The following is a 57671-nucleotide window of genomic DNA, read 5'->3' on the forward strand; positions in this document are numbered from 1 at the left end:
TGGATAGCGCCCATGGCATATGGGCTCCGGCTACCGCGAGCAGCCCCCATCCCACGCCCTCTTCAAGCACCCCCGATGAAGCGACTACCAGAGCTTGCGCCCGAGCCGGAGGCAGCAGCTTCATCCCTATCGCGGCTACCGGCCCCCGCAGAATCAGCGCGGCGGTCCAACCGGCGGCTCCGATTCCGTACGCCTTCCAATCGATGCCTGGACCAGCCGCATAGGAGAAATACAGCCCCAACAGGACAGGGACTGCCATATACAAAGGAAGCGCCTTGAAGAAGCGGATCTTTATACGCCGCACCTCTTCCGGAGTAATTTCGTTATCCGAAGGACTGGTCATCCGCGAAACACCCCGATCTCTCAATTGCCGTTTTCCATAATCATACTCATTTTCCTGCCGCCGTATCAACATATTCCTGTGTGTTCCGGTCCTTGATTTGCCAAGTTCCACCCCATGTCAGCTTGTCCGACAAAAGTTAACAAAGCCCGCCATCCATGCTATAATTGCAAAGTAGTCCAATCAAGCTTATAATCGAGGGATTTTATTGAAATTGACTAAAGGCCGGATCGCCGGTGCCGTTATCGGCATTCTCGTGATCTTTGCAACGTGGCTGGCCGTCTCCGATAAGGAGCTGTCCGTCCGCATGCTGTACGCCTGCAGCGGCGACAGCTTCGATACGGCTGCATACGGCCAGTTGGAACAATCGCTAGTCGCTAATCTGCAATTGGAACGGCACAATCTGGACAAGCTGACGCTGCGTCAGCTGAAAGGCTACGAAGCCGTCTATCTGGACCCTTCTTTGCATGAGACGCTAACGGACAAGCAGCGCGAGCTCTTGCAAAGCTACGTCTCCCAGGGAGGGCATCTGTTCCTTGAAAATAGCATGGTCGCGGATTTCCCGCTCGACTTCATCGGGGCGAAGCGGCTCGTCGATTTGACGCCGCCCGCCCAGCTTGCCGCAAGCTCAGGCAAGACCGCCGGTGCGGCCGGGGAAGCCTTCGCCTATCCCCAAGTCGAGCTGAACCTGCAGGGAATGCAGCAGCTGTTCCGCCAGTTCATGGACAACTACATCAACCATGACGGCGCTGCCGATCTGCAGCAATTTTCCTGGGGAAAAGGCATGATTCCTTCTACCGCCGAGCCGATGGTCACGCTCGGCGAACAAGCGATTTATGCCCTGAACCGTTACGGCAAAGGGACCGTGCTGTTCAGCAGCGCCCTGCTGCCGAACCGGTATTACATAACCGGCTATGACATGAGCAGCGGTATGGACCCGAGCCTCGGGTTCGATAAGCTTGCCGCGGCGGTGAACGGTGCCAAGAAGCCGGTCTCCGGAGCGCTTTATTTCGACCGCAACCAGCTTCCGCTGGAGCCCTATTATCACTTCACGTTCGCCGCGGCCGGCGCGCTGATGCGCAGCGAGTACGCCGCCTTCGTCTCGAAGGAGACGCTCGGCTACAGCGTGAAGAAGGTGATGGGACCGTACGGGCGGCCCGCAATGTCGCATCAGAATCATTTCGAAGCGATTGAAGCGATCCGCGACGGCGAGGGCATCCAATGGGCCGAGCTGCTGAAGAAGTACAATCAGGTGCCTTCCTTCACGCTCGTCCGCTCGTCGTTCCACTGGGGACGATGGCAGGAATCGCTCGTTGTTCACTTGAATGAAGGAACGAATGATAAGCCGGCTTTTCACGGAGAGACGCCGAATTCGTTTTATTCGAGCGGCACCCGCGTCATGGCGGACGGCGACCCGATCCGGCTCGCGCTGTACCCGGACTATCGTTCGCTTGGAGACCCGGTCGACAAGCCGTTCCGGGCTTACCCGGCGCTTGCCGATCTGAACGGCGACGGGCGGCCCGACCTGATCGTCGGGTCGGCCGACGGTACCATCTCCGCTTACCTTAGCGGCGGGGCTCAGCCGGACGCTTACGGCGGGCAAGAGCTGCCCGCCGGCCTGACGGCGCCCGACGCCTTCGGTAAGCGCGAGCCGCTGCGGCTGGCTAACGGTCAGCCGCTCAAGACCGACGCGTACGCGAGCGTGGCCGCGTACGATCTGAACGCCGACGGCCGGCCGGACCTGGTCCTCGGCCTGGCCGACGGCACGCTCGCCGTCGCCTACGGCCAAGCCGGCGGCGTCTTCGCAAGCCCCGTCCCGCTCGTCGCGGACGGGAAGCCCATTCGAGCCGCGGCGCCCGTGGCTCCGGCTCTGGGCGACGTCACCGCCGACGGCGTTCCCGACCTCGTGGTCGGGGATGCGGATGGCGGTGTGACGCTCTACCGCGGCCAGCGCGCAGCGGGCCGCGGCGGCGCCGCAGGCGCCGGCTCGGGCGCCGGCACAGCCGGGGAGCCCGTCGCCTTCGAAGCCGGGCGCTTGCTGTTCAAGCTGCCCGCGAAGTTCGCCGCGCCGTCGATCCGCGACATGAACGGCGACGGTCGGGCCGACCTGGTAGTCGGCAACGTCGAGGGCGACCTGCGCATTTACTTGCAGCAGGCGGACGGAACGTGGCAGCCTTCCGGCGTGCTGGAAGGCGCCACCGTGAACCAGCTCGGCAATCACGCCCTCGTCGGAGGACATAACTCCGTACCGCTCTGGTACGATTTGAATCACGACGGCAAAGACGACCTGCTCGTCGGCCAGCTGGAATTCGGGATGGCGATCCCGGTCGACGATCCGAAATTCCCGTATGCCGAGCAGCTGCAGGCGTTTATCCAATATAACAAGGATCATTACCTGGATTTGTTCCCTCATATGTTTGTCCATAACTTCACAAGCGACGGGCAGGAGAAGGAAGAAATCGCGCTCCAGCAGAAGTCCTTCAAGACGTTAGGCATTCCGTGGAACATGCCGGGGACGAACCAGCATACATGGCGCATCAACAATCCGGACCGTACGCAGACGCTGAACAATGAACGTAATGCGGAAGTCTGGTATAACTTCGGCTTCCGCCCGTCGAACATTCCGAACGAACCGCGTCTCGGCGTTCAGTATAACTGGAGCTTTCCGTTCCTGATGACGGACGCCGGCTCCAGCGAGCCGTCCAATCCGCCGCTATTGCTCAGTACGCCTGCGCCGGTGCTGCGGCTCGGCGAGTATTCAACGGAAGACTTGTTCCAGTCGTACATTAACCTGGATTTACCGATCGATTATTTCGAGCATATCGAATATCATTTCCCTACGCGGGTCGGCGAGCTGCTCGAATTCGTTCAATATCTCGATAAGATTCGCAATCAATACGGCTACAACTTTATGACCGAGCCGCAGATGGCCCGCTCCGTCCTGAATACGTTGACTACCCGCGTTTCGGTGTCCCGGCCGTGGATCGAAGTCGTATTCGATCATCTGAAACGGCTGATCGGCATCCATTCCGACCCGTCCATCCGGATTCAGCCCGATACTACCGGCGTTCCGGCGCAAGCGGCGGAATACAAAGGGACGCTCGGCGTTTCGATCGAACGGGGACAAGCTTACGCGGAGCGCCCGATGACCACCGACTCCGACGTCTCCGATCTGCGCGGGGATAAGCTGTATCTCGGCGTTCCGGGCAAAACTAAGGTTCGCTTCGGCGAGGGGACAGGCGAGGCTTCGCTGCACATGCTGCGCGCCAATACGCCTTATCGTCTGGATAAACAGAACGACGGATGGACGCTGGAGCTGCAAGCCGGCGGCATGCAGCAGGTTCAATTGCGGAGCTCTCAGCCGCTTGCGATCGAAGGCGATCAGCTGCAAGTCGATCATCAGGACGGCACCGAGGTGTACACGGTAACCCATTTCGGAGCCGCTGTCACCGTCACGGTCCGCAGCCCTAAAGATTGATCCGCGCTATGCTTTTCATGCGACGCTTTCGCGAACGGAACTGCCCGGCAGCGATGTCCGTGAAACTTAAGCCCATTCTGCGAAACCGGAAGATTCCCGCGAATGCCTTGTTCCTTCAGGCTCGCGGGAATCTGTCGCGTTACACGCCCTGCCGCCCTTCGCTTAAGGGCCGGCTTGCGGCGAGTAGGCGAACGGCGAGCTAGTGTAAGGCAAGCCTGCAAGCTTTTTAATATACTGCATATCCAAGGAGGAACTTTCCATGCAAGACCTGCTTCAAGAGCTGGAAGAGCATATCCGCAGCCGCTACGAGATCGAAGCGGACGACGACGATTTTACGGTAGACGTCCATTTGTTCGATTACGGCTACATTGATTCGATCGGCGCTACGGCGCTCATCGCCCACATGGAGAAAACGTACGGCATTCAAGTCACGAATCAGGATCTGATGCTGTATTCGCTGAATACGGTACGCGAAATCGCCGATTTCATTCAAACCAAGACTGCGAGGTAATCAATTATGGAATGCGTCGTATCCCTGGAAGGATTGGCTTCCAGCCAGCACGGACAATTGAAGTACGCCGCCGCGTTTATCGACGAGCAGATCAGCGACATCCGGCTTGACGACAAGCATATTTATATCACCCATGAGTCGGTCAAAGGAAACGCAGCGATAGAAGCGCATGTGCGCCGTCTGATCGAGCGATTTTCCCAAGGAGACTTCGGCTTCAAAGAAAACATCTTGTTCGAGCACAAAGTGGAAACGCCTTATGAAGGCGACATTATCGCCGAGCTCGTCGAGCGCAAAATCATTAAAGTGCTGGAGCCCGGCTTGTTTATTTTCCGCGAACCTTTCTCCAGCCTGATGCGGTTTCTCGATTACTCCTTCATGACGAAGGTGGCGGGCCGCTTTTCCGGCATTCAGGAGGAGTCGTATCCGGCCGTCATTCACTGCGATACGCTGAACAAGACGAACCATTTCACTTCTTTTCCCGAGCATATTCATTTTCTGACGCACTTGCGCGAAGATCTCGACATTATCGAGTCGTTCTCCCAATCGATCCGCGATGCCGGCGGCTGGAAGCAGGATAGCCCGCTTGACCTTAACGCGAGCATGCCGAAGCCCAAGTTCGCCATGAACCCTTCGACCTGCTACCACTGCTATGAAGGACTTCAGAACGAAACGCTGGAAGGCGACGGGATGATCGTGACGGCGATTTCCAAATGCCATCGCTTCGAGTCGCGCAACCATACCGATTTCGGCCGTTTGCTCGATTTCAGCATGCGCGAAATTATTTTCGTCGGCAAGCCGGAATTCGTTAAGGAGAACCGTCTTCGTTCTATCGAGTACTTGAAGGAGCTTGCGGTGGAATGGAATGTAGACTGTATGATGGAGATCGCCAACGATCCGTTCTTCACGAACGATTTCCAAACCAAAGCGTCGTTCCAGCGCAATCAAGAAATGAAATACGAGCTTCGTCTGTCGATTCCGCATGTGAAGAAATCGATCGCCTGCAGCTCGGTCAATTTCCACAGCAATACGTTCGGCACCGCCTTTAACATTAAAATGGGCAAGCGCAACGCCGTCACCGGCTGCGTCGGCTTCGGGATCGAACGCTGGGCTTTCGCTTTCCTCGCTCAATACGGACTGAACGAGGCCGACTGGCCCGAGGCTTTCCGCGAGCAGTATCATGCTTGGCAGCAAAAATCGCTGTAACCGGCCTTTAACACTAAAAAAAGATGTGGATTCCCTATGAAACTGATCGCATTTCTGCGTAAAAACAGCTTCGTGCTGCTGCTCATCGCCGTCTTCGTCCTGTCGGATGTACTCCTCAGTCTATGGGACCCGATGGTGACGTCGCGGCGCTTTTATAAGAACGACTTTACCAAAACGCTCTATCACCACGATTGGGTGGATCACGGCCCCGTGTTTTTCGGCAATTCGGCGGTGACCGGAGCGTATATCGAAGACCAGTCCCAGTCCAAGCTCGTCGAGATGGGGCTGTCCTACGGCAAGCTGACCGATCTGAAGCCGATTTTGGAGCGGCAGCTGTACCATGTGGACCGCGAGCTGGTCATCGGGATCGACGTCCATACGATGATCGACAGTCTCGACACGGACCCGACCTACCAGTGGTTCAAGCCCTGGTACCAGCCTTATGTGTATACGTATCGCGATTATTTCCGGGATTCGGGAGCCGAGCTTGGCTGCCAGCTGTACCAAGGCTTCTTGATACAGGATGCTTTAAAACTGCAGGCCTGCACGCGCTTTCCCGAGACGGTCGAGCTCAGCAAGACGAATCCGCTGGCGTATCAGCCGCGCTGGATCGATAAAGAGCTGTATTTCGGCCAACAAACCGACGATCAGCTGAAGACGAAATGGGCGGAATACGATCAGCGCTTCGGCTGGATGACACTGAAGGATTTTCAGGGGAATCTGGACGCTCTGGATTGGGTGCTGGCCTACGCCAAAGAGCATAACCTTCAGGTGCGCGTGATCTGGATGCCGTGGAACAAGGCTTACGAGCTGCCGCGGTACATGCCTGCGCTGCAGCAGGCCGTTAACGACCGTCTGGCCAAGTACAACGTCCCTGTGCTCGATTTACTGCAAGGCTTCGACAAGAAGTATTTCCACGATCTCGTTCACTTAAGCCGTCAGGAAGGCGCACCGGTGTTTACGAAGGAGGTTGACGCATGGCTCCTTTCGCTCGCAAAATCATCGAAGTGATCGTCTATGCGGCGATGCTGATCATGGTCCTGATCTATTTTACCGGCAAAGGCATCTTTATTTACGAAGGATTTTAACGCTGCAAGCTTCCTGCGGGAAGCTTTAAAAGCGTGGTGAAAAAGCGAGCGGAAACCTCTATCGACCGCAGACCGCGAATAAATCACCACACTTCTAAGGAGTAAACCTATGTTTTATATGAACATGAACGCGGTTATGGCCATGATCGGCATGATCATTATTTTGGCTCTCACCCGTTGGTGGCCGCATAACAAGCGCTATTTGCTGCTGGCGTTCAACCTCTGTTTCTTGCTCTTGTTCAGCAAGAAGCTTTTTCTCTTTTATATCGTGTATACGGTGATCAACTATATTTGCTTCCTGTGGCTGTGCTACACGAAGAAGTGGCGCAAAGGCGGCTTCATCGCCCTGATCGTGCTCAACGTCGCGGCGGTATCGGGTATCCGGCTGCTAGGTATGGAGGCTTCGGAGCATCCTTTGTTTGACGCCGTCATCGCGCTGACGTTGATTTATAACGTGCTCAAGGTCATCGACTCGCATTATTTCGCCTACTTCTTCGGCAAGGACGCCAAGGCCAAAATCACGGATTACATGAACTACATCCTGTTCGTGCCGACGTTCACCTCCGGTCCGATTCTGAAGTTCCGCGATTTTATGGCCGACACCAAAAAGCCCTACCGAGTGAACGCAGACCAGGTAGAGGAAGGCATCAAGCGGATTATTCTCGGTCTGTTCAAGAAGCTCGTCATCGTAACCTGGATGACCGACATCTTCCATCACGTGCAGGATCAGGAGCTGTATACGCAGCAATCGATCTTTTTGATGATTTGGTTCTATATCATGCTGTTCTTCGATTTCTCCGGTTATTCGGACATCGCCGTCGGCTTTGGCCGTCTGATGGGCTATACGATCCCGGAAAACTTCAAAAAACCGTTCCAATCGCCCACCCTTACGCAATTTTGGCGCAATTGGCATGCGACGCTCGGCGACTGGTTCCGCGATCATATCTTCATGTTCTTCTCGCGCCAAGCTCCGACACGCTGGATGGGCGCAGGGTTGTCGATTCTGATTATGGTCTTGATCGGCCTATGGCACGGCTTCGGCTGGATCTACTTTTTTTACGGCCTATATCACGGTATTGTCATTGCGATCGAAACGCTGCTGGGCAAATCGACGGTGAACAAGAAGAAAGTGTCCCGTGCCTACTTCCTCGGGCGCTGCGCGCTGACGCAAGCGATAGTAACCGTCTCCGTCGTCGTCTATAGCGGCAGTACCGATACGGTGCTGAAAATTTACCGCGGTCTGCTGAACTGGCCCTTCTAAAGTCAGCTTCGCCGCCTGTGTAAAAAAGAGTCCTCGTTCTCTTCGGGAACGACAGACTCTTTTTGTTTAATATAGGGCCAGATAGCGCTTTCCTGAATTCTCCTTCGAATACAAATAGGCCTCCGTGCCGATAACCTCAATCCGTTCCAAAGCTGTCAAATCAAAAGAATCGATCTGTCCCTCAACCCCATTTGTTGCTTTCAATGCATGAATAAGCTGCGGAATCATCTTATGATCGCTTGAGACGAAAGTAACCGGAATGTCCCTTTCATTAACCCGGATTCTCAAGCCGATTCCTCCTTTTCTAACGCTTTCGCGGTTTCGCCGCTGCCTTGCTGCATAAATCCGGAAAAGAAAGAGTCCAAACGCTCCAAACTGTGAGACTGCATAATATTGCATTGAATTTGATTGCTGCTCGATGCCGAAATAAACACATCGCCGATATGCTGGTACACTTGGTTCTGATCTTTTTTATGGACGTGTACGTTGCCTGATTTCATATCGATATTTAGCGAAATTTGGTTAGACAACTCGACCAAGCATGTGGACTTTTTAAAGTGATTTGGGAAACGAAGCCATTGGCCGGAAACCGTTTCAACGATTTGGGTATCTTTGTTATACATATTTGATCCGCCCTCTCTTCAAAAAGTTATACATCCTGCGATCGACCGACATCGCTGCAACTTGGCTGCTTTATGCACCTCTTTTCTTCTATGGATTATGGCGCCCTTATTATTGTAATGGATCGCGAGTGCAAAGAAATGGGAACTCTGTCGAGACAACCTGTCGAAGTTTATTTTTTTCCTATGATCAAAATGCACGGCCTCTGTCCTCAACTTGGACTAGGAGCGGCGGGCAAACAATGATATAATCGGAGTATCGCGTACACGCGTACATTTTACATATTTTCGGAGGTGTCGTCATGAAGTTAGGAGTTTTTACGGTATTATTCGGACAGAAGCCTTTGGAAGAAGCGCTCGACTATATTGCATCCAAAGGCTTGGAAGCAGTTGAAATCGGCACCGGCGGTTATCCGGGCAACGCACATTGCAATCCGGATGTGCTTCTTTCCGACGACCAAGCATTGAAAGCATTTAAGAAAGCCGTCGAATCGCGCGGTCTGATGATTAGCGCTTTGAGCTGCCACGCCAATCCGCTGCATCCGCAAAAGGCGATCTCGCAGGAGCACCAGGATCTGATCCTCAAGACGATTCGGCTTGCCGAGAAGCTTGAAGTGCCTGTCGTGAACACCTTCTCCGGCTGCCCTGGCGACCATGAGGATGCCAAATATCCGAACTGGCCTGTCGCTCCTTGGCCGCCTGATTTCCAAGAAATTTTGGACTGGCAGTGGGCTAACAAGGTCATTCCTTACTGGACGGAAACGGGCAAATTCGCAGCTGACCACAACGTGAAGATCGGTCTGGAGCTGCATGGAGGTTTCTCCGTTCATACTCCGGCTACGCTGCTTCGTCTGCGTGAAGCCGCGGGAGAAGCGATCGGCGCGAACCTGGACCCAAGCCATATGTGGTGGCAAGGGATCGATCCGGTTCAAGCGGTGCAAATTTTGGGCCGTGCCGGTGCAATTCACCACTTCCATGCCAAGGATACGACGATTGACCCGATCAATGTAAACAAGCACGGCTTGACCGATATGCAGTCTTATACGGCGATGCTGGACCGCGCTTGGCAGTTCCGTACCGTCGGCTTTGGCCACGATCTGAAAACATGGGCGGATATTATCAGCGCGCTTCGTCTGGTCGGCTACGATTATGTGGTCAGCATCGAGCATGAGGACGGTCTGATGTCCGTCGAGGAAGGCTTCACCAAAGCCGTCCAAAACCTGGAGCAAGTACTGATCAAAGAGCCGCTTGGAGAAATGTGGTGGGTATAGTACCCTCATCATGTCGGCATACAGCGAAAAGCCCTCAGACCACTCGGTCTGGGGCTTCATTTTTTGTCACATTAGAGATCCGCTTATTCTCGTAAGGCATCGAATGACCTTATCTGGCACTCACCGTTAGACATGCGGCTTCCGTTCTGTTATGTATCCCTGCGGCATGAGCTAGACGGCTTATTGCAATCCCGTTCTCGTGTTACAGTTTATCCATCCAGTTCATAACCATTACGACATCCATAATCAGGAACACGATCAAGCTAACCGTGCTAAAGCCGATGGCAAATGGGTTCTTTTTCGGCGAAACCAACAGACGGAATACGCCGATAGCAATGACAATGGTAAACAACATTACAAACGGGTCAAAACCGGTAAATTTGCTCGCTGCTTGCGCTGCCTCTTCAGCCAAAAACATCGAGAGACCTCCTTCAGTATACAAAAATGCTTAATTTCTATCTTATCTTGACTCGTGATGAAGTGCAAGCCATAAATAGGAAGTGTAACAAGTTTGTCAACATTTTTCGCCTTTTTTGCCTTGCTTTTCCCCATTCTACAGCTTTGAAAAAAATCGTCTTCAATCATAAGCAAATTGTTCAATACCTATAACTAAACCTTATATTACTGTAGGGCAATTCCAATTTACGTATGATCTGAAAAGTGATACTATTAGGGAGATCTTTTTCATACTAAATCAATCGGATTTACCGTTAAGGAGGAGCAATACTAACCATGGCATACGAAGCAATTTGGGCCGCCGACCCTTCCAAGATCAACAAATTCGAGCTGGTAAAGCTGGAGAAAGACGGCCTCGACGTGATCCGTACCATCATTGAGAAGTACGCTCATGAAGGATATGACTCGATTACGCCTGAAGATATGGATCGCTTCAAATGGGCCGGCGTGTATCAGCAAAAACCGAAGGATGGCCACTTTATGATGCGGGTTCGCATCAATTCCGGGATCATGACATCGGATCAAGCTCGCGCAATGGCCGATATTGCCAGAGATTACGGGCGCAATCTGGTCGATGTGACCACGAGACAAGCGATTCAATTCCATTGGCTGCGTGTCGAACATTTACCTGACATCTTTAAACGTCTGGAAGCGGTAGGGTTGTATTCCTACGAAGCATGCGGCGACTGCCCGCGCACTGTGGTAGGGAACCCGCTCGCCGGCATCGATAAAGATGAGCTGATGGATACGACGGAGCTCGTCAATCAGGTCAACGACTTCTTCTTGATGAACCGTGATTTCTCTAACCTCCCACGTAAATATAAAATGTCCATTTCTTCTAATATTTATAACTCCGGTCACGCGGAAATTCAGTGCTTGGCCTTTACTCCGGCAACCAAAGTAATCGACGGCGTCGACGTGATCGGCTTCCACGCCTGGGTCGGCGGCGGCCTGTCTGCCAAACCTCATCTGGCTAAACAGCTGGATTTGTTCGTAAAGCCAGAGGACGTGTTAAAAGTAGCGATTGGCGTAACGACCATTTATCGCGATCACGGCTACCGCGAAAAGCGCCATCATGCCCGCCTGAAGTTCCTTGTCGCCGACTGGGGTCCAGAGAAGTTTAAGGAAAAATTGATCGAGCTGATCGGCGACATGCCTGCCCGCGGCGAAGATAAAATTGCCGGCTGGAAAGCCGCCTATTTCGACGGGGTTCATCCGCAAAAGCAGGAAGGCTTGAATTATATCGGCCTGAGCGTTCCTGTAGGACGTCTTGATTCGGACGAGCTGACCGAGCTTGCCCGCATCGCCGATGAGTACGGCGACCGAACGATTCGTACTACCGTATCCCAGAACATTATTCTATCCGGCGTTCCAACGGAAAAAGTGGGAGCTGCGCTGGCGGAGAAAGTATTCGAGCGCTTGACGCCGAATCCGAGCCATTTCATGAGCCGTACCGTATCCTGTACCGGCAACGAGTTCTGCAATCTGGCTGTGGTCGAAACCAAGCAGAGAGCCGTGCTCGTAGCCGAATATTTGGATGCCAACGTTGAATTGGACGAGGAAGTACGGATTCACTTCATCGGCTGCCCGAATGCCTGTGGTCAGAAGCATATCGCCGACATCGGCCTGCAAGGCGCGCTGGTAAAAACGCCGGAAGGCATGGTCGATGCCTTTGATATCGCTGTGGGCGGTATTCTCGGACCGGGAGCCCAATTTAACCAAGTGCTCAAAGGACGCGTGAAAGGCGACAATGTCGGCCCTGTCCTTGCGCAATTGATCTTGTATTATAAAGAAAACCGCAGCGAAGACGAGACGTTCAATCAATTCGTCAACCGTGTCGGCATTCCGGCTTTCCAGGACAAATTGACCTCCATTCTCGCCTCGTGAGAACAGCGTCTACCGACGTGACGTCCTTATATAGATAAACGGACAAGAGCCCCTTTCCACCCCGGTGGAGACGGGCTCTTGTCCGTTGAGAGAGCCCAACAGGACTGCTTAAGATGCGACTTAGGCAGCCCTGTTGTATATTCATATGAAGCTCGGTTTAGTCCGGCATCCGCTACACTACGGCATTCTCCATCTGCTTCAGTCGCTGCGCATAATCTTCGGATCTAGCACGGTCCCGTTCCAAAATCGGCTTCAAGTAGCGGCCGGTATACGATCCCTCTACTTTAACTACTTCCTCCGGCGTACCGGTAGCTACGATCGTGCCGCCTTTGCTTCCGCCTTCGGGTCCCAGATCGATCAAATAGTCCGCCGTTTTAATCACATCGAGATTATGCTCGATGACCAGCACGCTATCGCCGTTCTCGACCAAACGATGCAGCACCTTCAACAGCCGGTCAATATCGTCGATATGAAGACCCGTCGTCGGCTCGTCAAGAATATAGATCGTCTTGCCAGTGCTTCTCCGGTACAGCTCCGCTGCCAGCTTGACGCGCTGCGCTTCCCCGCCCGACAGCGTCGTCGCCGGCTGGCCGAGGTTCATATAGCCCAGACCTACGTCCAGCAGCGTTTGAAGCTTGCGGTGAATACGCGGGATGTTTTTGAAAAACTCGCATGCATCCTCAATCGTCATATCCAATACTTCGGAAATATTTTTTCCTTTGTACTGAACCTCCAGCGTCTCCCGGTTATAGCGCTTGCCTTTGCAAACTTCGCACGGAACGTATACGTCGGGCAGGAAGTGCATCTCGATCTTGATAATTCCATCCCCGCGGCAGGCTTCGCAGCGGCCGCCCTTCACATTGAAGCTGAAGCGGCCCTTCTTGTATCCGCGCACCTTGGCTTCATTCGTAGCCGAATAAACGTCCCTTATATCGTCGAACACTCCCGTGTATGTTGCGGGATTGGAACGCGGAGTCCGTCCGATCGGCGACTGATCGATATCGATAACCTTATCGACATGCTCCAGACCGACGAAATCGCGGTATTCTCCGGGGCGCACCTTGGCTCCGTTCAATTCTTTGGCCAATGTTTTATACAAAATTTCGTTAATTAGCGTACTTTTGCCCGAGCCGGACACGCCGGTCACGCAAGAGAACACGCCGAGTGGAATCTTAACGCTGACATTGCGCAGATTATTTTCCTTCGCCCCTTTAATTTCCAGCCATTTGCCGTTCGGCTTGCGTCGCTCGGCGGCTACCGGAATAAACCTCTTGCCGCTTAAATACAGCCCGGTTAACGATTCCGGATCTTCCATAATCTCCTTCGGCGTTCCTTGCGCTACGACCTTGCCTCCGTGAATACCGGCTCCCGGACCGATGTCGATAATGTAGTCGGCGGCCAGCATTGTGTCCTCGTCGTGCTCGACAACGATCAAGGTGTTGCCGAGATCGCGCATATGTTCAAGCGTCTTGATCAAGCGGTCGTTATCCCGTTGATGCAGCCCGATGCTCGGCTCGTCCAGAATATAGAGGACTCCCATCAGGCTGGAGCCGATTTGCGTGGCCAAGCGAATCCGCTGCGCCTCTCCCCCCGACAAAGTCCCGGCAGCCCGGTGCATCGTCAAATAATCCAAACCGACATTGACGAGAAAACCGAGCCGCGATTTGATTTCCTTCAAGATCAAATGCGCAATCTGCATCTCTCTATCGTTCAACTGCAGCGTCTCGGCCCATTCCTGGGCGTCCCCGATCGACAGAGACGTCACATGAGCGATATTTTTACTATTAATCGTTACGGCCAGCGTTTCCGGTTTCAACCGTTGGCCTTTGCATTTGCCGCAAGGCTTGGAGCTCATATACGATTCGATATGCTCGCGAATGCCTTCGGAGAACGTATCGCGATACCGGCGTTCAAGGTTAGGAATAATGCCTTCGAAGGCAACCATGGCTTCTTTCCTATGCCCCATATCGTTCTCGTACCGGAACCGCACCTTCTCTCCGCCGGTCCCGTACAAAAGCTTCTTCATCTGCTCGGAGGTCAATTCGGACACCGGAACGTTCTGAGGAATCCCGTAGTGCTCGCACACAGCAGCGAGAAACTGCGGATAATAATTGGACGTACTGCCCGCCCATGCCTCGAATGCGCCCTCCTCAATCGATTGCTTCGGATTCGGAACGAGCAGATCCGGATCGACGATCATTTTGCTGCCGAGCCCGTCGCACTCCGGACAAGCCCCGAACGGGCTGTTGAAGGAAAACATTCTGGGCGCCAGCTCTTCTATGCTAAAGCCGCATTCCGGACAGGCCAAATTTTGGCTGAATAGCAGCTCCTCCTGTTCCATCACATCGACGATGACGCGGCCGCTCGCCAGCTTTAACGCCGTTTCGAGAGAATCGGCAAGCCGCGACTGCACGTCGGCCTTCACTACGATACGGTCGACGACGACTTCAATGCTATGCTTCTTGTTCTTGTCCAGCTCGATCTTCTCGGATAAGTCCATCACTTCCCCGTTGACGCGCACACGAACAAACCCTTGCTTCTGAATATCCGCAAGCAGCTTGGAATGCTCGCCCTTCCGACCGGAAACGATAGGGGCCAAAATTTGCAGGCGGGTCCGCTCCGGATATTCCATAATCCGGTCCACCATCTGCTCGACCGTCTGCGACGTAATCTCGATCTTATGCTCGGGGCAATGCGGCCGCCCGATACGGGCGAACAGCAAGCGCAAATAATCATAAATTTCCGTTACCGTTCCGACCGTGGAACGCGGGTTGCGGCTTGTCGTCTTCTGGTCGATGGAGATGGCCGGCGACAAGCCTTCGATAGAGTCGACGTCCGGCTTATCCATCTGTCCCAGAAACTGCCGGGCGTAGGCGGACAACGACTCGACGTATCTGCGCTGCCCTTCCGCATAAATCGTATCGAACGCCAGCGATGACTTACCCGAACCGCTGAGACCCGTCAGCACGACGAACTGATCGCGCGGTATCGTTACGTCAACATTTTTCAGATTGTGCGCTCTCGCGCCTTTAATGACAATATTGTCTCTTGCCACTTGCCTGCCACCATCCTTCTTCGTTTCCCAGAGCCGACGGATTCGCTTCCCGTTCAACCGGACGGAGTACATCCGGCCCCGGAATTATCTATCGTTATCAACCCGCCTTAAAGCGGGTGCCCATCTCATCATTATAACCACTAAAAGCGTGGTGAAAAACGCCGACTGCGTATGTCAAAGCCAGCGTCATCCGATCGCTGTCCAACCCCGGATTTCCGGGAAAAAAGGAGAACATTACGGCTTCTCCAGATGGCTCCCGCTTGGCGATCGCAGCTTTCTCACCCGGGCTTCTACAGCTCGGCTTTTAACTCCATGACCGCATCGCGTAGCTCAGCGGCCCGTTCAAACTGCAAATTTTTGGCCGCTTCTTTCATCTCGGCCTCCAAGCGTTCGATCATCGACATCCGATCCTTCTTCGACATCTTGGTCTGCTTGATATCGGTCAAGTAGTCCGCCTTTTGCTCCGCTACCTTGACGGCTTCGATCACATCGCGCACTTTTTTCTGGATCGTCTGCGGCGTGATGCCGTGCTTCTCGTTGTAAGCTATCTGGATGCCGCGGCGGCGCTCGGTCTCGCGAATCGCTTTATCCATCGAATCGGTGATTTTGTCACCGTACATAATGACCCGTCCGCTCGCATTCCGAGCCGCGCGGCCTATCGTTTGGATCAGCGAGCGTTCCGCGCGCAGGAAGCCTTCCTTATCCGCATCGAGAATCGCCACCAGCGATACTTCCGGAAGATCGAGGCCTTCGCGGAGCAGGTTGATCCCGACCAGCACGTGGAAGGTGCCGAGCCGGAGCTCCCGCAAAATTTGCATCCGCTCCAGCGTCTTAATATCCGAATGCAGATAGCGAACCTTAATGCCGACCTCTTTCAAGTAATCGGTCAAATCTTCGGCCATCTTCTTCGTCAGGGTCGTGACGAGAACCCGCTCATCCTTGCGGATGCGGTCGTGAATTTCCCCGAGCATGTCATCGATCTGCCCTTTCGTCGGACGAACCTCGATAATCGGATCGAGCAAGCCGGTAGGACGAATGATCTGTTCGACCATCTCCGGACAATGCTCCATCTCGTAAGGACCCGGGGTGGCCGAAATGAACAGCGCCTGAGTTACTTTACGCTCGAACTCCTCAAACCGCAGCGGCCGGTTATCCATCGCCGACGGAAGACGGAAGCCGTGCTCTACGAGCACTTCCTTCCGCGCCCGGTCGCCGTTGTACATCGCCCGGATCTGCGGTATGGTCGCATGGGATTCGTCGATGACGATCAGCATATCGTCCGGGAAATAATCGAATAGCGTGTAAGGCGTCGCTCCCCGCTCCCGGAACGTCAGCGGTCCCGAATAGTTCTCGATGCCGGAGCAGAATCCCATCTCCTGCATCATCTCGATGTCATAACGGGTACGCTGTTCAAGCCGCTGAGCCTCCAGCAGCTTGCCGTTCTCGCGCAGCTCCGCAAGCCGTTCCTCCAGCTCGCGCTCGATGTTCACGAGCGCCCGCTTCATCGTATCCTCATGGGTTACGAAGTGAGACGCCGGGAAAATCGCGATATGATCGCGCTCGCCGAGGATTTCCCCGGTCAGCACGTCGATCTCCGTAATCCGCTCGATTTCGTCTCCGAACAGCTCGACCCTGACGGCATGTTCGCTGTTCGATGCCGGGAAAATCTCGACGACGTCGCCGCGAACGCGGAACGTCCCGCGAACGAAGTTGATGTCGTTGCGCTGATATTGGATATCGATCAGCCGGTGCAGGATCTCGTTGCGCGGCCGCTCCATTCCCGTGCGCAGCGAAAGCACGAGATTGCGGTATTCCGTAGGCGAACCCAAGCCGTATATGCAAGACACGCTGGCCACGATAATAACGTCGCGGCGCTCGAATAACGAGCTGGTCGCGGAGTGGCGAAGCTTGTCGATCTCGTCGTTGATGCTCGAATCCTTCTCAATAAACGTATCGGACGAAGGAATATACGCCTCCGGCTGATAGTAATCGTAATAACTGACGAAATATTCAACCGCGTTGTTCGGGAAAAACTCCTTCAATTCGCTGCACAGCTGCGCGGCCAGCGTCTTGTTGTGGGCTATCAGCAGCGTCGGCCGGTTCAGCGCGGCAATCACCTGCGCGGCGGTAAAGGTCTTGCCCGTACCCGTCGCTCCAAGCAGCGTCTGATGCTTCTTCCCCGCCCGTATGCCTGCCACGAGCTGCTCGATCGCCTTCGGCTGATCTCCTTGCGGAGAAAAATCCGAGACCAGCTCAAAGCGCTTGTCACTCATCCTCACTTCGTTCATTTCATCACCCGTCCATTGAAAAAGATCGCCTTCTATAAACTTTTGCCTGAATGTATCCGATAAATACTATGCGTCACTCGACGCAGGTTGACTCCGTTCGACTTTTTCCTCTATAGGAATGTTTGTTCCCATATATTATACCTTTTTTCGGCTATTGTTGCAAACTCCTAAAGCTTCCTCATATTAGTATTTTGCAGCCGCTGAAGGAACGGGACCTTACGCAAATACGTTTATCATTTATTCGAACTAGGGGTGGTACAAAGGTGGATTTGACAACGATTATAGGTCTCGTAATTGGCCTCGGAGCCTTGGTGGGCGGTTATATGTGGGATGGCGGTCATCTGTCGGCCCTCGTCGTGCCAAGCGCCATGCTGATTATTTTCGGAGGCACCATCGGGGCGATCTGCATCAGCTTTCCGATGTCCCGCCTGAAGGAAGTCGGCAAAGCGCTCAAAATGGCTTTTACAGAAAACAAAAGAGAGCCTGGAGCGATTATCGACGAGCTTGTCGACATGGCGACCGTTGCGAGAAGAGAAGGGGTTCTGGCGCTGGAGCAGCGCGCGCAAGAACATTCGAATACATTTTTGCGAGACGGTCTGATGATGGTCGTCGACGGCACCGATCCCGAACTGACGCGTCAAATCCTTGAGCTCGAAATGGATGCGCTGGAGCATCATCATGAAGGCTGGGCCAAAATATTCGAAGCGGCCGGCGGCTTCGCCCCTTCCATGGGGATCATCGGCACGGTTATGGGCCTGATTCACGTTCTGGGCAACTTATCCGATCCGGGCACGCTGGGGCCCGCTATTGCGGTTGCCTTCACGGCCACGCTGTACGGCGTCTCGTCCGCCAACGTAATTTATTTGCCTATCGCGCAAAAAATCAAGATTCGCAGCAAAGAGCAGATTTCCGATATGGAACTGATGCTGGAAGGCATCCTCGCGCTGCAGGCGGGTGAAAATCCGCAGCTCATCAAGAAGAAGCTGAACTCCTTCCTGCACCAAGACCATAAGAAAGCCGAAGGCGAAGGTGATAACGGTGGCGAGGAAAACTAAGAAGAACGCGGATCACGAAAATCACGAACGATGGCTGATCACATACGCCGACTTGATCACATTGCTGCTGATCTTTTTCGTCATCATGTACGCCATGAGCAAGATCGATAACGAGAAATATCAGGTGCTGGCCTCGGCCCTCAGCTTCGAATTCAAAAAAGCGGAAACCGTCATGCCGCAAGGACAAGGCGTTCTCGGGCAAGTAAGTACCGCTAAAGCGCGGGACGGCGAGAAAACCGAAGACGACGAGAAGGATAAGAAGGAAAAGGAAGAGCAGGAGCGCGAGAAGCAGCTCGAGGACCTGCTCGCCAAAGTTCAGATGTACATCGAGGAGCAAAATCTGCAAGCTCAAGTATCCGCAGCCGACACGCCGCGAGGGGTCGCCGTTACGCTGAAAGATTTATTCCTGTTCGACCTGGGCAAAGCCGAGCTTAAGAAGGAAGCTTACCCGGTCTTGAACCAACTCGCTACCCTGTTTCCTACGCTGAATGCCACGATCAGTATCGAGGGGCACACGGATAATTTGCCGCTTGCTACCGGTTCGCTGTACAAGGACAACTGGGGTTTGTCCAACGAACGGTCGTTGTCGGTTCTCCGCTACTTCGTCTATAACGAAGGGATGGACCCGAAGAAGTTCATCTCTACCGGCTATGCCGATACGCGCCCGGTTGCCGATAACGATACGCCCGAGAACCGCTCCAAAAACCGCCGCGTCGAAATCGTCGTGCTGCGCGATAAGGACTAAACGAAAAGCTGCCGGAGAACCTTCCGACAGCTTTTTTGCTATTCCGCTTCGGCGGCATGCCCTACATCGGCTTCGTCCCCGAAGGCTTGCTTGCAATGCCGACCAGCTTTTTCCTCATATAGGCGATAATATGCGTCTGCTTCTCTTCCGCGTAATACAGCGCATCCTGATCGGGCGCCAGCAAAATGCCGAGCTGATGATGCTCCCCTGAGAAGATGGCGCGCTTGAGGAACTTGCTCTCCCCTTCGAGATTAAGCACCTCCAGCTTGCAAAAGGCCGAGTTGACCTGCATCGCCTGATGCAGCTCCTGCTTCGTCTTTACGGGAAACCCGTTCACCTTATGCAAGATTTCGCCCGGCACGATCCCAAGCTCTTCCGCCGCGCTGCCCGGCAGTACGCCCAGTACCTTGAGCCCTCTGCCGTCATGGACGAAGATCGGGCTGCGACGCGATTCGTCATAGCGGCTGTACCACAGCAGCGCTTCATGGAGCAGAATGCACAGCAGCGACGCGACAAGCGTCAGAACCGGCCACAGATAGGCCAACAACGCCAGCAGCAGAACGGCCAGCGCGTAGACGATCAGCATGCGCGAAGTCATCCGCACCTTCTCCTGCGGGCGTCTGGACATCGTCATTTCGGCAAAGCCGATCATGACCGGAAAGCCGACGATCGCCCAGCCGCCGCTCCAGAGGTCGCCGCCGAGCAGCGGCGTCCATGGCAGAGCTATCGCGCTGCCGCCCTGCACGGGAACGAGCAGAAACAGCGCTACCGGCCAAAATCCCTGGAGATGATAGCCGCCGACAATTTTACCCCGTTTGCCTCCATAGAACATCGGCGTAGCCGTCCGAGTCCCCTGTATCCTCACCAGTACCGCCTCTACCAGATGCAGAACGGCTGCCAGCGCCAAGAGCGACGGCATGTTTAAACCGGCTACCGCCTCCGCCAGCTGCCGCGGCACGGCATCGGCCAATGCGGGGATAGCGAGAAATAACACATGCACGATACCGATCGCTCCAATGGCATACGCCCAACACAGAAAGCGCACCCGGAACAAAATGAATACCAGCGATACGATCCACAGCAGAATCACCGCATCGACCGTAAGAGTCGCTCCTACTGCCGCCATCAGCACCGAAGCCAGAATGCCTCCGATCCAGCCCCACAGGAGCGCCCGCCACGTCTCGGAAATCAGCGAATGGAGCTTGGTGTGAAACAGTTTGCGCTCGAACATAATTTGCCGGCGGTACTGCAAAACAATCAATAAGATACCTATGTAGTAAAACGGGTGAATGAGCAACTGGAACAGGGCGTGAAGCCCTTGTTTTGCCACTTCCAACAATACGGTCATCGGGCTGCTCCTTCGCATTTATAATCGTTCCTGGCAAACAAAAAAAGGCAAGAAGGCTGGTCTCCCAACCTTGTTACCTTTTCGACGCCTGAAGGCGAATCTCCTTCTATCCCCGCATTTTTCCAAACTTGGGAAGAAGCTTATTTTATAACGGATTGCACATATTGAACCGCCGCTTTCAGCTGCAAATCGTTTTTCGGGTCCTTGATTTCGTTCAATATCGCTTTCTCCAGCCTATTCGCGGTATCCGTATCGACTTCGCCGGTTACGGGGATATTCTGCTGCCGCTGGAACGCTTTGACCGCCTGCGCGGTCTTCTCGCTGAAGTAGCCGTCCGTACGGTCGGGATTCAGCCCGAGACCGGATAGCATAATCTGTAGATTCTTAATGTCGTCGCCTGTCGTATCCGGCTTTAGCGTCGCTTTCTTGGTCAGCGGAGCGACCTTGAAATAATCCGGCTGATCTACCGCGATATCCGGCGAAATTCCTTTTTTATGAATCCATGTGCCGCTTGGCGTCAGCCATTTGTACACGGTCATCTTAATATTGCTGCCGTCGCCCATCTCTTTCTCGAACGGCACCTGAACGGTACCTTTGCCGAAGGAGGTCTCGCCGACCAGCTTGCTGCCCGCCGAATCATGGAGAGCTCCCGCCAAAATTTCCGAGGCGCTCGCGCTGCCTTTGTTCATAAGCACGGCCACCGGATAGTTTTTGCCCGCTCCTTGCGACGGAGTGTCCTCCTGCTTGCCTTGACGGTCCTCGATCTTCACGATCGGCTTGCCTTTGGGCACAAACGGCTCGACAATGTCCACAACCGCCTGCAGCAGCCCGCCCGGATCGTTGCGCACGTCGATGATCAGCCCTTTCATCCCTTTAGCTTCAAGAGATGTCAGCTCCTCCTTGAACCGCTTCGCGGTATTGGTCGAAAACTGGCGAATTTCGATCTTGCCGATATTGCCTTGCAGCATTTCCGCATAGACCGTCTCCACGTCGATATCGTCCCGAACCACAATCATTTGAATCGGCTCCTGCGTTCCGGAGCGCAATATCTCCAGCTTCGCCTGCGTTCCTTTGGGGCCGCGGATTTTCATAATCGCCTGGTTCAACGTAAGCCCGTCCAGCTTTTCGCCGTTGACCGACACGATCACGTCTTTGGCGTGCAATCCCGCTTTCTCCGCAGGAGAGCCTTTGATCGGCGCGACGATGGTCACTTTGCCGTCCTCGGAAGACACCTCGGCTCCGATCCCTTGGAACGATGACGTGATGCTCTCGTCGAACTGCTTGGCCTCATTTTGGTCCATGTACACGGTAAAAGGGTCATCGAGCGTCGCAAGCATGCCGTTGATCGCTCCATTGACTACTTTATCGTGATCGACCTGGTTCAAAAACTTGTTCTCGATCAGTTGATACGTCGTCGATATTTTGCTCAGATCCTTTGAGGTCAAACTGCCGCCCGAGGGTGCGGCCCCTCCGCCCTTGCCGACCGCCGCCAGCATGGACGGGTTTACGATCGTAAGCGTCATAATGCTGCTGGCGAACATAGCCAGCAAAATAAATGCCAAAACCGTACGTCCCTTAAATGTCATTGTTCCTTCATACACCGCCTTTGTTAAAGCCTGGATGAAAACTCGTCCTTGTAGTATATGACAAGCTATTTGAAATTATTAACAGCGGTTTATTTCAAGTATGGTTTAGGATCGACGGGAGACTCGTTTATACGCACCTCAAAATGCACGTGGTTGCCCGTCGATTCGCCGGTCGAGCCGACCTCCGCAATTTTTTGTCCCCGTTTGACATGGTCGCCTTTCTCTACGACGGTGCCTCCATTGCGGATATGACCGTACAGCGTCCAGTACCCGTTGCCATGGTCGATAATGACCGTATTTCCATAGCCGCTCCACCAGGAAGCGACGATAACGTCTCCGTCTCCGGCAGCGAGTATATCGGTTCCGTTCGGAGCCGCCAGGTCAATCCCTTTATGCAGCGTTCTTACGCCCGTGAACGGATCGGACCGATAGCCGAAATCCGACGACATAGGCGCTGTCTTGGCCAGCGGGTAGCCGAACTTGCCGCCGCCGGTAGCGACTGGAGCCGAAGACGTGCCCGAGGGCGCCTTGGCGCCTCCTCCACTGCTGCCGCCGCTGTTTCCTTTGGCCGCCGCCTGGGCCGCCTTGGCTGCCGCCGCAGCCTCCTCCGCTGCCGCCGCTTTACGCTTGTCGGCCGCGAGCTGGGCGGATTTGCGCGCATACTGAAGCAGCTGCTGCTCCTGATCATCGCTGATGCTCTCCAGATCTTTCTCCTTCTGGTTCAAGCTCGCAATCTTGACTTCCTTCTCTTTCTCTTTGGCGACCAGATTCGCTTGAACGGTAGCGGACTGGCTGTACAAATCGCTGACCTGCTTCAGCTCTTGTTCAATCTGCGCCTGCTTCGTCTCTTTGGTCGCCCTGTCTCGCTGATTGGCCTCCAATATTTCTTTGTCTTGCGCCACTATCGACTTTAAGGCATTCATCCGGTCCAAAAAATCGCTGAAGCTCGTAGAGCTGAGCAGCACATCGGCATAGGAGACGACACCGTTCATATACATTAGCCGCAGCCGCGATTTGAGCAATGCGTCTCTGGATGCGATTTGCTCCTTCACTTCATCCAGCAGCTTGCCGTTTTCCTTCAAATCGTCCTTGGTCGAAGCGATCTGGTCGTTGAGTTCATTCAGCTTCAAATTCGCCGCTTCAATCTGCTTCTGCAAGCTTTTCACTTCGTCTTCCGTTTGCTGCTTTTCCGTTTGAACCTTGCCTATCTCGTTTTTCGTATCGGTGGCCTTTTGCTGGGTAGTGGACTGCTGCTTTTTCAATTGATCCAGCTGCTGCTGAATCTTTTGCGATTCGGATAAAGCGAAGGATAGCTGCGGCACGAGCAGCGTGCCCGCCATACCTGCGGTAACGACCAGTGACAGAACGGACTTCTTCAACTTTCGTTTCCTCCCCTACCGGACTATTGCAGGCTTGTCCCTGCGTTTGTTGATTTATGCCCCCTAGAAGCGCAGCTATTGATGCGCAGCCTGCGGCCACGTTTCACCGGGCTTCTATACGCGTAAAAATTTGCGCACCGACAATGTGCTCCCGAATATTCCTATCAATATCCCGATCCCCAGCAGCAAGCACGGCATCGTTACGTAAATTTGGTTAAAAGGCAGCAGCTTGATCATAAGCAGACTCAGATCAAGCTGCGTCAAGCTCATCATTTCCCAGTAAGCATACAGCAATATGCCGGTCGGAATGACCGAGCCTACGATTCCGAGCATCGCCCCTTCGATGAAGAACGGCCACCGGATAAACGAATTGGTCGCTCCGACCAGCTTCATGATCGCAATCTCGCGGCGCCGCGCCACAATCGTCAGCTTGATCGTATTGGCAATTAGAAACATCGCCGTCAAGGCGAGCCCGGCCACCAGCACCAGCCCGATATTGCGTACGATCTCCGTCACTTTGAACATCGTCTCGACGGTGCCTTGTCCGTAGCTGACCCGGTAGATCGGCTTCGACGGCTGCGTCTTGTTCAAATCGCTGATATGCTGCGCTACCGTCCCGACCTGTCTCGGCTCGACCACTTCTACCGTGAAGGAATCGTTAAGCGGATTGTTGTCTCCGTCAAAGCCTTCCAGCAGCTGCTTGCCGCTGTCCCCGAGCTTCTCGCGAAGGTACTCCAGCCCCTCATCCTTCGATACGAACGTCACTGCCGCAACCTGCGGGATGGAAGTAATTTCGCTTTGCAGCGGGGCTATCTGATCCTGCGGGGTGTTAACGTCGAGATACACCTTGATTTCAACCTGCTGCTCGATCTGCTGGGCCAAATAATTGACATTCAGCGTGAGCAGCAAAAAAATGCCCAAAATGAACAGCGATATGGCGATGGAGCTCACCGACGCGAATGTCATCCAGCCATTGCGGATCACATTTTTGCCGCCCTCCCGGAGGTGGCGGAAGCCTGTGTTAATCCTCATAGCCGTATTCACCCCTCACTTCATCGCGGGCAATTTGTCCCTTCTCAATAGCCAGAACGCGCTTGCGCATCGTATTAACGATCTCCTTGTTGTGCGTCGCCATAATGATCGTGGTGCCGCGGAAGTTAATTTCCTCCATCAGCTTCATAATGTCCCATGACGTTTCGGGGTCGAGGTTTCCCGTCGGCTCGTCGGCAATGATGACGGCGGGATTGTTCACGATCGCTCTGGCAATCGCCACCCGCTGCTGCTCGCCTCCGGATAACTGCGTAGGCAAAGACCCTGCTTTGTCCCGCAGCCGAACGAGCTCCAGCACCTCTTGAACGCGCCTTCGGATCAATTTCTTGGGAGCCTCTATGACTTCCATGGCAAAAGCGATATTTTCATAAACGGTTAGCTTCGGCAGCAGCCGGAAGTCCTGAAAAATGACGCCGATATTGCGCCTGACATAAGGGATTTTGCGCTGTTTCAGCTTTTCGAGATTAAAACCGTTGACGAAAATACTTCCCTTGCTCGGTCTCTCTTCTCTATAGATCAGCTTCATAAATGTCGATTTTCCTGCTCCCGACGGGCCAACGACATATAAGAACTCATTGCGGTCCACCTTGACATTAATGCCCCGCAAGGCTTGGCTTCCATCGGGATACGTCTTCCATACGTCATGCATTTCTATCACGGTATCACATCCTGATTGTTCACTAGCTTATATCCATTCGACATAAACGGGTAAAATCCTTTACTTGTAAAAGATTTTCAACACTTTTTCACAATTACGCCAGCATTTTTTGTTGAAAACACGAATAACCCCGCAGGCAATTTTCCGGATTGTCGGCATATACATCAAGATGTACGAGCAGAACTTGTCACACACGGAACCACGGTCAAAAGGAGACGAAACGATGACGCTTCAGCGTATATTTTGGGTGCGAATGCTGTTAGGCTTACTGCTGTTCATAAGCGCTGCTTGTGCAACGATGGTCTGGTACGGCACACAGCGGACGCTCCCCCCGGGGCTAACCGTAGACCATTGGGAGGTTGGCGGGATTACGATCGCCGAGTTTGAGCGCCAGCTGGAGGACAAAAAAAAGCTGCTTCTACAGCAGACGATCCGCATGGAAAGCAGGAATCCCGACGTTCAGGTGCAGCCTGCGGATTGGATGCTCGAACAGTTGGGACTCGAGCTTCCCCTTCAGGAAGTGAGCGATCGCCTCCAACCTTTAAAAAACGGCTCGATATTTCAAAGGGCCGTCTACCGATGGCGTATTCGAAATGCCGAATGGCCGCTTACCGCTTCCTTTGATGCATCCAAGCTTCACGCTGCTTTGATGCGCGGTTTTCCGGAGCTGTATAACAAGCAGCCTGAAGATGCCCAAAGAATTATCGGCCCGAACGATATGATCAGCTATGTGCCTGAAACAGCGGTCATGCGGATCAATGAACCGGAACTGCTGAATCAGCTGCAGCACATTCTCCCCTCTATGGGAGCTGTCGGCTGGACTGCCGCAGCGGATAGCAGGCAATTGGCAAGCTCTCCTTTAGGAGAAGGGTCTTCGCCATCGGCGGTACATGGAATGAAACCGGAGGATGCCGCACCGGCCGTAACTCCGGTGGCCAAATCCCCTTTTCTTATTGCGCTCCCTTTTATCAGGCAGGAGCCTGCACTGAATATCAGTATGCTTCAGGCCCAAGGCATCGACCGTAAGATCAGCGAATTCACAACCACTTACCCGCAAAACGGAGAAGGCCGGATTCACAATATACGCTCCACCGCCCAGTCCATTCAAGATGTGTTATTAAAGCCGGGAGAAACCTTCGACTACGCTACCTACATCGCTCAGACCGAAGCCAAATTCGGCTTCAAGGAAGCGCCGGTCATTCTGAACGGCAAGCTGGTACCCGGTATTGGCGGAGGCATCTGCCAAGTATCCTCCACGCTGTATAATGCGGTGCTGCGGGCAGGTCTGCAGATCGTCGAGCGGCGCAACCACTCGCTGCCAGTAAGCTATGTTCCGCTAGGACAGGACGCCACCTTTGCCAGCGGGCATATTAACTTTAAATTCCGCAACAATACGGAAAAATACATCCTGATCCGCACCTACACCGATGACCGGCGAATTACGGTAAAATTATTCGGCCAAACGCCTGCCGACATTACCTACGCCGTAGAATCGACTACAATCGAAAAGCTGCAGCCTTCGATTAAATATGTGTTAAACCCTACTCTCCCTAACGGAAGAAAACAAACCATCAGCAAAGGAAAAACCGGTTATGTCGTAGACACGTATCGCATCAAATTGCAAAACGGGATTGAGATGAGCAGGGAACGAGTATCCCGCGACACCTATGCCGCGCAGCCTACTATCATTGCAACGAATGACGGTGGAGCCATCGAGCCGAATACCCGCCGTCCGGAAGCGCCGCTTATCGAGGACGGAGTCAAGGGGCCTACTTTCAGATAAACAAAAAGCAGCCTCCGCTAACAAAATGAGCAGGGGCTGCCTTATTCATGTTTAAATTGTATTGCCAACGGGCTGTAGGTTCGTTTGTATACCTTAGCGTTCGATGCTTTCTTCCGAGGCCGCCTCAGAGGTCAAACCATGTCTCCATACTGCATCCTTGGCATCGAGGAAATCGTCTATTTTACTTTCATTTACTGTACTGCTCGAACCATTCGTTCGTTTTATTGAACACAGCCTCGGCGCGCGCAATCGCTTCGCTCACCTGATTGCTTGCCGTTCCGCCGTATACGTTGCGTGCGTTAACGACTTGCTCCGGCTGCAGCACCTTGTAGATGTCCTGCTCGAACAGCTTGGAAAATTGATGGAACTCATCCAGCGTCAAATCCAGCAGGAATTTGCCGTTTTGGATGCAGTACAACACCGTCTTGCCGATCACCTCATGCGCTTGACGGAACGGCAGCCCTTTGTTGACCAAGTAGTCGGCGATATCCGTAGCGTTCGAGAAATCCTGATTGACCGCCTGGCGCATACGCTCCTTGTTCACCTTCATCGTGCTGACCATCGGAGCGTACAGCTGAAGCGCGCCCTGCAGCGTGCGCACGGTATCGAACATGCCTTCCTTATCTTCCTGCATGTCCTTGTTGTAGGCAAGCGGCAGCGACTTGAGCACGGTCAACAGACCGACCAGATTGCCGTAGACGCGGCCCGTTTTACCGCGAACCAGCTCCGGCACGTCCGGATTTTTCTTCTGCGGCATAATGCTGCTGCCCGTACAGAATGCATCGTCGAGCTCAATGAAATGAAACTCGGTGCTGGACCATAGAATAAACTCCTCGCTGAGCCGCGACAAGTGCATCATGATCATCGACGCGTTGGACAGAAACTCGATAATAAAGTCGCGGTCGCTGACCGCATCGAGCGAGTTCTCGTACACGCCGTCGAACCCTAGCTGCTCGGCGACGAAGTGGCGGTCGATCGGGAACGTCGTTCCCGCCAAAGCTCCCGCTCCGAGAGGCAGCACATTGATCCGCTTGTAGCTGTCCTGCAGCCGCTCGATATCGCGCTGGAACATCGACACGTAAGCCATCAAATGATGGGCGAACAAAATCGGCTGCGCGCGCTGCAAATGCGTATAGCCCGGCACGATCGTCTCCAAATTTTGCTTCGCTTGTCCGATCAGCGCTTCCTGCAGCTTGTTCAGCAAGCCGACGAACTCGACGACCCGCTTGCGCAAATACAGGTGCATATCCGTCGCCACCTGGTCGTTGCGGCTGCGTCCGGTATGCAGCTTGCCGCCGACAGGGCCCACTTCGTCGATCAGCGCTTTCTCGATATTCATATGAATATCTTCGTCGCTCACGGAGAACTCCAGTTCGCCGCGGCGGATCATCCCCTGCACATGAAGCAGGCCGTCCTTGATTTTCTCCACATCGTCCAGCGGCAAAATCCCGCATTTGCCGAGCATCGTGACATGCGCAAGACTGCCTTGAATATCTTCTTCGGCCAGCTCTTTATCGAACAGAATGGAAGCCGTATATTCTTCCACCAGCTGATCCGTTTTTTTCGTAAATCGTCCACCCCAAAGCTTTGACACGGCGATTGCCCCTTTCTAAACCTCTCTTGGCTGTAAACGCGATGCAGGGCTTCCCTGCGGAGTCAACCGTCCGTAGAGAAGCCCGCTCCGCCGTCAGGCCGCTTCGCTTTACGCAAGCCGCCTTTCGGAACGCGTTATTTATTGGCGTTTTGCTGAACGCCGGAGGATACCTTCAAACGCAGCGCGTTCAAACGGATAAATCCGGTTGCATCGCCTTGGTTGTACGCTTGCGTCGGATCGGCTTCCATCGTAGCGATATCCGGGTTGTACAAGCTCACAGGGCTTTGTACGCCGGCGCCGATCACATTGCCTTTGTACAGCTTCAAGCGCACGGTACCGGTCACGTTTTTCTGGCTCTCGTCCACGAGCGCTTGCAGAGCCAGACGCTCCGGAGCGAACCAGAAGCCGTTGTATACGAGCGTAGCATAACGGGAGATCAGGGAATCGCGAAGATTCATAACCTCGCGGTCCATCGTCAGCGACTCCATCTTGCGATGCGCCGTGAACAGGATCGTTCCGCCCGGAGTTTCGTACACGCCGCGGCTCTTCATGCCGACGAAGCGGTTCTCCACCATGTCGACGCGGCCGATGCCGTGCTTGCCGCCGAGCTCGTTCAGACGCTCCATCACTTGCAGCGGGTTCATCAGGTCGCCGTTCAAGCCGACGCAGTTCCCTTTTTCAAAGTTCAATTCCACGTATTCCGCTTGATCCGGAGCGTCCTCAGGGTCTACGCTAAGCACGAACATATCTTTGTTCGAGGTCGCGCTCGGATCGAACCAAGGATCTTCCAGCATGCCGCTCTCGAAGCTGATGTGCAGCAGGTTGCGGTCCGTGGAATAAGGCTTAGCCGCCGAAGCGGTTACCGGAATGCCGTGCTTCTCGGCATAAGCGATCATTTCCGCACGCCCCGGGAACGTGTCGCGGAACTCATCCAGACGCCAAGGCGCAATCACGTCCAGCTCGGGAGCGAGCGCCGCTACCGTCAGCTCAAAGCGCACTTGGTCGTTTCCTTTGCCCGTAGCGCCATGTGCGATAGCTGTAGCACCTTCTTTGCGGGCGATCTCGACCATACGCTTGGCGATCAGCGGACGGGCGATACTCGTGCCCAGCAAATACTGGCCTTCGTACAAAGCTCCCGCCTGGAACATCGGGAAGATGAAGTCTTTGGCGAACTCGTCGCGCAGATCGTCGATATAGATTTTGGATGCGCCGGTAGCGAGAGCTTTCGCTTCAAGACCGTCCAGCTCTTCCTTTTGCCCGATATCGGCCGTGAACGCGATGATTTCCGCATCATACGTTTCTTTTAACCATTTCAAAATGATCGATGTATCCAAACCGCCCGAATAGGCCAGTACGATTTTTTGCTTTGCCATGTTTCCCCGGTCTCCTTTATCCAAGTCAAATTTACATAATCGCTGCCATAATGGCTTTTTGCGCGTGCAGACGGTTTTCCGCCTGATCGAAGATGATGGAATGCTCGCCGTCGATGACGCCTTCGCTTACTTCTTCGCCGCGGTGCGCCGGCAGGCAGTGCATGAACAGATAGTCTTTTTTCGCATAGCGCGCCAGCTCTTCATTGACCTGGAAGTTTTTGAACGCAATCTCGCGTTCCTTCTGCTCGGCCTCGAAGCCCATGCTAGCCCATACGTCCGTGTAGACGACATCGGCGTCGGCGATCGCTTCCTTCGGATCGTTGCCTACGTACAGCTTGGCGCCGTTCTGTCCGGCCACTTCCTTGGTCGACTCGACGATCCCCTTGTCGGGCTCGTAGCCTACCGGCGAAGCGGAAGCAAAATCGACTCCGAGCTTCGCAGCGGCCATCATCAGCGAATGCACCATATTGTTGCCGTCCCCGATGTAAGCTACCTTCAAGCCGCGCAGACGGCCCTTATGTTCCAGAATCGTCTGGTAGTCGGCCAAAGCCTGGCACGGATGAGAGCGGTCCGTCAGCCCGTTGATCACAGGCACGGTGGCGCCTCTAGCCAGGTCGATCACTTTGCGGTGCTCATAAGTACGGATCATAATGCCGTCCAAATAACGCGACATCACCTGCGCCGTATCCCAGATCGGTTCCCCGCGTCCGATTTGCAAATCGTTTTTGCTCAAAAATAGCGCATGACCGCCCAATTGGTACATTCCGACTTCGAACGATACGCGCGTACGGGTCGACGCCTTTTCAAAAATCATACCGAGCGTTTTGCCCTTCAGCGGCTGATATACTTCTCCCGCCTTTTGCTTTCTTTTCAGCTCAATGGCCAAATCGATCAAATATTGAAGCTCTTCCGTTGTGTAATCGGCGATGGCCAGAAAATCCCGACCTCTCAAATCGATAGACACAGGCTGCTTAGTTCCTGCCAATGTACTCGCTCCTTCCTCGAAATCGATGCTTATGCTTATGTTGAACCGGTTATCGTCCGGTCCGGTCTGGTTTGGTTCGCTTGGATCGCCGCGGTTGCTGCGCCCGCCTATGGTCATGCGGCGCGCCTCTCCGGCTGATTGATGCCGACTAAACGGCGGCAGCCGCTTGTTTGCTCAGCACCGTGCAGACCACGTCCAGACCGCGGTCCAAATCTTCCTTGGAGATCAAGAGGCTCGGCGCCAGGCGAATGACATTCGGGCCGGCGGATACGACGAGCACCGCTTGATCCTGGATCGCCGCAATCAGGTCGGCCACCGGCTGCGCGCATTCAATGCCGATCAGCATACCGAGTCCGCGCACTTCCTTCACCAGCGGGTTGTCCTTCAGTTTCTCCGACAGCGTGCTTACGATATAATCGCCGAGCTCGGCGGCGCGCTCAGGCAGTTTCTCCGCCAGCATCGTTTCCATCGTTGCGATCCCGGCAGCGGTAGACAAGTAGTTGCCTCCGAAGGTGGAGCCGTGGCTTCCGGCTGAGAACGCCGTGCGCAGCTTCTCCTTGCCTACCATGGCGCCGATCGGCATGCCGCTTCCAAGCCCCTTCGCCAAGGTAAAAATGTCCGGCTCCACGCCGTAATGCTCGTAAGCGAACATTTTGCCTGTGCGGCCGATACCGGTTTGAATTTCATCGATAATCAGCAGCAGTCCATGCTTCTCGCACAGCTCCGCCACTTTCTTGACGAATGCAGGCTCCGCGCGGTTTACGCCGCCTTCCCCTTGCACCATCTCCAGCATGATCGCGCAGGTTTTCGGTCCGATCGTCTTCTCGAGCGCCTCCGCGTCGTTATACGGAGCGTATACGAAGCCTTCAGGCAGCGGAGAAAAGCCTTCCTTCACTTTATCCTGCCCGGTCGCTGTCAGCGTAGCCAGCGTCCGTCCATGGAAGGACAGATGGAAGGTGATGATTTCGTACTGCTCCGGCTTGCCCAGCACTTTACTGAAATAACGGCGGGCCAGCTTGATCGCCGCTTCGTTCGCCTCGGCACCGCTGTTGCAGAAGAAAACGGCGTCGCCGCAGCTGTTATCGGTCAGCAGCTTGGCGAGCTTTTCCTGATTCGGAATATGAAACAGGTTGCTCGTATGCCACAGCTGGTCCACCTGATCCTTCAGGCGCTCCTTCACCTGCTTGGGCGCATGACCGAGGTTCGTTACGGCCAGACCGCACATCAGGTCCAAGTATTCCTTTCCGTTCTCGTCCCACAGACGGCTGCCTTCCCCCTTCACAAATGCTAGCGGGTACCGCCCGTAATTCGGAAATAACGATTGAGCTCCTTCTCCCATGCTGAATCACTCCTTTGGTTAAAATGGTTGCCCTGCGGCAATGGTTACCGGTCTATTTTACGATTCGCGTTCCGATCGCGGCGCCCTTGATCACCTTGCTCAGCACCTCGGGCTCCGAGCCGTTAACGATAATCACTTCGCGCACTTTCCCCTGGATGCACTGCACCGCCGCGCGTACTTTAGGAATCATGCCTCCGTAAATTTCCCCGCTCGCGATCATCTCATCGATTTGCTTCACGGTAACGGACGGCAGCACCTGCTTCTCGCCGTTCATAATGCCCGGAACGTCGGTAACGACGATCATCCGTTCGACGCCCAAATGCGACGCTACCGCGCCCGCCGCCGTATCCGCGTTGATGTTGTATCGCTGTCCTCCGTCCGCCCCGAGGCCGACCGGCGCAATAACGGGCATATAGCCCATTTTCACGATGCCCTGGATCAGCTCGGCGTTAACATGCGTCACATCTCCGACCAGCCCGACTTCGTTGCTATTGGCTACCGGTTCGGCCTGAATCAAATGGCCGTCCACACCGGACAGCCCCATCGCACGCGCGCCGGACAGCTGAATCTTGCGGACGATCTCCTTGTTGATCTGGCCCGACAGCACCATCTCCACGACATCCAATACCGCTTCGTTCGTCCGGCGCAAACCGTTCACGAATTCCGTCTCGATCCCGAGCTTATCCAGCGTGGACGAGATGGCGGGCCCGCCGCCGTGAACAATGACCGGAATAATCGCTTCATCCTGGAGCAGCTTCATATCTTTGAAAAATGAATCCGGCAAAGCCGCCAGCGTGCTGCCGCCGCATTTCATCACAAAACACATCGCACTCATGCTTCGTTCCCCTTACGTTTTATTCGGCCTTTCGTCAGCCGGTTTATGCGCGAGAAAGCGCGTTGTTTATGTCCGGTAAGCGGCGTTAATGCGTACATAATCATAGGTGAGGTCGCAGCCCCAAGCCGTAGCCGTTTCGCTGCCCATATGCAGGTTGACGTGAATTTGCACGAGCTCGCCCTTCAAATACTCGGCGGCGCGTTCTTCGTCGAACCGGACCGGACGGGACTGCTCCAGCACGGAGATGTCGCCCATGCGGACATCGACCGTTTCTGTGTTCACGGGCTGGCCTGCGCGGCCCACCGCCGCGATGATCCGGCCCCAGTTCGCATCGGCTCCGAAGCATGCCGATTTCACCAGGCTCGAGCCGACGACCGTCTTGGCAATCGCGCGGGCCGCCTCTTGCGACTGCGCTCCCGCTACGTTGACCTCGATCAGCTTCGTCGCGCCTTCGCCGTCGCGGGCAATCGCCTTGGCCAAGTATTCGCCTACGAAGCGGAAGCCCGCTTCGAACGCGGCCCAATCCTCGTGATCCGGCGTCAGGCTATCGTTGCCGGCCAGACCGCTCGCCATCACGACGACCATGTCGTTCGTGCTCGTATCGCCGTCAACCGTAATCATATTGAAGGTGGAGTCCGTAACTCCGCCGAGCAGCTTCTGCAGCTGAGCGCTGTCGATGTTGGCGTCCGTCGTCATGAAGCCGAGCATCGTCGCCATGTTCGGGTGAATCATCCCGGAGCCTTTGGCCGCACCGGCGATATGGACCGTCTTGCCGCCTACCGTCAGACGGACGCAGGTCATCTTCTGCACGAGGTCCGTCGTCAGGATCGCCTGGCAGAAGTCTTCGCCGCCATCGGCCTTAACCTCGGCCGGCAGCTTCTCGATGCCGCCCAATACTTTGGGCATCGGCAGCAGCTCGCCGATCACGCCCGTCGACGTGACGCCGACGTGGTGCTCCGCTACGCCGAAGGCCTTGGCTGCGGCCGCGCGCATCGAACGCGCGTCGTCCTCGCCCTGCTGGCCCGTGCACGCGTTGGCGTTGCCGCTGTTCACGAGCATCGCTTGCAGCTTGCCGTCGACGGCGATGCTGTCCTGCGTCACGCGCAGCGGCGCCGCTTGGAATGCATTCAGCGTGTAGACGCCCGCCGCGTTCGCCGGAACCTCGCAGACGATCACGCCAAGATCGAAGCGATTCGTTTTCTTCAGACCGCAGTGCAAGCCTCCCGCGCGAAACCCCTGCGGCGTCGTAATCGAGCCCTCCGGCACGACTGTAAATTGATCCTTCACCTTCATCTTCTCCTCACCCATGGCTTCTTTACGGATATACCGGCGTGAAAATCGCCAAACCGGTCGTTTCCTCCCAGCCCATCATCAAATTCAAGTTTTGGATGGCCTGACCGGCCGCCCCTTTGACCACATTGTCGATCACCGAAACGATCGTCAAGCGGCCTGTGCGCTCGTCGAGCGAGAACCCGATGTCGCAGTAGTTGGAACCCCATACTTCTTTCGTCGCCGGCCATTTGCCTTGAGCGCGAATCCTTACGAAGCGGCGGCCCTCATAGTATTGACGGTACATTTCGATCACTTCGTCCTCAGTATGCGTCCCATTCAGCTTAACATAGATCGTGGACAAAATCCCGCGCGTCATCGGAGCCAAATGCGTGGTAAACGTAACGACGACGTCTTCTCCGGCAATGCGTCCGAGCGCCTGCTCGATCTCCGGCGTATGCTGATGTTTGTTTACTTTATAAGCCAGGAAATTCTCGTTGATTTCGGAATAATGATGGGTCAGGCTAAGGCCCCGTCCCGCTCCCGATACGCCGGTCTTCGCGTCGATAATAATCGAAGACAAATCCGCCCAGCCTTTATTCACCAGCGGAATCAATCCGAGCAGCGTCGCCGTAGGGAAGCAGCCCGGATTGGAGATGAATTCCGCCCCGCGGACTTCTTCTCCGAACACCTCGGACAAGCCGTACACCGCTTTCTCAACATAAGCCGGATCGGCCGGTTTATGCTTATACCACTTCTCGTATACTTCACCGGACTTCAGACGGAAATCGCCGGAAATGTCGATGACCTTCAGCCCCGCGTCCACCAGCTTCGGCGCAAGGGCCGCCGCTACGCCGTGAGGCGTGGCGAGAAACACGACGTCCGATTTCTGTTTCATCTGCTCGACATCGATGCCGTCCAGCGTGCCGACCATAATTTCATTCAAATGGGGATAGCCGTCCGCAATCGGCGTGCCCGCGCTGGATGAAGAAATCACCTGGGAAATTTCCACATTCGGATGCGCCAGCAGCAGCCTGATCAACTCCACTCCGCCGTATCCCGTTGCACCGATAATTGCCGCTCTTAGCTTATTAGACATATCCGTTCCCTCCACATGAAAAACTATGTATTATTATACATTCGATAGTATAATAATTCAACGTATATTTTCTTTATCTATCCGGCTTGTCCGCCGCTGCGGCGCGGCTCGGGCCCTGTCTCCCGCCCCGCTTCGAAATGCGGCTCAGGCTGAATAAAAACAGGTTCGAGCCTCCGTTCCCGAGCTCTTCCGGGCCGGAGCCCGGTCTAATAGCCGCCAACCGGAAAACGACTTCCTTACTTGACATCATACGAACCAAATGGTACCTAATTCCAAGCGATATTTCAATGCCTTTCTTGCTATATCGCTCCATGAATTTTGAATCCTTCCCCGAGCACCTCGTTCGTATCGCTCAAGATGACGAAAGCGCCGGGGTCGATCGATTTGACCAGCGCCTTGAGCCGGCTCACCTCGCTCTGGCCGACAACGACCATCAGCACCGTCCGGTTCTCCCCCGTATACCCTCCGGTCGCGTTCAGCTGCGTCAATCCCCGGTCCAGCTCATGCAGAATCGCCTCGCGGATCGGCTCCGTCTGCGCCGAAATGATAAAGGCTACCTTCGAATAGCTGAGCCCGAGCTGCACGACGTTAATCGTCTTGCTGGTGACGAACAGGCCGATTAGCGCATACAGCGCTTTTTCCGGAGACAGCACGATGCCCGCCGTCAAAATGACCAGGCCGTCCAGCATCGCTACGCATAATCCGAGGCTTAGTCCCGTCAGCTTATGAATCATCTGTGCCGCCAAATCGAGCCCGCCGGTCGAGCCTTTGCCTTTAAATACGAGCCCGAGCCCGACGCCGATCAAGATGCCTCCATAAATGCTGGCCAGCAGCAAATTATCGGTCATCGCCGGAAGATTGCGGGTCAGCAGTACCAGCAGCGGGAGCAGCACCGAGCCGATGGCCGTCTTGAGCCCGAACTGTTTGCCGAGAAACCAGGTTCCCAGCAAAAATAAAGGAATATTGAGCGCCCACTGGGTGAGGGCCGGCTCGATGGCGAACAGTTCCCGAACAATAATACTGATCCCCGACACGCCGCCGGAAGCGACCTGATTCGGATTCAAAAACATATTGAAGCTGAGGGCGATAAGCAGCGACCCTGCAGCCAGAAGTATATATTCCATCGCCCGATGACCCGGCCCGAGCTTGCGGACCGCAGGAGATCTCGGCTTTTTCTTTTTGCTGCGCATGATGATTCCCTCCGTTCCAAGTGCAGTGCATTCTCGCCAATGCTTCCGTAACCGCACAAAAAAATCCTACCCGTCGCTACCGCCCATCCACGTATGCGGCAGGCTGCGGTCAGCTTATCGCCTCCCGTCGGCCGCTTTGGTGATGACTTGGTATGATGTGTAGGATTTGCTTGATGGTTGGTATTTATCAGAACGAGGCCGGAATTTACTCCGCCGCGTCCGATTTGATCTGCAGTCTCAGGTATGCGTCGATGAACATATCCAAGTCGCCGTCCATGACCGCGCCGACGTTGCCCGTCTCGGCCGATGTCCGGTGATCCTTGACCATGCTGTAAGGATGGAATACATATGAGCGGATCTGGCTGCCCCAAGCGATATCGGATACTTCGCCGCGGATTTCGGCCAACTGCTTCATCTGTTCCTCGATCTTCTTCTCATATAACTTCGATCGGAGCATCTTCATCGCCCGCTCGCGGTTTTTGATCTGGGAGCGCTCCGTCTGACAACTTACGACGACTCCCGTAGGAATATGGGTGATCCGCACCGCGGAGTCCGTCGTGTTAATATGCTGGCCGCCCGCGCCGCTGGAACGGTACGTGTCGACCTTCAAATCCTCCGTCCGGATTTCCACTTCGACATCGTCGTCGATCTCCGGCATCACATCGCAGGAAACAAAGGATGTATGCCGTCTTCCCGAGGCATCGAACGGGGAGATCCGTACGAGCCGGTGAACGCCCTTCTCCGCCTTCAAATAGCCGTAAGCATTGTACCCCTTAATCAGCAGCGTAACGCTCTTCACGCCCGCTTCATCGCCCGGCAGGTAGTCGAGCACCTCGACTTTGAAGTCGCGCTTCTCGGCCCAGCGGCGGTACATGCGAAGCAGCATCTCCGCCCAATCCTGGGATTCGGTGCCGCCCGCTCCCGGGTGAAGCTCCAGAATCGCGTTCAGCTTGTCGTAAGGCTGGCTGAGCAGCAGCTGCAGCTCGAAGCTCTCCAGCTTGGCAACCAGCGCCGAAATCCCCTGCTTGATGTCGGCCGCCATGCTGTCGTCCTCGTCCTCCTGCATCAGCTCGACCATCACTTCCAAATCTTCGTACTCGGAGGAGAGCGCCTGGAACTCATCGACGCTGCCTTTGATCGCGTTCATCTCTCCGATCAATTTCTGAGCCTGCTCATTATCGTCCCAAAAATCGGGAGCCGCCATTTTCTCCTCATAGTTGGCGATTTGCTCGAGCTTCAGATCTAAGTCAAAGAGACCCCCTAAGCTCAGCCAATCTCTTGGCCGTTTCTCGTAAATCCTGTTTCACTTCTGGATCTAACATCACCGATAACACGCTCCTCATTTTCCCGCTGCAAGATTAGTTCATTGTTCAAAAAAAGGGGGCCGGATCATCCGGCGTCCCTTTCCCTGTTCATGCTTTTATTCCAATGCCGTTCTTATTGAACGCCATGACATTGCTTATACTTCTTGCCGCTGCCGCATGGGCACAAGTCGTTGCGTCCGACCCGGTCTTCATCGTTCACGACCGGCTTCTTAGGCGCAGGCTCGCTGTCCGTAATGACGGCATCCGCTTCGATCACCGGCTGACGCTCGAGATTCGTTTCTACGTGGGCTTTCATAATGTACGTAGCCACTTCCTCCTGGATGCTCTGAATCATCTCCTGGAACATCTCAAAGCCTTCAAACTGGTATTCGCGCAAAGGGTCCGTCCCGCCGTAGGCACGCAAGTGAATCCCTTGGCGCAGCTGATCCATCGCATCGATATGGTCCATCCACTTGGAGTCTACCGCACGCAGCACGACAACCTTCTCGAACTCGCGCATGAATTCTTCGCCGATCGTTTTCTCGCGCTCTTCATAAATGCGCTGTACGGCATCCTTGATGTATTGGGCGATCTCTTCTTTCTCCTTGCCCCACAGCTCTTCCGCCGTAATCTGTCCCTCATGCAGGAAGGTGGAGTTCGCATAGTCGACGATCGCCTGCAAATCCCATTCTTCCGGAACCAGATCGGCCGGGCAGTGTGCTTCGACGATCCGTTCGACGACAGGCATAATCATGCCGAGCGTAATGTCGCGGATATTATCGGACTCCAGCACCTCGCGGCGCTGCTTGTAAATAATTTCACGCTGCTGGTTCATAACGTCGTCATATTGAAGGACGACCTTCCGCACGTCGAAGTTATTGCCTTCTACCCGCTTCTGGGCGGATTCGACGGCACGGGTGATCAGCTTGCTCTCGATCGGCTGATCCTCCTCGAAACCGAGGCGGTCCATCATGCCCATGATGTTCTCCGCACCGAAACGGCGCATCAGCTCATCTTCCATCGACAGGTAGAACTGGGAAGAACCCGGGTCGCCCTGACGTCCCGCACGGCCGCGCAGCTGGTTGTCGATCCGGCGGCTTTCATGCCGCTCCGTACCTATAATATGCAGTCCGCCGATCTCTGCAACCCCTTCGCCGAGCATAATGTCGGTACCGCGTCCCGCCATGTTGGTGGCAATCGTAACGGAACCCGCCTGACCGGCACGGGAGACGATCTCCGCTTCCTCCGCATGGTATTTCGCATTCAGAACCTTATGCTGAACGCCTCTCTTCTTCAGCATTTCGGAGAGCCGCTCCGAGTTCTCGATCGATACGGTACCGACCAGCACCGGCTGCTTCTCCTGATGGCGCTTGACGATCTCTTCCACAACCGCACGGAATTTGCTGTTCACCGATTTGTACACGACATCCGGCAAGTCCTGGCGAATCATCGGGCGGTTCGTCGGTACGACGATAACTTCCAGTCCGTAAATTTTCTTGAATTCTTCTTCCTCGGTTTTGGCCGTACCGGTCATCCCCGACAGCTTGCGGTACATCCGGAAATAGTTCTGGAACGTAATGGTCGCCAGCGTCATCGACTCGTTCTGCACCTCAAGACGCTCTTTGGCCTCGATCGCCTGGTGCAGCCCTTCGCTATAGCGGCGGCCCGTCATCAAACGGCCGGTAAATTCGTCGACGATAATGATTTCATTATCCTGAACGACATAATCCACGTCGCGTTTCATAATGACATGGGCTTTCAATGCCTGGGTCACATGATGGTTTAACGTTACATTCGCATGGTCGAACAAGTTTTCGATGCCGAAGGTTTGTTCCGCCTTCGCAACCCCATCTTCCGTCAAGGCGACGGAACGCATTTTCACATCGACCGTATAATCTTCCTCTTCCTTCAATCTGCTGACGAAGCGGTCGGCCATATAATACAGGTCGGTCGACTTGGCGGCTTGTCCGGAAATGATCAGCGGCGTTCTGGCCTCATCCACCAGGATCGAGTCCACCTCGTCAATGACGGCGAAATACAGCGGCCGCTGTACCATCTGCTCTTTGTAGACGACCATGTTGTCGCGCAAATAGTCGAAGCCGAACTCATTGTTCGTTCCGTAGGTAACGTCGCACGCGTAAGCATGCTGCTTCTGTCCATGCTCCAGAGAATTCAGGTTCACGCCGACGGTCATGCCGAGAAATTCGTAGATCCTGCCCATCTCCGCACTGTCCCGCTGAGCCAAATAATCATTGACCGTGACTACATGCACGCCTTTGCCGAGCAGCGCGTTCAGATAGACCGGCAAGGTGCCGACCAGGGTTTTCCCTTCCCCGGTTCTCATCTCCGCGATACGGCCTTCGTGAAGCACCATGCCCCCGATCAGCTGTACATCATAATGACGTTTGCCGAGCACCCGCTTGGATGCCTCACGCACGACGGCGAACGCCTCTGGAAGCAGATCGTCCAGATCTTCTCCGTTTTCCAAACGTTGACGGAATTCGACCGTCTTGTTCTTCAATTCCTCATCGGACAAGACCTCGATAGACGGTTCCAGCTGATTAATCGCATCGACCGTTTTCCACAGCCGTTTCACTTCACGCTCGTTTGAATCGCCAAATATTTTCTTAACGAGTCCTAACATGGGCCCATCTCCCTTTTTTAAGAACGGTTTGCCTTAAATTGTAGCAGTTTGCGGCACGAGTCGCAAGAACCGCGGGGGCGTCCAATTATTATCATGACGCCATATGTTTTCCTTTATACGTGAAGAGAGCCTGCCTTTTCAGGCAAGCTCCCGGATATTCGTCCATTATCTGGCCGGCTCGATCAGGCCGTATTTACCGTCGTTGCGTTTATATACTACATTGACCTGCTCCGTATTCGAGTTAGCGAATACAAAGAAGCTGTGGCCAACCATATTCATTTGAAGGATCGCTTCGTCGATATCCATCGGCTTCAGCATAAACTGTTTGGTTCTCACCAGCTCGTAATCGTCCTCATCCTCGGCCAGTGACGGCGTGTCCGTTCTGAACATATCCTTGACTCCGCCTTCTTGACGGATCTTGCGGTTCACCCTTGTTTTATGTTTGCGGATTTGCCGCTCCAGTTTATCGATCACAAGGTCGATGGATGCGTACATATCGTTGCTTTTTTCCTCCGCTCTCAGCATGACGCCGGTCAGCGGGATCGTCACCTCGACGGATTGCAAGCCTTTCACCACATTTAAAGTGACGTAAGCTTCGGTTGTAGGGGGAGCTTCAAAGTACCTTTCCAGCTTGCTCAGCTTTTTCTCAACATATTCTTTTAATGCCTCGGTAACCTCGATGCGTTCTCCGCGAATGTTGAATTTCATTGTACTTCTCCTCCTTTCATATACCTAGTATACTATATTCCACATCGACCTTCAAAAATCCTTCATGTTTCTCGACAATTTTTCAAAATTTTCTAACAATTTAGTGAAGTTGTGACAAATGCCACGGCACTCGCGGGCTGCCCGCTGTTGGCACTCTTGTCCAGCCGCTTTGTTTTCCATTAATCCTTCATGGCTGCCAGGAACTTCTGAATACAAAAAAACACCTTGGATCTCTCCAAGGTGCCGTCGCTGCTAATTGTAATCGATAACCATCTATGCAAGGCCGCTTGGGACCGGATGATTATAGCTTGATAACGTTAGCCGCTTGTGGACCGCGTGCGCCTTCCACGATATCGAATTCAACCGCTTGGCCTTCTTCCAGCGTTTTGAATCCTTCGGTTTGAATGGCCGAGAAGTGCACAAATACGTCTCCGCCGTCTTCACGCTCAATGAAACCGTATCCTTTTTCTGCGTTAAACCATTTCACTTTACCTTGCATGTAAAACATTCCCTTCATTATCAAATAACTGTGAGAGCGTACTCACAATTCGAATATATCACCCCTCCCTCTCGGATGTCAATTATATCCACGCATGTTAGCGAAATATTTTGAAAATTCGAGTATTAACATCCCGTTAATAATGTATGCACAAAGAAAAACCGCATGGCTGCGCGGTTTTTCGACATTTTCCACCGACTTATCCACAAAGTTATGCACATTGTCCACATGTTTTGTGCAAAACTACAAAAATCCCTCTCGTTTTATTCACAAGAGGGATTTTTCATTTCTTTTTGGCGAAACTTACGCCTTATTCATTTGCGTTTATCAAAAAATGCACCATACGCAGAAGGCGAGCTGCCGTATCCGCCATACTGATCATGTACCGTCTTGCTCTTTTGCAGATTGGCCATGTCAGCCCCCAGCTTCATTTTCTTACGGGTCATCATAGACAAAATGTTCCTGTCGGCCTCAGCCGCCGGTTGAAGGTAGCGAATCTTCTGTTCCTCCGACAAGGCGATTCCCGCTCCAAGCAGCTCGTCAAGACGCTCTATGACACTCTGGCGATGCTCCAGGAGATCGTTCCATTCCTCCGGTTCGGCATCCTCCAACAATCGTTTCTGCAGCTGCAAAGTGCATTCCAGCAATTCATTCAACAATGTATCCGGAGAGGCAAAAGTTGCGGTCAAAAGTCTCCTCTCCTTCTACGCTTTTTGTTTGGATAAAAGAATAGCTTCCTTCCAAGTGTCCCGGAACTGTACGAACAGCCCTTCCACCTCATCCAGAATCGATTCGTCCTTTTGGATATTAGCTTCTATCATCCGGCGGTTCATATAATCGTACATTAGCATTAACTGCTCCGAGATGGGGTAAGAGCGGTCTAACGTAATCATAAGCTCGCTAATAATATCCTGTACGCGCAGACTCGACTGGTTCGCCTTCTCCCATTGTTTCTCCGCCAGAGACGACCTGGCCTGCTTAATAAACTTGATTGCCCCGTTGTAGAGCATGAGAGTCAATTCTCCAGGAGTCGCCGTAGTCACTTGATTGTTTTGATATTTCTGAGCAGCTGTAATCATGATTGATCGCCCCTTATATTTCTTAGCTCGCTTATCCTAACTGTTGCGTCAGCCAACTGCTTTGTGAATTTGCCTTGCTCATTGCCGTCTCCATCGCGGTAAACTTCTTCCAGTACCGGTCCTCGATATCCTGCAGCCGTGCCTGCCAGTCTGAAATCTGTTTGGCAATACTCGTCAGGTCCTTGCCTAGCACGCTATTATCCGTTAACGCAGCGGCGCTCCCCGCTTTATCCGTGATCTTGGTCATGGCATTATTAATCTGATCGTATAGCCGCTGCGCCAGTCCGCTTTCACTATATTTAGTTGCAGAATCCGTGGACGTGCTTGTTTTTGTAAACAGATCCATCACGGCCGTACCGTTCTCGGATATCGCCTGGCGCAGCTTCGTTTCGTCGATATACAGCTTACCGTTCTCATAGTAGGAGCCCGTCGTAATCCCGATTTCGCTCAAGTTATTATGCTTGTCGTCACCCGTCCCAGCGACGTCGGAGCTCAGCGCCGTACGCATTTGCGAAAGCAGACCGGAGAGGATCGGGTCCTGCTTTAGCAGGCCGCTCTTAGCCTTATCTTCCCACTGCTCGACCTGCTTGTCGGTCATCGCTTGTTTCTCTTCATCCAAGAGAGGCTGATAATCTCTATACTTGGTTTCGCTGATCTTGCTGTTTAGCTTATCTATGACGTCATTGTACTTGTCTACATACGTTTTAATAGCATTGAAAATAGCGTCTTCATCCTGCTTCACATCAATCTTTGTGCTGCCGGTGTTTTTAAGGTTAAACTCTACGCCGTCGAATGTAAAGGTCGAACTTGCGACACTGTAAGGGATACCGTTGATTTCAACGCTGCCGGGTTCAGCAGCTGCACTTTTCTTGTATGCAGCAGTCGAGCTTGATCCCCAACCCGTGTTGGTATTCCCCTTCGTCATGCCTAAGAGACTGGTAGCTGCAGCATCGTCCGTATCAATAAATACAGCGGCGGTATCTCCGGCCGCTGCCGTTGTCAAAGTAATCGATTTATCATCCGCAAGATAGTTCGCTTTAATCCCCGTCGTGGACGAAGCCGCGTTAATTTTGGCAATGACATCGTTCATCGTATCGCTGGCGCTGACTTGGATCTTGACAGATTTACTAGCACTATCGGCATCGCTCGCATCTACCGGACTTATGGTAAAGGAAAAGTCCTGCCCCATGGTATCGCCGGTCATTTTAGTAGTAAACTTAACAGAAGCGGCTTCTGCCGCTTTGGGTAGAGTCTTCACATTTACATTATAAGTAGAAGCGGAAGGAAATCCCTTTTGCTTCGCCGTAGCGATCGAGTCGTTATCGGAAGCCATTACTTTTTTCTGAAACGTCCCTTGCAGCTTCATATTTGAAGTAGCGCTTCTCAAATCCAATAAAAGAGCGTTCATCTCTCTATACTGGTCGCGCTGCCATTCTTCGGTTTGTTTCTTTTGTAACAGCTTATTTAACGGAGCGCTCTCCGCCTTCATCAAGTTTTTGACGATCGAATCCGTATCCAGACCGGAGACCAATCCGCTCATGCGAATGGAGGTTGAACTTGTCGTACTAGCCATTCAATCCACCTACCTTTTCTCATCGATTAGTAATCCGATTTTGCTTTTCATCTCAGCAACCATGTCGAGAATCTTTTTGGACGGAATTTCCTTTACGACTTCCTCCGTCTTATTGTCGACAATTTGCACGTAGTATTCATGCAATTTCTCATGAAGAACGAAGCTTAAGTGCGTATTATTCGGCTGCATCAGCTTGTTCAATGCATCGACGGATTTCATCAATTCTTGCTTGGCCGCTTCTTTATCCAATGCCGCCGCCGATGTTTCCGTAGCCTCTACCATCTTGATCTCGCCGCGGTCACCCGCGGTCTTAGCCGTGCTAGGGAATGCAGGATAGGATTGAGGCGTCGTTCCTCCTGCCGAATTCTTGAGCGAAATGTCCATCATACCGACCTCCACTTGGCATCTATTACTATTAGTATCGGAAGGAAGAGAGGTTTAGTTTAGGGGGAATGTGAAAAATAAGAATTAATCTAGTTTTCTTCTAAAGAAAACAAAAAGATCCTAGGGAATCTAGGATCTTCTTGTAAACCGTTAAGATTAACGAAGCAATTGAAGAACGCCTTGCGGTTGTTGGTTCGCTTGCGCCAACATAGCTTGTGCAGCTTGAGCCAAGATATTGTTTTTCGTTTGCTCCATCATTTCTTTCGCCATATCAACGTCACGGATACGGGATTCAGCAGCCGTCAAGTTCTCGGAGGAAGTTCCCAAGTTGTTGATCGTATGCTCCAAACGGTTTTGAACAGCACCCAGTTTGGAACGCTCGCTGGATACTTTATTAATTGCGCTATCAAGCACTTTGATTGCAGCAGAAGCGCCTTCTTTAGTGGAAATGTCAAGAGCTGCTTCAGCTTTTACATCGTTAGTGCCATTAGTAACCGTATTTTCTTTAGTAAAGCCAGCTTGACCAGCATTACCGGTGATTCCAAGAGCTGCGGAACGCATGTCGCCGATTGTCAAGGACATCGATTGACCAGAGTTCGCACCGATTTGGAATTTAGTGGAGAAGCCAGAACCTTGTGCACCAGGTCCCACGACTTGTTCGATATTTCCAACCGTATCATTAGCAGCATCAACGCCAATAGCGTTCAATACTGCTCCAGTTCCTTCTTCAAGTTTAATATCCTTGCCGGTTTCTGAAATAAACTGAACTTTATTATCTGCAGAAAGTGAAGCAGTTACTTTATCTGAAAGCCCTGCTTCTTGTAATGCAGCATTCAAATCTTTAATCAAATCTTGTGCGGCTGCTTTTGCAACATTGGTATCAGCGTTTGCAGTGTCATACGTTTTTCCTTCTTTTAAAGTAACAGTTACTGCACTTTCGCTACCTACAGTTACTTTAAAAGTAGAGTTTGCGGTAATAGTGTTAGAAGTACCACCATCACCTAATGCTGTTCCGCCTTCAATACCATGTCGTTCGACAGTTGTTGGCAACCCTGTATTCGATTTGGGATTTGTTCCTGTGATTCCAAGAGCAGTAGCACCAGCCGAATCAAATTCTATATTGCTAGTTGCTCCAGAAGACTTTGCAGTAAATGTAAAAATCCCACCTGACTCAGTTATATCAACCAAATCAGAAAGCTTAACTCCACCAGCTGTTACATTTCCTAAGTTTGCTACAGCATTAGCTCCATTAAAAGCTGGGGTTGTTGCACCATCACTTAGATCTACACCAGTTAGATCAAAAGTTGTGCCGTCAACTGTAATTTTTCCTCCTGCAATAGATGGAGCAGTAACAGCTGTGTCTGAAGTAAGCTTAGCACTAGTAGCTTTAGAAATCTTAGCACCGTCAGCAGAACCAATACCGCCGTTCAACAACTTTTGAGTATTGAACTCAGTCGTATTGCCGATACGGTTGATTTCAGAAGTCAATTGGTTCATTTCGTCTTGCAGTGCGTTACGGTCAGTATCCGTGTTCGTTCCGTTCGCGGATTGAGTAGCCAATTCGCGCATACGTTGCAAGATGCTGTGAGTTTCGTTCAATGCGCCCTCAGCTGTTTGGATCAAAGAGATGCCGTCTTGAGCGTTGCGGCTAGCTTGGTCCAAACCGCGGATTTGGCCGCGCATTTTTTCGGAGATTGCCAGACCTGCAGCATCGTCGCCAGCGCGGTTGATGCGAAGACCGGAAGACAATTTCTCGATGTTTTTGTTCGTGTTAGCTGTGTTGATGGACAATTGGCGGTGTGTGTTGAGCGCCGCAATATTGTGGTTGATAATCATGTTTCTTCCTCCTTGAAGTTCGTAACCCCACATCCTTGTGGAGCAGCTTATTATGAGAAGAGGAGGAGCTAGGTCGGCCGCCCTATCCTCCTTCTCGCTCTACTATATATATCGAACTAGACCGGGCTAAAGTTTATAGCAATTTTGATTTTTTTCGCGAGGATCTTACAATTTTTTCAACAACTTCTTCAATGTTTCCAAATTAGCGACGGCACCCGACGCTTCTTCATTCGATTCCTTCAGAGCCGAGTAGATCTCCTTACGCAATATTTGCTGCTGCTTGGGTGCCGCGACGCCGATCTTCACCGCATCTCCCTCGGTGCCAAGCACTATAATCTCGATCTGATCTCCGATCATGATCGATTCCCCCGGTTTTCTCGAAAGTACGAGCATCGACTACGCCCCCCCGCTGCCGCCGACCGCGGCCATCATCTCGGATAATTTATGCTTCGTCCGGTAAGGGGAGCTATGCAGAATAATTTGTTTCCCCTTCCTTGTGTACTGATTAATAATTATCGGCGCCAGCAGGTTGAGCGTCGTCTCCTGCACATCCTCATGGGCCGTGACAATCGACCATACTTGAACCTGCTCTTCGGAACCTATCTCCAGCTCGGCCAAGTCCGCTTCTTCGAGTTTAAACTCATATTTTTTACATACATAGAACGGGTCGATCATCAGAAAATGAAGCCGCGCTTCCTCCACCGATTGCAAATAAGCGATGGGCTCCTCCGCATCCTGTCGGATGACAATATATTGACGGCATCCTTCGAATCCCGGGATGCCATTAGCAAACGTAACAATATCCTCTTCTTCATAGCCAATTTGCCCCAACATGGCAGTTTCTAGCAGCATTGATCACAACGTCCTTTCTTTTGATAAATACAAAACGAGCTATAGCCGTTAAGCAGCTATAGCTTCATGATATAGTTATTACCTTTTCGTGTCGATCGAGGGCGGGATAAATTCCACCGAAGCATATTGCTTCATATAAATATCCAGCTTTCCCCGCTGGTAATGAATTTTCGGCGGGTTCACCGTCACATGGTGTTCGACATGAGCAGGCGTGTATTGAATATCTACCTTCGCGGGCTGATAGCTCATATCTATATTATCCAGCGACGCATCCCCCATATACATGTATTCGTAGAAATCGATGTCCTTCGTGCTCTCCTTGGCCAACGCGGAGAATGCATTTTCACCCGTCTGTATCGCCGCCATCCGGTTGCCATCCTCGACAATTTTGGCGATCCCTTGCAGAGCGATATTTTTGCATTCCGAATAAATCCGGCTGAACGCCTCCAGACTCGGCCCGAATCCCAACGCATCATGCCATTTGCTGTTATCTATGGACAACTGCCCCGGCTGGGTGTGCATGTCGAGCCTGGACGGGGTCGTCGTCAGCTCTTGGGTCGCTCGGGGCTGCTCGATATCCCACTGTCCCATGTCAGCATCGATACCGATCTGCGCATATTGCTGTCTGATCTGAAGCTGCGGAACCGGGGAGATACTCATCTTAGCCCCCTCCTAGCGCAAGAAATCGACTAAGCTTGCGCTAATAATTTTGGCGCCGACGGATAGGGAAGCCTGATAGACGTTCTCATCCGTCTTCAGATTCGTGATCACTCCGGACATATCCGCGTCCTCGGTTTTCGATTGGAGGGATTGCAGGTTCACGCTGATATCCTCCAACCGGGACTGCGCCAGCTCAATGCGGTTCGTTCTTGCCCCAATGTCCGCGCGAGCTTGCAGAAATTTATCGTTTTGCGTATCGATCCGGCCGATAATGGCGCTGACCCCTGCCGTATCTCCGCTGCCAAGCGCGGTCGACAAATCCTGCAGCACTTTGAAAATGTTGTCGTTCGTACCGGGATTAGCGGGATCGTCGGCATCGCCGAATACTTGATTCCCCGGAATATTCGCAGAGATGCGAACGCCTGTCCCGATCTCAAAGTTAATATCCGACGTATCGACCTTATCCGTAGCGGCCGTCGCTTCCGTATACGGCGCCTTATCCGTCATTTGACCATTGAACACATATTTGCCGTTGAACTGGCTGTTCCCGACCGTGACCATCTGAGAATATAACTGGTCGACCTCACTCTTGATGGAATCCAGCGCCTGCTGCGGATTCGTATCGTTGGCGCCTTGCACCGCAAGCTCCCGCACGCGCTGAATGACGCTGTTCGCTTGGCCCAGCATCGAATCGGTATAATCGAGCCAGGAAATCGCGGCATCGACATTGCTTTCATACTGATCGTTCGCCGACACTTCGCTGCGATAGCGCAGCGAGAAGCTGATGCCGACCGGATCATCCGAAGGCTTGTTGATTTTACGCCCCGTCGAAAGCTGATTCTGGTGTTCGTTCATCCGGTTCAAGTTCGTATTAATATTGCGCAGCAGCTGGTTATTAAGCATCCCCTGCGTTACTCTCATCGTCATTGTATATCGTCACCTACTTCCTTAGTATGAAGCGCCTTCGGTTTAGCGTCCTACCGTACCCATGCTGTTGATCACCTTATCCAGACATTCGTCGAAGGTCGTGAGCGCTCTGGCCGCGGCATTATAGGCATGCTGGAATTTAATCATATTGGCCATCTCTTCATCCAGAGAGACGCCGCTGACCGATTGCCTTCTCGAATCGACCTGGTCTACGAGAATTTTCTGATTCGTCGCCTGACGGGCCGCTTCCTGGCTCTGAACGCCCAGCTCGCCGACAATGGACCGGAAAAATTCATCGAACGTCCCGTCAGTCAGTATAGGCTTGCCTGTCGTGCTCGGATCAAAGTTCACTTTCGTATTTCTAACGCCGGCCAATAGCAATGCCATATCGTTATTCCCTTTGACCACCTTCTCCACGCCGTCCGTGTCGATATACGTTCTGGCCGAGGAGGAGATGTTGGACACGTCGCTGACGATAGCGGGATTGACCGTAATGTTGGCTGCGTTGACCTCCGTCGTGCCCGGCTTCAAGGTAAAGAACGACACGTTGCTCTTCAGCGGGCTGGATGCCGAATATCCCAATTGATGAAGCCCATTGAAGCCCTGCACCACGACATCGGTATTGGCCCCGAGCGTTCTCTGTTCAATCGTTCCGTTATACGCTCTCTGCTCGGTTGTACCGTCCGAATTGACAACCGTCAACGTCGTCCCATCCGGCACGACCATGCCTTGCGGCAGCGTCACCTTGGTGTCGCCTTGGACGAGCACCTTCAGCATATTGTCCAGCTGGAACTGGTAGTTGGCGACGTAATTATCGCGCGACTGAATCATGCCGTACACTTCGCCGCTGTTCAGATTATTGGCCGTCGCGGCGGCTTCGAGCGTATCGCGAGTGAAGGTCGTATCGACAGTGTTGCCGGTGACCAGCTGCACATTGCCCATTTTTATATTGTAGCCCTGATCTTCTTCCGTATAGGAAATGTTGACGATCTGAGACAAGTTATCCATCAGCAAATCCCGCTGGTCGCGAAGGTCGTTAGCGTCGTCGCCCAAGCCTTCGATCCGGTAAATCTGTTCGTTCAAATCGGCGATTTGCGATGTATATTGATTGATCTGTTTTACTTTGACTTCGATATTTTCCGTCAAATCGCTGGAGAGATCCTGCAATTGCCGGGACGTTTGGTTAAACGCGTCGGTCATCGCGAGAGCTTTCTCTTTCACCAGCACGCGCGCCGTCGTATTTTCCGGCGACTTGCTCAGCTCCTGCCATGCGTTCCAGAAGCCCTCGATCGTCTGACGAATCCCGGTATCCGACGGTTCGTTGAAGATAGCCTCAAGCTTTTCCAGCGTATCCTGGCGCACCGACCAGTCGCCCAAGTTCTTGTTCTCATTATGGTACTGGTTGTCCAGGAATTTCTCCCGCACGCGCTTGATGCTGTCAAATTCGACGCCTTGGCCCATCTGGCCGGGCACCGTGCTGTTCTGCAGCCCCGGATATTCAATCGGCCGGGATGCCACCATGTTCACAACCTGGCGGGAGTACCCCTGCGTGTTGGCGTTTGCAATATTATGCCCCGTCGTCGTCAAAGCGGCCTGCTGCGTAAATAAGCTGCGCTTGGCGATCTCTAATCCGCTGAAAGTAGAGCGCATGACTCTGATCCCCTCCGTTACACCTCAAATGATTTATGCCCGTGTATCAAAAAGCCCCGGCCGCTTGGACCCGTACGTCTGTGACTGCGGATGCTGGTAGCGGTATTCGTCCTCGGGAGGGCCCGCGATCAAATCCAGCGAGTAATCGACGAAAGCCAGCGAATGCTCAATCAGCTGCTGATTCAGCTTGTTCATTTCGCGAAGCTTGTTGATTGTTCCGAGCAGCCGCTTCTGCTGTCCCAAGAGCAGCTTCTTGTCCTCGACGTTAAAAATAATTTTCGTCAAATCGCTTACCGTCACTTTCGGATTCGGCTTGTACCCCTTCTCGATCATAAATTGACCGATCGCGTCGATCCGCTGCTGGTCGAGTTCTCCAATCTGCTTGACCAGCTTGTTTTCTTTGGACACGATCTGCATCAAGGATTCGATGTCGCCCAGGATGAGCACCTGCTTTTTCCGTTCACCCAGTTCCAATAAACTCTCATGTATGTCGTTTAACGCCGTCATTGTCTGCAGTAAAGCTTCGAATGCCATGCTCGTCCACCTGTTTCGCTATAAAGTTAGGAATTATTTAATAAAAGGAAACAGCTTCTCCGCCAGCGCTCTTGCATCGACTTTATAAGTGCCGCTTGCCACCGATGCCTTCAAAGCTTCCACTTTCTCTCTGGACTTCTCCGCTGCCGCCGAATTTTGCGTCTCCAATAGTTCCTTCGCCTCGCTAGATATTTCTACTTTATCTTTCTTTTTGCCGGTTTTGCCGGACGCCGCCGCATGATAAGCATCCTGGGACTTCGCGTAAGGATTGACTCCGCCGAGCCGGTTCGTACCATCTATCTTCATCGATCTCACCTCATTCAATCATATAAAATAACCCCACCGAATAAGCGTTATTACATTTATCGGTGGAGTTATGCAGAAAGTTTATAGAATACGTCATAAAATCCATGTCTTTAGGCATTCAGATAAAAGACCTTCGGACGCAGGGTGGCGTTAGCCGCCCAAAAGCACCAAAAAGGGGGATCATTTGTTCCCATTTTATGATATAGTAGACACAGGGGTGAACACAATGATAAGAACGTACAAATTCCGTTTGTACCCAACTGCAGAGCAACAGGATAAAATCCAATTCACCATTGAACGCTGTCGGTTGCTCTATAATCGCTTGTTGGATGAACGAATCCATACGTACAAAATGGAAGGGAAATCGCTGACATATAGGCAGCAAGCAAACACGTTCAGCGATCGTAAACAGTACATTCCATCATTAAAAGAAGTCCATTCTCAAGTGCTGCAGGATGTCGCCAGGCGGCTCGATAAAACGTACCAATCGTTTTTTCGCCGCGTAAAGAACGGTGAAAAAGCCGGTTTTCCGCGCTTTAAGACGCAAAGCCGCTATGATTCGTTCACGTATCCGCAAACAGGATTTTCGCTTGGCGGTAAGCATATCCAACTATCCAAGATCGGAAGTGTACGAATCAAACTGCATCGGCAGCCACAAGGGACGATGAAAACGTGTACGGTCACCGTTAAAAACAGCCGATACTACGTTTGCCTATCTTGCGAAGTCGAAGCGCAGCCGCTTCCGAAAGCGAACCACTGTGTTGGCGTTGACCTTGGAGTCAAGCATTTGGCGGCAACCTCGGACGGACAACGATTTGCAGCGCCGAACTATCTGCGAAACAGCGAGGTAAAGCTTAGACGGCAGCAAAAAGAGGTGTCCAGGAAGCAGCGCGGCTCAAAGCGCAGGTGGAAAACGGTCATGGTGCTCGCAAGGCAGCATGAGCGTGTGGCTAATCAGCGTAAAGATTACGCGCACCAAATCAGCCGGATTCTTGTTAACAGCTATGACATCATCGCTTTCGAGGATTTGAATGTGCAAGGAATGCTGAAAAACCATCAGTTGGCCAAAAGTATTGCGGATGCAGGATGGAGTCAACTCGTCCAATTCGTGGCGTACAAGGCTGAAAGCGCCGGTCGTCACGTTGTTCGTGTCGATCCGCGTCATACATCGCAATGTTGCTCCACATGTAGCAAAATCGTATACAAAACGCTAGCCGAACGTGTGCATTGCTGCCCTCATTGCGGCACAACATTGGACCGTGATGTGAATGCCGCGATCAATATTTTGATGCGTGCATTGCGGTCAGTCTTATAACCAAACAACAACTCCAGGCTCGGACGGAGCCTTCGAGGAGGGACGAAGTTACGAGTTCCGATGATCCGAGAAGCCCATTTGCTTTAGCAGCGGGAGTCGTCACATTAAATTTGATAATACCGTCAGTTATGCCGGTCGCGCAAACGGTCATGGATATTGTAGGACATAGAGTTCGCTTCCTTCTGAAGCTTCTGCTTGCGCTGCTCATCCTCCTGCATGTTGCTGGCCTCCTTGGACAGCTTCTGACGGCACGAGTCGCAGATCGTATGCACCCGAATCGGGGTGTTGCACACCTCGCAGTTGTAGGACATATTAGGATGATTTGCAATTGAAATGCGGCCTTCCCGGATAAACTTCGTAATCTGTTTAATAGAGACGCCCGTCGCTTCGCTCAGTTCATATAAATAGCAGGAACGGTTTTCTCGCAAATAGTTCAAACATTTCTCGTACTGCTGGTCGATCTCTTTGATGCAATTCACACATAGACTGAAGTTGTTTTTGACATAAATTTTCCCGCAGCGCGGACAATTGTCTACATTTAAACTCATGCCTGCTCTCCCCCCCATACTGATCACAGGAATATTCTTACGATTAGTTTATCTCAACTCCTGCGAGCTTGTACACTGAATTTTTGTCCAACATCCGACAAAATCCATCATCGCGCCCACCCGATTCCGTAGACAGCTACGTTAGGGAGCTCAGCCTTAACCGTTCTTGCGCACTCATTCAAGGTGCTTCCGGTCGTATAAACGTCATCTACTATATATAAGGTAATATCGGAAAAATGGAGCAGATCTTGCAGCGCTTTTTGCGATTCGGGCAAGAGCGCAAACACGCCTTGCAAATCGTCCAGCCGATCCCCGCGGGTTTTGAAGCTTTGCTTAGCCGTATGCCTGACCCTCACAAGCAGAGGAATCACGGGAATGGACAAGCTGCCGCCCAAGTCCTCGGCAAGCTGCTGCGCCTGATTGAAGCCCCGCTCCAGCCTCCGCTCGCCGCTTAACGGCACATAAGTGATCAACTCCCGCGCGCCCTTGGAAGGGCTCCCCGGGAACGCAGCCGTCTTGTGAAGGTGATACGCGTGAAGCAGCATCCGGCCGAGCAGCTCGCGCAGCTTTTCATGACCGCGGTATTTGTACATGGCCAGCCATTCCTTCATCAAAGGGCTGTAGCTGACTGCGCTGCGGTTTTGCACAAAATACGTATCCATCCGCCGGCTGCAATCCGTACATACCTCCGGGCGTCCGCACCGGCTGCACTGCACCTGCAAAATCCACGGAACCGCTGCAGCGCAGCCGTCGCATAGAGCCAGCTCCCGCGCCCCGCTGTATAGAGCGCCGCAAGCGATACAAGAGCTCTGTCTCGAAGAAAGCAGGCTCTCTGCTTGCGTAACCGATCGCTTAAGCCATTGCAGCATTCGGGATGACAGCCTATGACGAGTTTCCATGAGGCTTGATCTCTCCTTTATCATGCAGATAGCCCTTCTTCCTGGCTAATGCGTTCATGCTCTTGATCTGACGGACTGCTTCCACTTGGGCGCGCGTCTTCTCTTGCGCGGCAAAATAAACATGCCCGGCCGGATCGTCGGCGGATCTTCCCGCTCTCCCTGCCATTTGCACCAAAGCGGCGGAATCGAAGATCGGCTCGCCTGCATCGAGAATCAGCACATCCGATTTGGGGATCGTGACGCCGCGCTCCAATATCGTCGTCGTCACCAAAATCCGCGTATTCCTGCCGCGAAAATCAATGACCTTCTGTCCCCGGTGTTCGTCCTTGGAGGAGGTTCCCTGGGTTGTAACGTGCGGAAAAGAAGAACTAAGCAGTTTCGTCAGCGGTTCTACCATATGAATTTTCGGCACAAAGACGAACACTTGCGCTCCCCGCTGTAAGGATGCTTCTATTTTCTGCTTAATCACCGGCGCTAGCGCGGATTTCTCCAGCTGCTGACGCAAAGGCGGCATCGTAAGCAGCACAGGAACCGGCAGCGGATGACGATGATACCGGGTCGTGACTTTTACATGAGGCAGCGCGCCGCGCTTCGCCGCTTTTTGCAGCTGTAACGGTGGCGTTGCGGACAGCAGAATGGTCGCTCCGCCCGGCATGCATACTTTTTCCGCCGCATATTGAAGCATAGGATTATTGTGGTAAGGAAAGGCATCCAATTCATCGATGATAACGAGGTCAAATGTACTCTCGAACCGCAGCAGCTGATGGGTTGTCGCAATCGTGATCGGAGCCGCGTCCCAGCGCTGCTCGCTCCCCCCGTATAACGTAACGACCGGGATAGGCGAGAACGCCTTCTCCAATCGCGGCTTCAGCTCCAGCACCACATCCCGCCTCGGTGTAGCCACTACGACACGCCTCCCTTGCGCCGCCGTATACTGGATCATCGGAAAGATCATCTCGGTCTTTCCCGCCCCGGTAACCGCCCAAATCAGGAATTGTTTAGGCTGATTTGTCTTCTTATTGATCGTTTGTAATTCATTCCCTTTCAAAAATCGCAACGCTTCGCCCGACGCTTCCGCCTGAATCTCGCTTAACCCCCACGGAGCTAAATAAGCCTCCAAGGGCGGTTCCTCCGCGCTTGCTAAGGTGGCGGCCAGTTCCTTTGCCGCAGCGCTTGGTTCATGATGGCCCTCGGCCGAGCTTATCGTAACCGAGCAGTACCGGGATCGTCCCATCGTTAAGCATTGCTCGCAATAGGGGCACGACGTTCCGCAAAACATACATTCCGTAAACACCATATGCTCGGCTCCGCCCCCACAGCGATGGCAGCGGTAGCTTGGTTTGCCGCCCCACCAGCGAAGCTTGCGTTTCTGCTGCAGCGATATTCCTTGATCCAGCCGGAGCAGCCCGAGCAAGTAGGCCGTCTGTACATAAGCAAGCGGCTCAGCGGAAGCATTCGATAAGCCATAATGCTCCATTAGCTGCTTCACCTCATCCATTAGCAGGCTGCGGCCTTGCATGAGACTAACCAGCCTGTCCAATTCGGCGCTGTCGATACGAAACGTCACTCCTTGCGCCTGCCGATATGCAAGCCACTGGCTGTAGCTGCAATCGACCGGCTGCAGCCGGTTCACCGTGTCTCTGCCGATAAGCGTGTCTTCGGCACACTCCCGCACCGCTTTCACAAACCTCTCGGGCGCAAGTCCTCCCTTGCCTGCCCATTGAAGCACATTCAGCTTGTCCCTAAGCACGACGGCTTGTCCGAATGAAAAGGCCGGCTCCAGCATCCGAATTCGTACCGAACCCGGATACCGTCCGAACCATAACGTCATATCTGCCTGAATATCCAAAGATGCTTGCCATCGGACCGCATCGCCGCTAATCACCGCATATAAAATAGCCTTCATGTTCCCCCCGAAGCTATTGATTATTCATATCGCTTTGTAAGCGGTTACCAATCCGTCTTGTTGACCAAGCCGAACGATCACCACCTGCTTTTCCTCATGCTCGCGAATCCAATCATCCAAAGACTCCAGATCGCTGAACCTGCGAATGTCCAAATGGTATTCCAAACGGAACCGTTCGGCGATAGCCAGCGTATCGTCCGTTGATCCTTCGTCGGCTAGGGTCACGCGCACCTCCCGGCCTTTGAGCCGCGAGAAAAACAGCAGCGAACGAATGTACCATTCGACTTGATTTTGATTATTATGCGTTAACAGCAAAACATGCGTGACATTCCGACCCGTATCCCGGTGCCGCCGATAACACCAATGCACCAAGGCAATACTTGCGCCATAGCAGCCAAAAATCCACAATAACCCTACCATCATCGCGGCTCCCTCCCTTAGGATCAGTATATGCCGCAATGATTGGGTTGGTTCCTGTTTTAGAGCGTGACCCAGCCGTTTTTGATGGCGATAATTACCGCTTGGGTACGGTCATCGACTTCCATCTTCTGCAAAATGCTGCTGACGTGGTTTTTTACCGTCTTTTCGCTTATATATAAGAACTCGCCGATCATTTTATTGCTTTTGCCTTCGGCCATAAGACGCAGCACTTCCGCTTCCCGCCTTGTGAGCGGGCTGTTGTCGGAATGTACATATTTGACTCCGGCTTCCTTCGCGATTCCGCTTCCGGCTACGCCGACTTCATCCAAATAGGTCATTCTACGCAGCTGATTAATGAGCTTGCCCGTTACTTTAGGGTGAATATACGCATGGCCGGCTACGACCGAACGAATCGCGTTGATGAGCGACTCCGCCTCCATATCCTTCAGCAAATAACCGGATGCCCCTTTGCGGAGCGTTTCGAACACATAGCTCTCGTCATCATGAATCGACAATATAATGACTTTGATATCGGGAAAAATGTCCTTGAGCTTCTCCGTCGCTACGACGCCGTTCTCGATCGGCATATTAATGTCCATTAAGACGATGTCTGGAGATAGGGCGTTGCACAGCTCAATGACCTGGATGCCGTCGCCGCACTCCCCAACGACCTCCAGATCGTTTTCCATATTCAAAATGCGTTTGACCCCTTCGCGAAACAGCTGATGATCATCCGCCAAAACAAGCTTGATATTGCGCTTTGCATTTCCCGTGATGTCCATGATTTATTCCTCCTTCGAATCTAATTTGATGGGTATCAGCATCGATATTTTCGTTCCTGCCCCCTTGGCGGACTGCATCTCTATACGGCCCTCCAGCAG

At 53.2% G+C, this 57671-nt stretch carries 53 protein-coding genes (2 of these 53 running past the window's edge); 12 read left to right on the forward strand and 41 right to left on the reverse strand.

All coding sequences use genetic code 11. The annotated features are described in order from the left end of the window. The 6 genes from SK3146_RS17965 to SK3146_RS17990 form a co-directional block, all read left to right on the forward strand. Positions 1-224, forward strand: partial view of a type II toxin-antitoxin system RelE/ParE family toxin gene (locus SK3146_RS17965; protein WP_249860126.1) — the end only. 283 nt of this gene lie to the left of the window's left edge; only the last 224 of its 507 coding nucleotides appear in the window; its start codon lies off the left edge, out of view; it ends in the stop codon at positions 222-224. Between the two features lie 324 nt (positions 225-548). Continuing rightward, positions 549-3818, forward strand: a complete 3270-nt coding sequence (locus SK3146_RS17970; RefSeq protein ID WP_249860127.1) for an FG-GAP repeat domain-containing protein — start codon at positions 549-551, stop codon at positions 3816-3818. A gap of 259 nt (positions 3819-4077) precedes the next feature. Further along, positions 4078-4329: an acyl carrier protein gene (locus SK3146_RS17975; protein ID WP_249860128.1), complete on the forward strand. Its 252-nt coding sequence runs from the start codon at positions 4078-4080 to the stop codon at positions 4327-4329. Positions 4330-4335: 6 nt separating this feature from the next. Continuing rightward, complete coding sequence (locus SK3146_RS17980) at positions 4336-5532, forward strand: hypothetical protein (RefSeq protein ID WP_249860129.1); 1197 nt, start codon at positions 4336-4338, stop codon at positions 5530-5532. Positions 5533-5574: 42 nt separating this feature from the next. Beyond that, a complete protein-coding gene (locus SK3146_RS17985) occupies positions 5575-6543 on the forward strand; it encodes an SGNH/GDSL hydrolase family protein (RefSeq protein WP_249866347.1) in 969 nt (322 codons plus the stop codon). Between the two features lie 186 nt (positions 6544-6729). Beyond that, positions 6730-7881 carry an MBOAT family O-acyltransferase gene (locus SK3146_RS17990; RefSeq protein ID WP_249860130.1) on the forward strand — a complete coding sequence of 384 codons (1152 nt, stop codon included), beginning with the start codon at positions 6730-6732 and terminating at the stop codon, positions 7879-7881. Positions 7882-7947: 66 nt separating this feature from the next. Here the strand turns inward: SK3146_RS17990 and SK3146_RS17995 are convergent, their stop codons facing one another. Together SK3146_RS17995 and SK3146_RS18000 are read right to left on the reverse strand one after the other, a co-directional pair. After that, positions 7948-8109 carry a hypothetical protein gene (locus SK3146_RS17995; RefSeq protein ID WP_249860131.1) on the reverse strand — a complete coding sequence of 54 codons (162 nt, stop codon included), beginning with the start codon at positions 8107-8109 and terminating at the stop codon, positions 7948-7950. A 56-nt stretch (positions 8110-8165) separates the two neighbouring features. Then, a complete protein-coding gene (locus SK3146_RS18000) occupies positions 8166-8504 on the reverse strand; it encodes a hypothetical protein (protein WP_249860132.1) in 339 nt (112 codons plus the stop codon). Positions 8505-8803: 299 nt separating this feature from the next. On the opposite strand from SK3146_RS18000, the gene SK3146_RS18005 reads away from it, so the two are divergent. Further along, complete coding sequence (locus SK3146_RS18005; RefSeq protein WP_249860133.1) at positions 8804-9772, forward strand: sugar phosphate isomerase/epimerase family protein; 969 nt, start codon at positions 8804-8806, stop codon at positions 9770-9772. A 202-nt stretch (positions 9773-9974) separates the two neighbouring features. Here SK3146_RS18005 and SK3146_RS18010 read toward each other — a convergent pair whose 3' ends face one another. Further along, complete coding sequence (locus SK3146_RS18010) at positions 9975-10190, reverse strand: hypothetical protein (RefSeq protein WP_249860134.1); 216 nt, start codon at positions 10188-10190, stop codon at positions 9975-9977. A 314-nt stretch (positions 10191-10504) separates the two neighbouring features. Between SK3146_RS18010 and SK3146_RS18015 the strand changes: the two genes are divergently transcribed. After that, the gene (locus tag SK3146_RS18015; RefSeq protein ID WP_249860135.1) at positions 10505-12115 is read left to right on the forward strand and encodes a nitrite/sulfite reductase; all 1611 of its coding nucleotides are present in this window, start codon (positions 10505-10507) and stop codon (positions 12113-12115) included. 172 nt (positions 12116-12287) lie between these two features. On the opposite strand, the gene uvrA is transcribed toward SK3146_RS18015, so the two are convergent. Together uvrA and uvrB are read right to left on the reverse strand one after the other, a co-directional pair. After that, the gene (gene uvrA, locus SK3146_RS18020; RefSeq protein ID WP_249860136.1) at positions 12288-15170 is read right to left on the reverse strand and encodes an excinuclease ABC subunit UvrA; all 2883 of its coding nucleotides are present in this window, start codon (positions 15168-15170) and stop codon (positions 12288-12290) included. A gap of 290 nt (positions 15171-15460) precedes the next feature. Further along, on the reverse strand, positions 15461-17458 hold the full coding sequence (gene uvrB / locus SK3146_RS18025) for an excinuclease ABC subunit UvrB (protein ID WP_249860137.1): 1998 nt from the start codon (positions 17456-17458) through the stop codon (positions 15461-15463). Between the two features lie 263 nt (positions 17459-17721). Here uvrB and SK3146_RS18030 point away from each other — a divergent pair, with 263 nt between their 5' ends. Then, the gene (locus SK3146_RS18030; protein ID WP_249860138.1) at positions 17722-18513 is read left to right on the forward strand and encodes a flagellar motor protein; all 792 of its coding nucleotides are present in this window, start codon (positions 17722-17724) and stop codon (positions 18511-18513) included. Beyond that, the gene (locus tag SK3146_RS18035; RefSeq protein ID WP_249860139.1) at positions 18497-19258 is read left to right on the forward strand and encodes a flagellar motor protein MotB; all 762 of its coding nucleotides are present in this window, start codon (positions 18497-18499) and stop codon (positions 19256-19258) included. The genes SK3146_RS18030 and SK3146_RS18035 overlap by 17 nt, the downstream gene beginning before the upstream one ends. A gap of 61 nt (positions 19259-19319) precedes the next feature. On the opposite strand, the gene SK3146_RS18040 is transcribed toward SK3146_RS18035, so the two are convergent. From SK3146_RS18040 to ftsE, 5 genes are all read right to left on the reverse strand, one after another. Next, on the reverse strand, positions 19320-20606 hold the full coding sequence (locus SK3146_RS18040; protein WP_249860140.1) for a PDZ domain-containing protein: 1287 nt from the start codon (positions 20604-20606) through the stop codon (positions 19320-19322). A gap of 140 nt (positions 20607-20746) precedes the next feature. Continuing rightward, complete coding sequence (locus tag SK3146_RS18045) at positions 20747-22192, reverse strand: S41 family peptidase (protein WP_249860141.1); 1446 nt, start codon at positions 22190-22192, stop codon at positions 20747-20749. 89 nt (positions 22193-22281) lie between these two features. After that, positions 22282-23571, reverse strand: coding sequence for a murein hydrolase activator EnvC family protein (locus tag SK3146_RS18050; RefSeq protein ID WP_249860142.1), 1290 nt, complete (start codon positions 23569-23571; stop codon positions 22282-22284). Positions 23572-23685: 114 nt separating this feature from the next. Then, positions 23686-24603 carry a permease-like cell division protein FtsX gene (gene ftsX / locus SK3146_RS18055; protein WP_249860143.1) on the reverse strand — a complete coding sequence of 306 codons (918 nt, stop codon included), beginning with the start codon at positions 24601-24603 and terminating at the stop codon, positions 23686-23688. Continuing rightward, positions 24593-25279, reverse strand: coding sequence for a cell division ATP-binding protein FtsE (gene ftsE, locus SK3146_RS18060; protein ID WP_249860144.1), 687 nt, complete (start codon positions 25277-25279; stop codon positions 24593-24595). The genes ftsX and ftsE overlap by 11 nt, the downstream gene beginning before the upstream one ends. 223 nt (positions 25280-25502) lie before the next feature. Here ftsE and SK3146_RS18065 point away from each other — a divergent pair, with 223 nt between their 5' ends. Then, a complete protein-coding gene (locus SK3146_RS18065; protein ID WP_249860145.1) occupies positions 25503-27062 on the forward strand; it encodes a VanW family protein in 1560 nt (519 codons plus the stop codon). Positions 27063-27249: 187 nt separating this feature from the next. Here SK3146_RS18065 and argH read toward each other — a convergent pair whose 3' ends face one another. The 25 genes from argH to flgM all read right to left on the reverse strand — a co-directional run bounded on the left by argH (position 27250) and on the right by flgM (position 51702). After that, a complete protein-coding gene (argH, locus tag SK3146_RS18070; protein WP_249860146.1) occupies positions 27250-28656 on the reverse strand; it encodes an argininosuccinate lyase in 1407 nt (468 codons plus the stop codon). A 134-nt stretch (positions 28657-28790) separates the two neighbouring features. Then, positions 28791-30029: an argininosuccinate synthase gene (locus SK3146_RS18075; protein WP_249860147.1), complete on the reverse strand. Its 1239-nt coding sequence runs from the start codon at positions 30027-30029 to the stop codon at positions 28791-28793. A 31-nt stretch (positions 30030-30060) separates the two neighbouring features. After that, positions 30061-31014 carry an ornithine carbamoyltransferase gene (argF, locus tag SK3146_RS18080; protein ID WP_249866348.1) on the reverse strand — a complete coding sequence of 318 codons (954 nt, stop codon included), beginning with the start codon at positions 31012-31014 and terminating at the stop codon, positions 30061-30063. A 148-nt stretch (positions 31015-31162) separates the two neighbouring features. After that, the gene (locus SK3146_RS18085; protein WP_249860148.1) at positions 31163-32353 is read right to left on the reverse strand and encodes an acetylornithine transaminase; all 1191 of its coding nucleotides are present in this window, start codon (positions 32351-32353) and stop codon (positions 31163-31165) included. A gap of 52 nt (positions 32354-32405) precedes the next feature. Next, positions 32406-33188, reverse strand: coding sequence for an acetylglutamate kinase (gene argB / locus SK3146_RS18090; protein ID WP_249860149.1), 783 nt, complete (start codon positions 33186-33188; stop codon positions 32406-32408). A 66-nt stretch (positions 33189-33254) separates the two neighbouring features. Further along, positions 33255-34481, reverse strand: coding sequence for a bifunctional glutamate N-acetyltransferase/amino-acid acetyltransferase ArgJ (gene argJ / locus SK3146_RS18095; RefSeq protein WP_249860150.1), 1227 nt, complete (start codon positions 34479-34481; stop codon positions 33255-33257). Between the two features lie 22 nt (positions 34482-34503). Next, positions 34504-35556 carry an N-acetyl-gamma-glutamyl-phosphate reductase gene (argC, locus tag SK3146_RS18100; protein ID WP_249860151.1) on the reverse strand — a complete coding sequence of 351 codons (1053 nt, stop codon included), beginning with the start codon at positions 35554-35556 and terminating at the stop codon, positions 34504-34506. 73 nt (positions 35557-35629) lie between these two features. Beyond that, positions 35630-35815, reverse strand: coding sequence for a hypothetical protein (locus tag SK3146_RS18105; RefSeq protein ID WP_249860152.1), 186 nt, complete (start codon positions 35813-35815; stop codon positions 35630-35632). Between the two features lie 40 nt (positions 35816-35855). Beyond that, positions 35856-36746 (reverse strand): YitT family protein, encoded by an 891-nt coding sequence (locus SK3146_RS18110; RefSeq protein WP_434006798.1) that lies wholly within the window; start codon positions 36744-36746, stop codon positions 35856-35858. Between the two features lie 205 nt (positions 36747-36951). Next, positions 36952-38068, reverse strand: a protein-coding gene (gene prfB, locus SK3146_RS18115; protein ID WP_249866350.1) for a peptide chain release factor 2 whose coding sequence is annotated in 2 segments (ribosomal slippage) — positions 36952-37995 and positions 37997-38068 — 1116 coding nt in all. Because the reading frame shifts where the segments join, the coding sequence is not laid out codon by codon here. Positions 38069-38183: 115 nt separating this feature from the next. Continuing rightward, positions 38184-40694, reverse strand: coding sequence for a preprotein translocase subunit SecA (gene secA, locus SK3146_RS18120; protein WP_249860153.1), 2511 nt, complete (start codon positions 40692-40694; stop codon positions 38184-38186). A gap of 165 nt (positions 40695-40859) precedes the next feature. Then, the gene (gene hpf, locus SK3146_RS18125) at positions 40860-41402 is read right to left on the reverse strand and encodes a ribosome hibernation-promoting factor, HPF/YfiA family (RefSeq protein ID WP_249860154.1); all 543 of its coding nucleotides are present in this window, start codon (positions 41400-41402) and stop codon (positions 40860-40862) included. Between the two features lie 301 nt (positions 41403-41703). Then, positions 41704-41901 (reverse strand): cold shock domain-containing protein, encoded by a 198-nt coding sequence (locus SK3146_RS18130; RefSeq protein ID WP_239630459.1) that lies wholly within the window; start codon positions 41899-41901, stop codon positions 41704-41706. A gap of 314 nt (positions 41902-42215) precedes the next feature. Next, a complete protein-coding gene (locus SK3146_RS18135; protein WP_249860155.1) occupies positions 42216-42590 on the reverse strand; it encodes a flagellar protein FliT in 375 nt (124 codons plus the stop codon). Between the two features lie 15 nt (positions 42591-42605). Further along, positions 42606-42983: a flagellar export chaperone FliS gene (fliS, locus tag SK3146_RS18140; RefSeq protein ID WP_249866351.1), complete on the reverse strand. Its 378-nt coding sequence runs from the start codon at positions 42981-42983 to the stop codon at positions 42606-42608. Positions 42984-43011: 28 nt separating this feature from the next. Beyond that, the gene (locus SK3146_RS18145) at positions 43012-44553 is read right to left on the reverse strand and encodes a flagellar hook-associated protein 2 (RefSeq protein ID WP_249860156.1); all 1542 of its coding nucleotides are present in this window, start codon (positions 44551-44553) and stop codon (positions 43012-43014) included. Positions 44554-44562: 9 nt separating this feature from the next. Beyond that, a complete protein-coding gene (gene flaG, locus SK3146_RS18150; RefSeq protein ID WP_249860157.1) occupies positions 44563-44940 on the reverse strand; it encodes a flagellar protein FlaG in 378 nt (125 codons plus the stop codon). 153 nt (positions 44941-45093) lie between these two features. Beyond that, positions 45094-46773 carry a flagellin N-terminal helical domain-containing protein gene (locus SK3146_RS18155; protein ID WP_249860158.1) on the reverse strand — a complete coding sequence of 560 codons (1680 nt, stop codon included), beginning with the start codon at positions 46771-46773 and terminating at the stop codon, positions 45094-45096. 165 nt (positions 46774-46938) lie between these two features. Then, on the reverse strand, positions 46939-47166 hold the full coding sequence (gene csrA / locus SK3146_RS18160; RefSeq protein ID WP_249860159.1) for a carbon storage regulator CsrA: 228 nt from the start codon (positions 47164-47166) through the stop codon (positions 46939-46941). 3 nt (positions 47167-47169) lie between these two features. Then, positions 47170-47607 (reverse strand): flagellar assembly protein FliW, encoded by a 438-nt coding sequence (gene fliW / locus SK3146_RS18165; protein WP_249860160.1) that lies wholly within the window; start codon positions 47605-47607, stop codon positions 47170-47172. Positions 47608-47703: 96 nt separating this feature from the next. Continuing rightward, complete coding sequence (locus SK3146_RS18170) at positions 47704-48285, reverse strand: DUF6470 family protein (protein ID WP_249860161.1); 582 nt, start codon at positions 48283-48285, stop codon at positions 47704-47706. Positions 48286-48297: 12 nt separating this feature from the next. Beyond that, positions 48298-49206, reverse strand: coding sequence for a flagellar hook-associated protein FlgL (flgL, locus tag SK3146_RS18175; protein WP_249866352.1), 909 nt, complete (start codon positions 49204-49206; stop codon positions 48298-48300). A 48-nt stretch (positions 49207-49254) separates the two neighbouring features. Next, the gene (gene flgK / locus SK3146_RS18180; protein ID WP_249860162.1) at positions 49255-50862 is read right to left on the reverse strand and encodes a flagellar hook-associated protein FlgK; all 1608 of its coding nucleotides are present in this window, start codon (positions 50860-50862) and stop codon (positions 49255-49257) included. Between the two features lie 33 nt (positions 50863-50895). After that, a complete protein-coding gene (locus SK3146_RS18185) occupies positions 50896-51396 on the reverse strand; it encodes a flagellar protein FlgN (RefSeq protein ID WP_249860163.1) in 501 nt (166 codons plus the stop codon). Positions 51397-51429: 33 nt separating this feature from the next. Then, positions 51430-51702 (reverse strand): flagellar biosynthesis anti-sigma factor FlgM, encoded by a 273-nt coding sequence (flgM, locus tag SK3146_RS18190; RefSeq protein WP_249860164.1) that lies wholly within the window; start codon positions 51700-51702, stop codon positions 51430-51432. Between the two features lie 250 nt (positions 51703-51952). Between flgM and SK3146_RS18195 the strand changes: the two genes are divergently transcribed. Then, on the forward strand, positions 51953-53017 hold the full coding sequence (locus SK3146_RS18195; protein WP_249860165.1) for an RNA-guided endonuclease InsQ/TnpB family protein: 1065 nt from the start codon (positions 51953-51955) through the stop codon (positions 53015-53017). Positions 53018-53139: 122 nt separating this feature from the next. On the opposite strand, the gene SK3146_RS18200 is transcribed toward SK3146_RS18195, so the two are convergent. From SK3146_RS18200 to SK3146_RS18225, 6 genes are all read right to left on the reverse strand, one after another. Then, on the reverse strand, positions 53140-53565 hold the full coding sequence (locus tag SK3146_RS18200) for a flagellar protein (RefSeq protein ID WP_249860166.1): 426 nt from the start codon (positions 53563-53565) through the stop codon (positions 53140-53142). Positions 53566-53672: 107 nt separating this feature from the next. Further along, positions 53673-54464, reverse strand: a complete 792-nt coding sequence (locus SK3146_RS18205) for a ComFC family protein (protein WP_249860167.1) — start codon at positions 54462-54464, stop codon at positions 53673-53675. Further along, positions 54448-56370 carry an ATP-dependent helicase ComFA gene (locus tag SK3146_RS18210; protein ID WP_249860168.1) on the reverse strand — a complete coding sequence of 641 codons (1923 nt, stop codon included), beginning with the start codon at positions 56368-56370 and terminating at the stop codon, positions 54448-54450. Before SK3146_RS18210 ends, SK3146_RS18205 begins: the two co-directional genes overlap by 17 nt. 24 nt (positions 56371-56394) lie before the next feature. Next, positions 56395-56793: a glycosyltransferase family A protein gene (locus tag SK3146_RS18215; RefSeq protein ID WP_249860169.1), complete on the reverse strand. Its 399-nt coding sequence runs from the start codon at positions 56791-56793 to the stop codon at positions 56395-56397. 56 nt (positions 56794-56849) lie between these two features. Further along, the gene (locus tag SK3146_RS18220) at positions 56850-57572 is read right to left on the reverse strand and encodes a response regulator (RefSeq protein ID WP_249860170.1); all 723 of its coding nucleotides are present in this window, start codon (positions 57570-57572) and stop codon (positions 56850-56852) included. A 3-nt stretch (positions 57573-57575) separates the two neighbouring features. Continuing rightward, positions 57576-57671, reverse strand: partial view of a sensor histidine kinase gene (locus SK3146_RS18225; protein ID WP_249860171.1) — the end only. 1059 nt of this gene lie beyond the right edge of the window; only the last 96 of its 1155 coding nucleotides appear in the window; its start codon lies beyond the right edge, outside the window; its stop codon occupies positions 57576-57578.

This window comes from Paenibacillus konkukensis, assembly GCF_023523925.1.
GTDB classification, from domain to species: Bacteria; Bacillota; Bacilli; order Paenibacillales; family NBRC-103111; genus Paenibacillus_S; species Paenibacillus_S doosanensis.

Excerpts from the sequence above, each read along its gene's own strand:
- SK3146_RS18045 (WP_249860141.1), bottom strand. The coding sequence starts at position 22,192 with ATGACATTTAAGGGACGTACGGTTTTGGCATTTATTTTGCTGGCTATG.
- flaG (WP_249860157.1), bottom strand. The coding sequence starts at position 44,940 with ATGATGGACATTTCGCTCAAGAATTCGGCAGGAGGAACGACGCCTCAA.
- SK3146_RS17975 (WP_249860128.1), top strand. The coding sequence starts at position 4,078 with ATGCAAGACCTGCTTCAAGAGCTGGAAGAGCATATCCGCAGCCGCTAC.
- SK3146_RS17995 (WP_249860131.1), bottom strand. The coding sequence starts at position 8,109 with ATGATTCCGCAGCTTATTCATGCATTGAAAGCAACAAATGGGGTTGAG.
- SK3146_RS18185 (WP_249860163.1), bottom strand. The coding sequence starts at position 51,396 with ATGGCATTCGAAGCTTTACTGCAGACAATGACGGCGTTAAACGACATA.
- SK3146_RS18110 (WP_434006798.1), bottom strand. The coding sequence starts at position 36,746 with ATGCGCAGCAAAAAGAAAAAGCCGAGATCTCCTGCGGTCCGCAAGCTC.
- flgM (WP_249860164.1), bottom strand. The coding sequence starts at position 51,702 with ATGAAGATAGATGGTACGAACCGGCTCGGCGGAGTCAATCCTTACGCG.
- argC (WP_249860151.1), bottom strand. The coding sequence starts at position 35,556 with ATGTCTAATAAGCTAAGAGCGGCAATTATCGGTGCAACGGGATACGGC.
- SK3146_RS18075 (WP_249860147.1), bottom strand. The coding sequence starts at position 30,029 with ATGGCAAAGCAAAAAATCGTACTGGCCTATTCGGGCGGTTTGGATACA.
- argJ (WP_249860150.1), bottom strand. The coding sequence starts at position 34,481 with ATGAAGGTGAAGGATCAATTTACAGTCGTGCCGGAGGGCTCGATTACG.
- SK3146_RS18000 (WP_249860132.1), bottom strand. The coding sequence starts at position 8,504 with ATGTATAACAAAGATACCCAAATCGTTGAAACGGTTTCCGGCCAATGG.
- SK3146_RS18215 (WP_249860169.1), bottom strand. The coding sequence starts at position 56,793 with ATGATGGTAGGGTTATTGTGGATTTTTGGCTGCTATGGCGCAAGTATT.
- SK3146_RS18145 (WP_249860156.1), bottom strand. The coding sequence starts at position 44,553 with ATGGCTAGTACGACAAGTTCAACCTCCATTCGCATGAGCGGATTGGTC.
- SK3146_RS18005 (WP_249860133.1), top strand. The coding sequence starts at position 8,804 with ATGAAGTTAGGAGTTTTTACGGTATTATTCGGACAGAAGCCTTTGGAA.
- SK3146_RS18205 (WP_249860167.1), bottom strand. The coding sequence starts at position 54,464 with ATGGAAACTCGTCATAGGCTGTCATCCCGAATGCTGCAATGGCTTAAG.
- SK3146_RS17980 (WP_249860129.1), top strand. The coding sequence starts at position 4,336 with ATGGAATGCGTCGTATCCCTGGAAGGATTGGCTTCCAGCCAGCACGGA.
- SK3146_RS18210 (WP_249860168.1), bottom strand. The coding sequence starts at position 56,370 with ATGAAGGCTATTTTATATGCGGTGATTAGCGGCGATGCGGTCCGATGG.
- fliW (WP_249860160.1), bottom strand. The coding sequence starts at position 47,607 with ATGTTGGGGCAAATTGGCTATGAAGAAGAGGATATTGTTACGTTTGCT.
- SK3146_RS17990 (WP_249860130.1), top strand. The coding sequence starts at position 6,730 with ATGTTTTATATGAACATGAACGCGGTTATGGCCATGATCGGCATGATC.
- SK3146_RS18170 (WP_249860161.1), bottom strand. The coding sequence starts at position 48,285 with ATGAGTATCTCCCCGGTTCCGCAGCTTCAGATCAGACAGCAATATGCG.
- SK3146_RS18015 (WP_249860135.1), top strand. The coding sequence starts at position 10,505 with ATGGCATACGAAGCAATTTGGGCCGCCGACCCTTCCAAGATCAACAAA.
- flgK (WP_249860162.1), bottom strand. The coding sequence starts at position 50,862 with ATGCGCTCTACTTTCAGCGGATTAGAGATCGCCAAGCGCAGCTTATTT.
- csrA (WP_249860159.1), bottom strand. The coding sequence starts at position 47,166 with ATGCTCGTACTTTCGAGAAAACCGGGGGAATCGATCATGATCGGAGAT.
- SK3146_RS18085 (WP_249860148.1), bottom strand. The coding sequence starts at position 32,353 with ATGGGAGAAGGAGCTCAATCGTTATTTCCGAATTACGGGCGGTACCCG.
- SK3146_RS18200 (WP_249860166.1), bottom strand. The coding sequence starts at position 53,565 with ATGAGTTTAAATGTAGACAATTGTCCGCGCTGCGGGAAAATTTATGTC.
- SK3146_RS18155 (WP_249860158.1), bottom strand. The coding sequence starts at position 46,773 with ATGATTATCAACCACAATATTGCGGCGCTCAACACACACCGCCAATTG.
- uvrB (WP_249860137.1), bottom strand. The coding sequence starts at position 17,458 with ATGAACGAAGTGAGGATGAGTGACAAGCGCTTTGAGCTGGTCTCGGAT.
- SK3146_RS18130 (WP_239630459.1), bottom strand. The coding sequence starts at position 41,901 with ATGCAAGGTAAAGTGAAATGGTTTAACGCAGAAAAAGGATACGGTTTC.
- hpf (WP_249860154.1), bottom strand. The coding sequence starts at position 41,402 with ATGAAATTCAACATTCGCGGAGAACGCATCGAGGTTACCGAGGCATTA.
- argB (WP_249860149.1), bottom strand. The coding sequence starts at position 33,188 with ATGAGTGCGATGTGTTTTGTGATGAAATGCGGCGGCAGCACGCTGGCG.
- secA (WP_249860153.1), bottom strand. The coding sequence starts at position 40,694 with ATGTTAGGACTCGTTAAGAAAATATTTGGCGATTCAAACGAGCGTGAA.
- ftsX (WP_249860143.1), bottom strand. The coding sequence starts at position 24,603 with ATGAGGATTAACACAGGCTTCCGCCACCTCCGGGAGGGCGGCAAAAAT.
- SK3146_RS18220 (WP_249860170.1), bottom strand. The coding sequence starts at position 57,572 with ATGGACATCACGGGAAATGCAAAGCGCAATATCAAGCTTGTTTTGGCG.
- SK3146_RS18040 (WP_249860140.1), bottom strand. The coding sequence starts at position 20,606 with ATGACCGTATTGTTGGAAGTGGCAAAACAAGGGCTTCACGCCCTGTTC.
- flgL (WP_249866352.1), bottom strand. The coding sequence starts at position 49,206 with ATGAGAGTAACGCAGGGGATGCTTAATAACCAGCTGCTGCGCAATATT.
- SK3146_RS18010 (WP_249860134.1), bottom strand. The coding sequence starts at position 10,190 with ATGTTTTTGGCTGAAGAGGCAGCGCAAGCAGCGAGCAAATTTACCGGT.
- SK3146_RS18065 (WP_249860145.1), top strand. The coding sequence starts at position 25,503 with ATGACGCTTCAGCGTATATTTTGGGTGCGAATGCTGTTAGGCTTACTG.